This window comes from Qipengyuania aquimaris (assembly GCF_020171965.1).
GTDB lineage: Bacteria > Pseudomonadota > Alphaproteobacteria > Sphingomonadales > Sphingomonadaceae > Qipengyuania > Qipengyuania aquimaris_A.
In genome coordinates this window covers 452,822-507,769 of the sequence record NZ_JAIUZK010000001.1, presented here as the reverse complement: position 1 = coordinate 507,769, position 54,948 = coordinate 452,822, and the positions used below count along the sequence as shown (strand labels likewise).

The following is a 54,948-nucleotide window of genomic DNA, read 5'->3' as shown; positions in this document are numbered from 1 at the left end:
CACACCGCGCCGACGCCTCGCAGCAAACCTTACTCCGCGGGTTTCACGAACTTCATGACGACGCGGTCCGTCTTGCCCCGGATCGAGGGATCGAAGACGCTGATTTCACGGGTGTCGTCGGGATTGGCGAGCAAGTCGCTTTCCGCCTCGAGGACGAAGCCGGCCTTTGCGAAATCGTCACGAACGACCTGCGGATCGATGCGGTGGTATTCCTCGACTGTGGTGCGCGTATCCCCCGCGTTGCCGACATGGTCGATGACCCCCACGATACCGCCGGGGCGCATCATCGAATAGAGCCCCGCGAGGTAATCGGCCGGCTCCGAGCGGGGAACGTCGTATTCCTCAGATTCCCAGTAGAGGTCGTGATAAACGAGGTTCATGATCGCAAAGTCGAACCGTTCCTCGCCCCGCTCGAAGGCTTCGAAACGGTAGCGTTCGAGGGCAATGCCGGGCTCTCGCTGAGCCAGCGCCGTCCACGCCTCTTCATTGTAAAACTGTTCGGGTTCGAGCGCAGTTACGCTGCCATCCTCACCAACAGCGCGCGCGAGGATTTCCGCCCAATAGCCTCCGCCCGAAATCAGGTCGGCAGCGTCATCGCCCTGCTCAAGGCCGAAAAATGCAAGGACTTCTACCGGCTTGCGGCTCTCGTCGAGTGCGCGGGCGGCCTCGGGGCGGGCGTCATTGGCGACGGCTGCGTTGATGTCTTCAGTCGAGAGGGACGGCGCCATGGCGACTTCCCCGGCATCGTCGGATGCCGTTTGCGAGCAGGCCGCGAGCGCCAGAGCCAAGGCTCCTGTCAGGACGATAGGCAATTTCATGGTTCTCTCCCCTTGTTCAATGGCGAGAGCATGAACCGCCGACCGGCAAGTGGGAAGGACGCCGCGGTACGCTGGTCGAGACGGGGGCGTAACTTGTCGAAGTCTGGCGGGGTGCGCCTGCCGGCCTAGGGTTTGCCGCCCATCCGCTTGTAGCGCGTCTTGCCATAGCGCGTCTTGCGCGTCCCGGGCCTGCCCGCATCGCTGCGCCCGACGCGCGGGGCCTTCTTTTCTTCGTCGCCCAGGCCGAGTTCGTCGTTCTCGAGCCGGCGAATTTCGTCGCGCAGGCGGCCGGCCTCTTCGAATTCGAGATCGGCGGCGGCGGCCCGCATGCGCTTTTCCAAGTCTTCGATATAGGCGCGAAGGTTGTGGCCGACGAGGTTGTTGCGCTCGTCATCGCCGGTATCGACCGTGACGCCGTCCTGCGAGGCAGTATCGGCGACGATATCGGCGATCTGCCGCTTGATCGTTTGCGGCGTGATGCCGTGTTCCTCGTTAAATGCGCGCTGCTTTTCGCGGCGGCGGTCGGTTTCCGCCATGGCGCGTTCCATGCTTCCCGTGATCCGGTCGGCATAAAGGATCACGCGCCCGTCGACGTTACGCGCGGCGCGGCCAATGGTCTGGATGAGAGAGGTTTCGCTGCGCAGGAAACCTTCCTTGTCGGCATCGAGAATGCACACGAGGCCGCATTCGGGAATATCGAGGCCTTCGCGCAGGAGGTTGATGCCGACCAGCACGTCATAGACGCCGAGGCGCAGGTCGCGGATCAGCTCGATACGCTCCAGCGTCTCCACGTCGGAGTGCATGTAGCGCACCTTCACGCCCGCTTCGTGCATGAATTCGGTGAGGTCTTCCGCCATCCGCTTCGTCAGCGTGGTGACGAGCGTGCGGTAGCCCATTTTTGCGGTCTTCTTGCATTCCTCGATGCAGTCCTGGACCTGGTCTTCGACCGGCTTGATCTCGACCGGCGGGTCGATGAGGCCGGTGGGCCGGATAACCTGTTCGGCAAAGACGCCGCCGGTCTGTTCCATCTCCCACGAACCGGGCGTAGCCGAGACCGCAAAGGTCTGCGGGCGCATCGCGTCCCATTCGTTGAAGCGCAGCGGGCGATTGTCGATACAGGACGGCAGGCGGAAGCCGTACTCTGCCAGCGTGATCTTGCGGCGGTGGTCCCCGCGCGCCATCGCGCCGATCTGCGGCACCGTCTGGTGGCTTTCATCGACGAACAGCAACGCGTTTTCGGGCAGGTATTCGAACAGGGTGGGCGGCGGTTCGCCCGGCAGGCGTCCGGTAAGGAAGCGGCTGTAATTCTCGATCCCCGCGCAAGAGCCTGTGGCGGCAATCATCTCGAGATCGAAATTGGTGCGCTGCTCAAGCCGCTGCGCTTCCAGCAGGCGACCTTCTTCCTGCAATTCCTTCAGCCGCTCCTGGAGCTCGAACTTGATGGCCTCACTGGCCTGTTTCATGGTCGGGCCGGGAGTGACGTAGTGCGAGTTCGCATAGACACGCACCTTGTCGAGGCTGGCACCCTTCTTGCCGGTGAGCGGGTCGAATTCGCTGATTTCCTCGATCTCGTCACCGAAGAAGCTGACCCGCCAGGCCATGTCCTCGTAGTGCGAGGGGAAGATCTCGAGGTTGTCGCCGCGCACGCGGAAGTTGCCGCGCGCGAAAGCGGCATCGTTGCGCTTGTATTGCAGGGCCACCAGCTTGCGGATCAGTTCGCGCTGGTCGACCGTCTGGTCCTTCTTGATATCAAAGATCATGGCCGAATAGGTTTCGACCGACCCGATACCGTAGAGGCAGGACACCGAGGCCACGATGATGACGTCGTCACGCTCCAGCAGGGCGCGCGTGGCCGAGTGGCGCATCCGGTCGATCGCCTCGTTCACCGAGCTTTCCTTCTCGATGTATGTGTCGGACCGCGGCACGTAGGCTTCGGGCTGGTAATAGTCGTAGTAGCTGACGAAATACTCGACCGCGTTTTCCGGGAAGAAGCTCTTGAATTCGCCATAAAGCTGCGCGGCTAGGATCTTGTTAGGCGCAAGGATCAGGGCGGGGCGCTGCAATTCCTCGATGACCTTGGCCATGGTGAAGGTCTTGCCCGAACCGGTGACGCCCAAAAGCGTCTGCGTCTTCTCGCCATCGCGTGCGGACGCGACCAGTTCCTCGATCGCGGTCGGCTGGTCGCCGGCGGGCGTATAGTCGCTGACCAGCTTGAACTTGCGGCCGCCCATCGATTTTTCGGGACGCGCGGGTTTGTGCGGTACGAACTCGCCTGTTGTGTCGGGTTCTTCGAGGCCGCGCCTGATAACGAGTTCTGACATGTGCGCACATATGGGGAACGAATAGGGCAGGTGCAACGGCGGCTTGCGCAAGCGTGGCGTGCTGCTAGCCTCGCGCAACCAATCACGCGGAGAATTCCATGCGCAATACATTGACCCTCGCCATCGCCACCATCGCGCTCGCCGCTTGCGGCAGCTCGAGCGATGCTGACACAGACGGCGATGGCACCGTGTCGGCAGACGAGGTCGAAGCGGCAGCGGCCAAGGTGAAGCCTCTGGAGGCGGGCGAATACAAGATGAACCTGGAGCTGGTCGAACTCGTCGATCCATCGATGAGTGAAGGCGATGTCGCCAAGGCGAAGGAATTCATGGGCGCCATGGCAAATGCGGCCCCTGCGCGGTGCCTCACCGAAGAAGAAGCGAGCAAGGGCATGATCGGCATCGCAGAGCAGATGCAGAACGGCGATTGCACGATGGACAGCCTCACCTCGGATGCCGACGGAATGCAGGCCGCGATGACCTGCAAGGCAGGCGACGGAGAGGCCAAGATCACCATAGACAGCCAGTCGACCGGGACGGCCAGCGAGATGACGATGACGGCCGTCGAACCGGTTGCAGGCAGCGAAGAGACGAAGCGCGTGACCATGAAGGTCGGTATGACCCGTACCGGCGACTGCACCTGACGCGCGGGCACCTGTTCAGGAAACCGCCATCCGCGTCGTGCATTCTTCCTGAATGATGCAGACGCCGTCGTTCCAGGAAACCCGCGAGGAAATGAGCCGCAGGCTGGCGCTTGCCGCAGAACCGAGCCCGGACGATGCGCGCGGGCCACGCGCGCTCCTGCTGGCCAAGGAATTCCTATGGCCGCTGGAACCGGTGAAGCGCCGTTTCGAAGATTTCACTGTATCGCCTGCCACGCATCCAAAACGCGTCATGCTGCTTCCAGGCTTCGGCGCGCACCCTGTCCGTATGCGCTGGATGGCCCGCAAGCTCGAGGATGCAGGACATACGGTGAAACGCTGGGGCATGGGTTATAACCTCGGCGCGACGGCCGATCGCTTTGCCAAGGTCGAGGAGCGTCTCATCGACCTGTATCACCGCCGCGGGGAGCCGATCGTGCTGGTCGGCTGGAGCCTTGGCGGGGTCATGGCGCGCGAACTGGCGAAGAAGCATCCGGACAAGATCGCCAAGGTGATTACGATGGGTTCGCCCTTCTCCGGTTCCCCGCGCGCGAACAACGGCTGGCGCGCCTACCAGGCGATTGCCGGCCACCGTGTGGACGAACCGGAGATCGATACCGTGGTCAGCGAAAAGCCGCCCGTCGAAACGGTTGCATTCTGGTCGCCGCGCGATGGCATCGTGCACCCGCGATCGGCCTGCGGCAGACCCGGCGAACGCGACCGTGCGGTGGCCTTGCGCTGCACCCACATGGGCTTCGTCCTGACACATGAGGCCGTTTCCGCGCTATTGTCGGAACTGGATCGCTCCTGAACCTTTAGTTGGTGGAGCGGGGCATTGCGCCGCGCGAAGGGCCGCGTCCTGCGGTCCGTTGCAACTTCCGGGGGATCATGAGCGGCACTGCCGACTTCTTCAATGAAATGCGCGAGCCGGATGGCTCGGTCCGCGATGCCTATTCGTCCTACTGTGACTGGTACGATGAACAGGATGCGAAGCTCCTGAAGCGCAAACACCGGGAAGCGGAGACGAACTTCCGCAAGACCGGGATCACATTCAATGTCTACGGCGAGGACGAGGCCGAAGAGCGCCTGATACCGTTCGACATGGTGCCGCGGATCATCACCGCGAACGAGTGGCGCAAGCTGACGAAGGGGATCGAGCAACGCGTCAGTGCGCTCAATGCCTTCATGCACGACCTCTATCACCGCCAGGAGATCATCCGCGCGGGACGCCTGCCGCAACGCCTGCTGCGCGACAACGCTGCGTGGTTGCCGAACATGGTCGGTTTCACCCCGCCGGGCGGCGTTTACACCCATATCGTGGGCATCGACCTGGTCCGAACAGGGCCGGATGAATTCTTCGTGCTCGAGGATAATGCGCGCACGCCGTCGGGCGTCAGCTATATGCTGGAAAACCGGGAAACCATGATGGCCATGTATCCCGAACTGTTCATGCGGGTGCCGGTCGAAAGCGTTTCGGATTATCCGCGTCGGCTTGCGAAAAGCCTTGCCGCCTGCGCACCCGAAGCGGCCGGTGACCGGCCGGTCGTGGCGGTCCTGACGCCGGGCATCTACAATTCGGCCTATTTCGAGCACGCCTTCCTTGCCGACCAGATGGGTGCCGAACTTGTCGAAGGCAGCGACTTGCGCGTCGTCGATGGCCGCGTGGCGATGCGCACGACCAGCGGGTACAAGGCGGTGGATGTGATCTACCGCCGGGTAGACGACGAATTCCTCGATCCGCTGACGTTCAATCCCGACAGCGTGCTCGGCGTGCCGGGCATCATGGACGTCTACCGTTCCGGCGGCGTCACGATCGCCAATGCGCCCGGCACAGGGGTATGCGACGACAAGGCGATCTATTCCTTCATGCCCGACATCGTCGAGTTCTACACCGGCGAGAAACCGCTGCTGCCGAACGTCGAAACATGGCGCTGCGCGGACGAGGACAGCCTTAAATACGTGCTCGACAACCTTGAAGAACTGGTGGTGAAGGAAGTCCACGGTTCGGGCGGATACGGCATGCTGGTTGGCCCTGCATCGTCGAAGAAGGAAATCGAGAAATTCCGCGCGAAACTGGTCGAGAACCCGTCCAACTATATCGCGCAGCCGACCCTCTCGCTGTCGACCTGTCCGATCTACACGAAGAAAGGCCTCGCCCCGCGTCACGTCGATCTGCGGCCTTACGTCCTCGTCTCGCCCGACAAGATCGACATCACGCCAGGCGGCCTGACTCGTGTCGCGCTCGAAGAAGGGTCGCTGGTCGTCAATTCGAGCCAGGGCGGCGGGACCAAGGATACCTGGGTGTTGAAAGATTGATGCTGGGCAGGACCGCAAACGGATTGTTCTGGATGTTCCGCTATCTCGAGCGGGCTGAGAACACTGCGCGTCTGCTGGATGCTGGCATGCGCATGGCCCTGACCCGCGACCTGGTGACGGCAGAAGAGGAATGGCGCTCGGTCATTTCCACCGCCGGACAGCGGACCGCTTACGAAGCGAAGCACGGCACTTACTCCGGCAGCCAGGTGTGGAACTTCATGCTGCGCGACAAGGCGAACCCTTCGTCCATTCTGGCAATGTTCGGGCTGGTCCGGCAGAATGCGCGCCTCGCCCGCAACGCCATCAGCGGGGAGCTGTGGGAAGCCATCAATGAAAACTGGCTGGTCATCGACGAACAGCTGAAGAAACCGGTGGCCGAAAACCGCGTCCTCGACACGGTCGCTACGATCCGCCGGGCGGGCACATTGGCCCACGGCGCGCTGGCCGGTTCGATGCTGCGGGATGAAGGCTACCATTTCGCCCGCGCAGGGACATTCATCGAGCGTGCCGATAGCATTTCGCGCATTCTCGACATCAAGTATTACCTGCTCCTGCCGTCGCTATCCTATGTCGGCTCCAGCCTCGATACAGGCCAGTGGGACCAGGTGCTGCGCTCCGTTTCCGGGGACCGCGCCTATCGGTGGCTCAATGCCGGACAGATCGATGCGAAGGGCATTTGCGAATTCCTCATCCTTGACGAACGTTTCCCGCGCAGCCTGGCGTTCTGCTATTGCGCGCTGCGTGACGATCTTGCCGCCCTGGCGAGGCTCCATGGCACCGAAGGGCACAGCAATATGCTCATGCGCGATGCCGATACGCACCTTACCGATTTGACGATCGAAGATATCTTCGATCAGGGCCTGCATGAATTCCTTGTCGGGTTCACGCAGGACAATGCCTCCATCGCCGAAGCGATTTCCACCGACTACAGGTTCCTTGCCTGATGCGCCTTTCGATCCGCCACACCACCCGATACCGTTTCGGCCAGCCCGTCGTCCATGCACTGCAGCGGTTGAGGCTGGTGCCCAAGCAGACGCAGGGGCAAGAGATCCTCGATTGGTCGATGGAGTATGAAAACGCTCATGAAGAGCTGCAATTCGAAGACCAGCACCACAATACGACAACCCTGATCGCGGTCGAACCGGGCGCCAGGGAAGTGGTCGTCACCTGCAAGGGCACCGTCGACACACACGACCATGCGGGCGTGATCGGTCGCCATGCAGGCCACCTGCCGCTCTGGAGCTTCCTGTCGCAGACATCGCTGACACGCCCGGGTCCCGGCATTCGCAAGTTCTTGAAGGAATTCGAAGGTCGCGAGGACGAGAAGCTGGACCTGCTTCACGAAATCTCGCGCCGCATCCTGGAAGAAGTCGAATACAAGGTCGGCTCCACCATTCCGCAAACCACTGCCGAAGAAAGCTTCGCCGCCAAGGCCGGGGTCTGCCAGGATCACGCGCATATCCTTATTGGTATTGCGCGGGCACTCGATATCCCCGCCCGGTATGTCTCCGGCTACCTCATGATGAACGATCGGATCGACCAGGAAGCGACCCACGCCTGGGCGGAAGCTTTCGTCGACGGATTGGGCTGGGTCGGTTTCGATGTTTCCAACGGAATTAGCCCCGATGCGCGCTATGTCAGGGTTGCCACGGGCCGCGACTACCGCGATGCAGCGCCGGTTACCGGGATAAGCTTCGGCAATGCCGAACAGGTGCTGGAGGTCGACGTCTCGGTCGAACAGCAACAAGTGCAGCAATAAGCGGCAAGATTTGGGATCTAGATGACATATTGTGTAGGAATGGTGCTCGAAAAGGGCCTCGTGCTGATGAGCGACACTCGCACCAATTCGGGCGTCGACAACATCTCCGTCTTTCGCAAGATGTTTACCTGGCAGGTGCCCGGCGAACGTATCATCACCGTCATGACTGCCGGCAATCTTGCAACTACGCAGGCGGTAATCAGCCAGCTTGAAGAGCGCACCAAGCAACCCGACGATCGCGATAACGCGATCCTGAAATCGCCCACCATGTTTCAGGTGGCGACCGAGATCGGCAAGCTATTGCGCGACATTATCGCAGATCGGCAAGGTGCCAATGGCGATCGGGGCCGTGGACGCTTCACCGCATCGATCATCGTCGCGGGCCAGATCGCAGGCATGGAGCCGCGCCTGTTCATGGTCTATCCCGAAGGCAATTTCATCGAGGCCAGCCTCGACACGCCTTTCTTCCAGATCGGCGAGACCAAGTACGGCCGCCCGATCATCATTCGCGGATACGACCGCACGATGAGCCTCGAGGACGGGGTAAAGCTGCTGATGGTCAGTTTCGATTCCACGCTAAAGGCGAACCTTTCCGTGGGTCTTCCGCTGGACCTGCAGGTCATCAAGCGCGACAGCTTCGAAGCGGGACACCAGCACCGTGTGACCCATGACGACCCCTATTTCCAGGCGATTTCGTCCAGCTGGGGCGATGCGCTGAAGAACGCGTTCCACTCGCTTCCCGATTACAGCTTCTATCATGGTGATGATTGATAGAGCGATGCATCCAATTCGGATTTATTACTTTCGTACCTAATCCGTTTGATGTTCCCATGCACACTAATAGTTTGCATCCATATCCGTAGTCATCCGGAATGCGCATTGTCCCTTATGCTGCCAGCATCACGGGCATGGAAAACAAACAGATACTCCACATCGTCGACGGTTCGACCAGGGCACGCGCGGCGCAGGCGCATATCGGTTTCGATATGGGACATCATTGCGAGGTTTACGCCGATGTCGGCGAATTGCTGGCGACGTCGCCCGGGAGCGGGTTGGTCCTGGCCCGCGACGATGAGGGCCACGGCGCTGTCACGGTCGTGCTGCGAACCTTGGCGTCTAAGGGTATCTGGTTGCCGGTCGTAGGGACCTCGGAGGACCCGCGACCGGGACGGGTTGTCGCTGCAATCAAGGCAGGTGCACTCGATTACTTGCGGCTGCCGTTCGAAGTAAGTCGCCTCGGTGAAGCGATTGCGCGGATATCCCGCGAAGCCGAGGCTTACGGGGCAGCGCGGCGCAAGATGATCGAAGCGCGCAGCAGGATTGCGTCGCTATCGCCGCGTGAACGTGAAGTGCTCGACTGGCTAGCCGAAGGGCGCAGCAACAAGATGATTGCGCGCGAACTGGAGATCAGCCCGCGAACGGTCGAAATCCACCGGGCGAACATGATGAACAAGCTGGGCGCGCATCACGCCGCCGAGGCGGTGCGCCTGCGTATCGAAGCGCATCTCGACGGCGCGCAGATTTCCGCGGCCTGATCGGGTCGTTTACGAGCCTGCGGGTCGCACCGACAGGCGGGTCAGCGGCAAAAGGAACCGCGGCCGAATTCCAGGTGGAGGTGATCGCGATGGGCGGCGTTGTAATCGGGGCCCAGCACGGTCCCGAAGCGCTTGCACGCGCTGGAATGGACCGTGCGCAGGAATCTTCGCTCTTCTGGCGAAGCATTCCAGCCGCTCTGGACCGTGATCCTGCGGCCATCCGTCAGCACAAAGCCCGATACGTCGACTGCCTGAGCTTGCGAATGAGCGGACAACCGGTTGGTGCCCGCGACATTGCGGCAGGAGTAGCTGCCCATGGTCTCGATCCGCTCCAATCCAGCTCCCAGGATCTGGCGCGCGGCACGATCGACGCCGAAGCGTGCCCAGGCGGCAAAATCCTTGGCGACGGGACAGGCTACGGCCGTCAGATTGGTAACGTCGAACGGCCCTGTATCGCCGTAAAGGGCGCTGAGACGAACGGTGTTCCGCGTCGAGCAGCCACCGGCCTGGAGCTTGTCGGGCAGGGGAGCGAATTGCGCGCGCGTGCTACCGAGATCGGCGAGGCATTGCCGCGCCTCACGGCTAGGTTCGGGCAGGGCTTGAGCCGATCCCGAAGGGCGGGACGATGCTTCGCCCGTGCGTTCCGGAACCGCGCCGCATCCGGCCAGCGCCACAGCTGCAAGCAATGCTGGGAAGGCTGCGATCCTCATGAAGCGGCAAGCTACATCGGCGTTTGGAACGCGGCAAGCGCACCGATTATTCCGGCGCGAGAACCTGCTCCCATAGCTCGATTTTCACGCCGTCGGGATCGAGCAACCAGGCGAACTTGCCGTAACCCTCGTCGACGCTGTCCAGCACGTCGACACCCTTGTCTTTCAGTTGCGCGACGAAGGTATCGAGATCATCGACGCGCAGGTTTATCATGAAGCTACCACGCCCCGGCTTGAGATACTGGTCGTCCTTGAAGTGGCTGATGAGGGAATAGGGCTTGTCGCCGGTTTCTTCGCTCCAGTTGATCTGCGGTCCGTAATCGCCGTCGATACCCAGCGTTTCGCGATACCAGGCGCGGGTCGCTTCCGGGTCCCTCACCACGTAAAAGACGCCGCCCAATCCCGTAATCTTGGCCATGTGGCCCTCCTCTCAATAACCGCTTGCCTGTCCGTCCTTGCGCATCTCGGTAGCCCCGGTCAGCACACCTGTTTCGGGATCGCGTGCGATGGCCTGGTAGCCGCCGAACATGATCCCGTTTGAGACGACTTCGACCTTGTGGCCCATCGCACGCAATGCTTCGACGGTTGCCACAGGTATGCCCGGTTCGACGTATAGCGTGCCCAGCGGATCGGCAGAGGGGCCTTCCAGCGCTTCCGTCGGCTGCCTGCCGCCATCATGGTTGAGCCGTGCGGCATCGCCTGCCTCCTGCAGGTTCATGCCGTAGTCCACGATGTTGACCAGCACCTGCACATGCCCTTGCGGCTGCATGCCTCCGCCCATCAGGCCGAGTGTCATGTACGGCTTTCCGTCCTTCTTCACGAAAGCAGGGATGATGGTGTGGAAGGGGCGCTTGCCCGGCTCGTAGGCATTGGGATGGGCCGGATCGAGGCTGAACAGCTCGCCCCGGTCCTGGAACATGAAGCCGGTGCCTGGCGCCACAAGCCCGCCGCCCATGCCGCGATAATTCGACTGGATCAGGCTGACCATCATGCCATTGCCATCGACCACGGTGAGATAGGTGGTGTCGCCTTCGCCCTCCAGTTTCGGCTCGCCGGGCCCGAATTCCGGGACTGCGCGCGCCGGATCGATGAGGGCGAAACGTTCGCGACCATATTCGTCGCTCAGCAATTCCGCGGGGAGACGCGCGAAGTCGGGATCGGCATAGAAGCGGGCAACATCGGCATAGGCCAGCCGCTTGGCTTCGGTGATGTAGTGCAAGACTTCGGGGCTTCCCCGTTCCCATTGCGAGAGGTCGACGTTCTTGAGGATGTTGACCATCTGGAGAGCGGCGAAGCCCTGGCTGTTGGGCGGCAATTCGCACAACTCGTACCCGTCCTTGTAAAGCGCACAGGCAGGGTCCACCCACTCGCTTTCGTGGTTGGCGAAATCCTCGCGCGTAAAGGCGCTGCCCTGCGCCTTGAGATAGGCGACCATCACATCTGTCAGCTCGCCGTCGTAGAAGGCATCGCGGCCATCGCGCCCGATGGTCTCCAGCGTATTGGCAAGGTCCGGATTGCGGAACATCTCGCCGGCCTCGGGTGCTGTCCCGTCGGAGAACCAGACCTTACGGGCGTTGTCGAACTCGAAGGGATAGGCTTCCTGCCGGGCAGTATAGGCACGCAGTGAGCGGTCGAGATACATGGCGATGACCGGCGCGATTGGGTGACCTTCGCGGGCATAGGAAACAGTCGGGGCAAGCACGTCGCTCATGGGCAGCTTACCGAATTTGCCGTGCATGGCGAACCATGCATCGACCGTACCGGGAATGGTGATGGGCAGGGGGCCGACCGGTGGCAGGCTGTCCGCGCCATCAAGCTTTTCGAGCAGTTGGTCGAGCGTCTGCCCCTTGGGCGAGCGGCCCGATCCGTTGATGCCGTGCAGCTTGCCGCTTGCCGGATCGTAGACGATGGCAAACAGGTCGCCGCCGATGCCGTTTCCGGTCGGTTCCATCAGACCGAGCGCGGCATTGGCAGCAATGGCCGCGTCGACTGCGCTGCCGCCTGCCTTGAGGATATCCAGCGCGATCTGCGTTGCCAGCGGATGCGCCGTCGCGGCCATGCCGTTCTGCGCGATGACGGGGCTGCGCGACCAGTTGGCGCCGACCGGCCTGCCGCCGGCGCCGATCTGCTGTTCCACGGCGCGTTCTTCGGTCTGCTCCTGTGCGGTCGACGGGACCGCGATCAACGCCAGTGCCGCGGCTCCTGCCAGTATCGCTCGCATTTCACTCTCCTGTTTCTTTGGAGAGCGGTGTGGAGCGCCTTTGTCAGGCTTGCAAGGGGTCTGCCGACTTGGCGGTCGCCTTGCTGACCAGCCAGATCGCAATCCACGCGGCGATGAAGCCCGGTACGATCTCGTACAGGCCACCATCGAAGCCGGGAAGGGCGGAATTCCAGCCCAGCGCGATCCACGCCATCACGACCGCGGCACCCGTCACCAGTCCGGCCACCGCACCCGCTCCGGTCATGCGGTCCCAGGTCAGCGACAGGATGATCAGCGGGCCGAATGCCGCGCCGAATCCGGCCCACGCGTTGGAAACCAGACCGAGCACCTGGCTGTCGGGGTCGCTGGCGATCCAGATGGCGGCCAGCGCAACCAATGCGACGCAGATGCGGCCGACATTGACGCTCTCGCGCTCGCTCGCCTGCTTGCGGAAGAACAGCTTGTAGAAGTCTTCCGTCAGCGAGGACGAAGCCACCAGCAATTGCGAGCTGATCGTCGACATGATCGCGGCCAAGAGGGCCGCCAGCAGGAAGCCGGTGATCAGCGGATGGAACAGCAGGTTCGCAAGGACGATGAAGATCGTCTCTGGGTCGTCCACCACGATGCCGTTACGTTCGGCAAAGGCGCGTCCGGCGATGCCGATACCGATGGAGCCGAGCAGGGCTACGCCCATCCACGTCATCCCGATATTGCGCGCGGTCTTCACCTTGGCGACGGTGTCGATGGCCATGAAGCGCACGATGATATGCGGTTGGCCGAAATAGCCGAGACCCCAGGTCACCGCGCTGATAAAGCCCAGCGCCGTCAGCCCTTGCGTCAGGCTGAGGAAGCCCGGGACATCGACTTCGGTAAGCGATCCGCCACCGCTGCCGCCTTCGCCGAACATGACGACGAGCGGCATGATGACGAGGGCAGTGACCATGATGAGCCCCTGCACGAAGTCGGTCAGGCTGACCGCGAGGAAACCGCCGACCATCGTGTAGGCCAGCACGACCAGCGCCGTGATCCAGATGCCGAGCATGTAATCGCTCATGCCTGCGTCAGGCAGCAATCCGGCAAAGCTCGTCTCGAACAGCTTGCCGCCGCCGACCAGGCCCGCAGCGGTATAGACTGCGAAGAACACCACGACGATCAGTGCGGAGACGACCCTGAGGGCGACCGCCTTGTCGGGAAAGCGGTTGGCGAGGAATTCCGGGATCGTCAGCGCATTGCCCAACTCTTCGGTCTGCTTGCGCAGGCGCGGGGCAACCACGATCCAGTTGAACAGCGCACCTACGAAGAGACCGATGCCGATCCACGCCTCTACAAGGCCCGCCGCATAGAGCGCGCCCGGAAGGCCCAAGAGCAGCCAGCCGCTCATGTCGCTAGCCCCTGCGGAGAGCGCAGCGACCGAGGGGGGAAGGTTGCGCCCGGCGAGAAGATAGCCCTCGCTTGTGTCGGTCGAACGCCGCCAGGCCCACAGGCCGATGCCGATCATGAGTACGAAGTAAAGTGTCAGCGAAATGAGAGTTCCGGTTTGCATGGCGCGGCAGGTAACAAATGTAACCGGTGCTGGCCACCCATGCGGATTTGCAGGACCCGATGCTCACCGCGCAGAGAGGAACGCGAGGGCAAACAAGAGGTTGATAGGTGCATGAAATCAGCGTTTCTCCCTCTCGCCTGTGGATTGTTCCTGTCGGCTTGCTCCCAATCACCGGACGCCGAGGGGGAGGAGGTTCCTGTCGCGCAAACGCCTGCAGCCAAGGTTGAAAGCCCGCCTTCGCCGCAGGTCGGTCCGAATTCGCCAGAAGAGCAGGCCGTGGCTTCGGCGTCCACGCAAGACACAATCCCTGCGCGCTTCCACGGCAAATGGGCGCAAGGCGCAGAAAACTGCGACATCCCCGGCCACCAGCAATATCGCATTGCGGCAAACCAGGTCGGTTTCTTCGAATCGCGCGGCATCGTTGAGACAGTCCGCGTCGACGGCGATTACGCCGCTGCCACGCTGAGCGAACAATATGGCGATGCGCCGCCGACCGTTTACGTGTTTTACATGGCGCGCGAAGGCGAAGACGCAATGCGCCTTCGCTACGACAAGAATGACCGGTTCAGCGTGGTGCGCTGTCCCGAAGACTGAAGCTTACGACTGAGCGGCCCGCTTGGCGCGCTTGCGCTCGTGCGGGTCCAGGATGGCCTTGCGAAGGCGGATGTTTTCCGGCGTCACTTCGACCATCTCATCGTCATCGATATAGGCAATGGCCTGTTCCAGCGTCATGACGCGCGGCGGGGTGAGGCGGATGGCGTCGTCCTTGCCGGTCGAACGGAAGTTCGTCAGCTGCTTCGACTTCATCGGGTTCACTTCCAGATCGTCGGGCTTGGCGTTTTCGCCGATGATCATGCCTTCGTAGATCTTGGCGCCGCCGCTGATGAACAGCTCGCCGCGGTCTTCCAGTGCGTTGAGCGCATAGGGAACAGCTTCACCCGGGACCATCGAGATAAGCACGCCATTCTGGCGGCCTTCGATCTGCCCGCGATAGGTGTCGTACTTCTCGAACAGCCGGTTCATGATGCCCGTGCCGCGCGTGTCGGACAGGAATTCGCCGTGATAGCCAATCAGGCCGCGCGACGGGGCGGAGAAGGTGATGCGGGTCTTGCCCTGGCCCGAGGGACGCATTTCGGTCAACTCGGCCTTGCGGCGCTGCATCTTCTCGACGACCGTGCCAGAGTGTTCGTCGTCGACGTCGATGACGACGGTTTCGAACGGCTCCATGCGCTGGCCGTTTTCTTCGCGGAAGAGCACGCGCGGGCGGCTGATGCCGAGCTCGAAGCCTTCGCGGCGCATCGTTTCGATGAGCACGCCGAGCTGGAGTTCGCCGCGGCCTGCAACCTCGAAGCTGTCCTTGTCGGCGCTTTCGGTGATGCGGATGGCGACGTTGGTTTCCGCTTCGCGGTAGAGACGGTCGCGGATCATGCGGCTCGTCACCTTGCTGCCTTCCCGGCCGGCAAGCGGGCTGTCGTTGACCGAGAACTGCATGGCGAGCGTCGGCGGATCGATCGGCTGCGCTTCGATCGGCTCCTTGACCGAAGGATCGGCGATGGTGTTCGAGACGGTCGCCTTTTCCAGGCCGGCAAGCGCGATGATGTCGCCTGCCTGTGCGCTGTCGACCGGAACGCGGTCGAGGCCATCGAACGACAGCAGCTTGGTTGCGCGACCGACTTCGATGACATTGCCATCGGCATCGAGCGCGTGAATCGGGTCGTTGAGATTGATCTTGCCCGACTGGACACGGCCGGTCAGCACGCGGCCCATGAAGTTGTCGCGGTCGAGGAGGGTGGCGAGGAAGCTGAACGGTGCCTCGGTGTCGAGACCCGGAGCCGGCACATGGTCGACGATGAGCTTGAACAGCGGTTCGAGGTCGCCTTCGCGCGCATTCTCGTCTTCGCTGGCATAGCCGTCGCGGCCCGAAGCCCACAGCGAAGGGAAGTCGAGCTGTTCGTCGGTCGCATCGAGGCTGGCGAAAAGGTCGAAAACTTCGTCGAGCACTTCCTGCGGACGCGCATCGGAACGGTCGATCTTGTTGACGACGACGATGGGGCGCAGGCCAAGGCCAAGCGCCTTGCCGGTGACGAACTTGGTCTGCGGCATCGGGCCTTCGGCGCTGTCCACCAGCAGGATCACGCCATCGACCATGCTCAGGATACGCTCGACCTCCGCGCCGAAATCGGCGTGGCCGGGCGTGTCGACGATGTTGATGCGCGTGCCGTTCTTCTCGACGCTCGTGCACTTGGCAAGGATCGTAATCCCGCGCTCTTTTTCCAGATCGTTGGAGTCCATCGCGCGCTCTTCGACGCGCTGGTTCTCGCGGAAGGTGCCGGACTGGCGGAAGAGCTGGTCGACCAGCGTGGTCTTGCCGTGGTCGACGTGGGCGATGATCGCCACGTTGCGTAGGTCGCGGGACATGATTTTGCTTTCGTAAGGGTATCGGAGCGGCTGGCGCGGATTCGGCTCTGCCAATTCGTGCGCGCCCCTAGCTTAGATGCTGCAATGCGGCAAGCATTTGAGAGTGTGACTCAAACAACACACCCGTTCTTACGCACGCGAACCGCAGCGCTAAATGCTTGTATGGAAACGACTGGCGCAATAATTCGGCAACCAGCTTGCGTGACTGTGGGGACTACGCAGCCGACCAAATTGTGGTTTTGAGAGAGGATTATTCATGAATTTCAATCGTTTCGGCCGGAAAGCGGCCGTTCGTACCGCCCTGCTGGCAGGTGCCGCGGCAATTACGCTGCCCGGCGCTGCCGTCGCGCAGGACCAGGAAGTAGCGGAGCCCGACGCCGATGAAATGGCGCTCGAGACCGAAGAACAGGACATGGGCAACGTCATCGTTGTGACTGCAACCAAGCGTGAACAGACGCTGCAGGAAGTCCCGGTTTCGGTATCGGTTACTTCGGGCGAAGTGATCGAGCAGGCGCAGATCCGCGACGTTCTCGATCTCCAGACGGTCGCTCCCTCGCTGCGCGTCAGCCAGCTGCAGAGCTCCTCGAACACCACGTTCTTCATCCGTGGCTTCGGTAACGGCGCGAACAACTTCGGCCTCGAACCGTCGGTCGGTGTCTTCATCGACGGCGTTTTCCGTTCGCGTACGGCTGGCGCTCTCTCGGATCTCGCCAACGTTCAGCGTATCGAAGTCCTTCGTGGTCCCCAGTCGACCCTGTTCGGCAAGAACGCCTCGGCTGGTGTCATCTCGGTTGTAACCCGCGAACCGCAGTACGAACTCGGCGGCAGCGTCGAAGCCGTTTACGGCAACCTCAACCAGATCATCGTCAAGGGTGACCTGACCGGCCCGATCGGCGAAAATCTCGCCTTCTCGGTCGACGGTTCCTACAATAAGCGCGACGGTTACGGCCAGATCGTCAATCTCGATGCCGACCTCAACGACCGCAATCGCTGGTCCGCTCGCGGCCAGCTGCTGTTCGAACCGACAGCCGACCTCAAGTTCCGCCTGATCGGCGACTACAGCCGGATCGACGAAATCTGCTGTACTGTCGGTAATATCCGTAACGGTCCGACCGGCGCAGCGATCTTCGCCCTCGGTGGTGCGATCGATCCGGAAAACCTGTTCAGCTACGACACCTACCTGAACCGCGAGCCGGTCAACGAAGTCGACAACTACGGCGTTTCGCTGCAGGCCGACTGGAATGTCGGTGCGCTGACCGTGACTTCGATCACGGCCTATCGCGAGCTCGAGAACTTCTTCGACCAGGACATCGACTTCACCAGCGCTGACCTCGCCAGCGAAGTTCGCGCCCAGGACGTCCAGACCTTCACCCAGGAACTGCGCCTGTCGTCCGATTTCGACGGCCCGTTCAACTTCCTGCTCGGCGGTTATTACTTCGACGAGAGCATCAACCAGGAAAGCGAACTGCAGACCGGTTCGGACTTCCGTGGCTACGGTGAATTCCTCGGTGCCTTCATCGCCCAGGATCCGACGTTCTCGTTCAACACCATCGAAGGTGCGCTCGGCCTGCCGCAGAACAGCATCTTCAATACGCCGCTGCTGACCAGCGAAAGCTATTCGATGGACAACAAGGCGTGGTCGATCTTCGGCCAGGTGGACTTCGAGCCGTTCGAAGGTCTCGTCCTCACCGCCGGTTTCAACTACACCGACGACGAGAAGGACTTCGCCCTCAGCCAGGTCTCCTATGACCCGCTGGCGAACGTGAACCTCGTGGATGCCGTCATTGTCGGCCAGATCGCAGGCGCGCTCGGCATTTCGCCCGCGGACGTGACCCCGGCTGTTATCCAGGGCTTCGCGACGGGCGCGACGACCGCACCGATCTTCCAGCAGATCGCTGCCGTGGCGACGACGGAATGCAACCCGGCCGCGCCGGCTCCTTGCAACCCGCTGCTCGGCCTGCAGGCATTCCAGTTCCAGCCGCCCTTCGTCGACCTGCCGAACGCGGTAGAAGACGGCCGTACGCGTGACGATGACTTCTCGTACACGCTGCGTCTCGCCTACGACGTCACGCAGGACCTGAATGCGTACATCAGCTACGCTACCGGCTTCAAAGCCAGCTCGGTCAACCTGTCGCGCGATTCGCGCCCGGCATTCGGTGACTACATTCCGGGTCCGTTCGGCAGCCAGATCCTGGCACCGTCCTCGCCGATCCTGAATGGCGGCCTTGCCGTGCCGAACCTGACCACCGGTTCGCGCTTCGCTGGTCCGGAAGAAGCGGAAGTGTGGGAAATCGGTCTCAAGGCACAGTTCGACCGCATGGGCTTCAACCTTGCCGTGTTCGACCAGTCGCTCGAAGGCTTCCAGGACTTCCTGTTCACCGGCACCGGCTTCCAGCTGACCAATGCTGGTAAGCAGTCGGTTCGCGGTTTCGAGTTCGATACGACGATCAACCCGGTCGACCCGCTGGTCCTGACCTTCGCCGTGACCCACCTCGATCCGCTGTTCGACAGCTTCGTCGACGGTCCGGCAGGCGACCTTTCGGGACAGCGTCCTGCAGGCATTCCTGCGTGGAACATCGCCACTTCGGCAACGTACACGCACGAATTCGGCCTGTCGGGTAATCGCCTGATCACGCGCCTCGACTACAACCACACCAGCAACACGCAGATCCTCAACGCTATCGGCGGCTTCGGCTCCGACGAGGCTGCGCGTGCGGTTGCCCGTGACTATCGCCGCGAGATCAACCTTGTGAACGCGTCGACGACCTTCTCGATGGAGAACGGTCTGGAATTCGGCCTGTGGGCACGTAACCTGCTGAACGATCAGTACATCGGCACCCTGTTCCCGAGCGTTGCTCAGGAAGGTTCGATCTCGGGTTACCCGAGCGCACCGCGCACCTACGGCGGCGTGGTACGCTTCCGCTTCTAAGCGGCGGGCACACCGACCAAACAAGGGGAAGGGGGCTTCCGGGCCCCCTTTTTCGTGCCTTTCATACTTCGGGCGCTGGCGGTCCCATTGCGGGACGCAACGATCGATGTCGCGGAATTGAAACCGAAGCCGGGTTATAAGGGCTCTTGCGACCCGAGGGTTTGTCCCCTGACTGACCCAGCCTATCCCCCGCCTGAGAGCGGGGGATTTTCTTTTACAGCGCCCTCAGGGCCTGTGCAGGCTTGGCCCTCAGCAGGGGCAACGAGCCACCCACGGCAAAGACCAGGACGGTCGCCAGACCAAGCCCCAGCACCAAGAGGACTTCGGTCCAGTCGGGTAGCCAGTCGAATTCGAACAGCTGCGTCACGACGAGCCATGCGGTAAGGCTGCCAAGGCCAAGCGCCACGATAGCAAGCGCACCTGCGAGCAGGGCATATTCGATCAGCTGCATGACCAGCACCTGACGCCTGTCTGCGCCAAGCACGCGCAGGACGACCGTGTCATAGGTCCGCGAAGCACGCGCCGCTGCGATCGCGCCTAGCAATACGGCGAGACCGGCAAGAACTGCCACGCTCGCTGCAGCCAGCGTGGCTAGCCCGACCTGTTCGAGGATCGTGCGCGCCTGTTGGAGGACGCCGCCGACCTCGATCACCGAGGTTGAAGGCAATTCGCGCACCAGCGCCTGGAGCAGCGGGCCGGTCGGCGTGCCTTCGGCGAGTTCGACGGTTGCCGCCAGATTGTGTGGCGTGTTTTCCAAGGCATTGGGGCTGAGCACGAAGACGTAATTAAAGCCCATGCTCTCCCAATCGATCCGGCGCAGGCTCGCGATCTCGGTTTCCACCTCGACGCCCAGCACGCCGAAGGTCAGCCGGTCGCCGATACCCAGGCCCGCCGCCTCTGCGAACTCTTCGTCGATCGAAACCAGTGGGGGGCCATCGTAAGCCGGCCCCCACCACTGCCCTTCGGTCAGGCTGTTTCCGGGAGGGACATCGTCGGCATAGGTGAGACCGCGCTCTCCGCGCAGCGCCCATGCGCCATCGGGGATCTCCTCCAGTTCCGAGGTCCGCGTCATCGCGCCTTGCGGCCCGAATGCGAGCACCGAACCGCGCAGCGCGGGGACCGTGCGTATCGCAGCGTCAGCATCGGTCTGGAGGATCAGTTCGCGAAACCGGTCTTCCTGGTCGCGCGGCACGTCGAGCACGAAATAGTCCGGTGCCTGGGCAGGCACGCGCTTCTCGATATTGCCGTCGATCGAGCTTTGCACAGCGGCCAGGAGGACGAAGGATGCCAGGCCGAAGCCCAGTGCGGTGACGAGCGCACCTGTGCTCGACCCGGGACGATGGATATTCGCCATAGCAGTGCGGGCTATCGGGCTGGCTGGCCGCGGAAGTGCAGCGGCGATCTTGCGGATCGTCCAGCCGAGCAGGGCGAGAAGGGCGAGGACGACCGCCGCGCCCAGCAGGAACCCGCCGGAAAGCAGCGGCTGGCTGGCGGTTATCAGCGCCAGGCCGACGATGGCGGCAAGGCCGGCAATCACTACGAACAACGCGGAACGATCGCGAGCAAGCGGCGCGATGTTGGAGCGCATCAGGGCCATGGCAGGGAAATGCCGCGCCCTCATGAGCGGCGGGGCTGCAAAAACCAGCGCAACGAGAAGCCCGTAAGCAGTGGCGAGGAGCAGAGCTCCGGGATCGATCACGAAGCCAGTATCGACCGGCAGAAGACCTTCCAGCGCCGCCGCCAGGAGCGGCACGACGGCCACGCCGACAGCAAGCCCGGCAAGACTGCCCACAGCGGCAGCTGCGAAGATCTGCAGGGCGTAGATGCGCGCAATATCCCGGCTCGTCGCGCCGAGGATCTTCAAGGTGGCGACGGATTGCCGTCGGGCATCAAGGTAGGACGAGACACCGCCGCCGATCCCGATCCCTGCGATGACGAGCGCAGCAAGGCCGACGAGAGTGAGGAATTCGCTCATCCGGCTGACGAACCTGTCGGTGCCGGGCGCCGCGCGCTCGGCCGTGTCGATGTCGAAACCGGCCTCGGGGAAACGCTCTTCGAGATTCTCTTCCGCCGCTTCCAGGTCGCGTGGCGTGTCGAAGGCGACGCGCGTCTTGCTCTGGTACATGGCGCCCGGGGCCAGCAATCCGGCCCGCTGGGGAACGTCTTCGGCCACGATGATGGTCGGGCCGAGCTGGAAGCCTTCGCCCAGCCTGTCCGGCTCATCTTCGATGATTCCGGCAACCTGCAGGGTCTCGGTGCCGATCAGGAAGCTATCGCCCGTCTCGAGGCCCAGCCGGTCGGCAGCGCCGGGGGCGATATAGGCATCGTTCCCTGAAGGCGCAGTGACTTTGCGTCCGCTTTCCAAAACCAGTTCGCCATATAGCGGGTAAAGCTCGTCAACGGCCTTGAGCTCGATCGGCGCCGCATTGTCGTCCTTGCGCGCCATGGCTTGCAGGCGCGTCCCCGCCGACACGGTGCCGAGCTCTTCCAGAGCCGCGCGCTCCTCTTCGTTGAGTGTGCGCTGCCACAGTTCGACCTGCAGGTCGCCGCCGAGGAATTGCTGTCCGTTTGCAGCCAGCTCCCGTTCGATCGCGGCGGTCAGCGTGCCGATCGCGGCGAGCGCTGCCGTGCCGAGGAAAATACACACCAGCAGCAGGCGCAGGCCTTTGAAGCGAGCATTGAGATCGCGCCGTGCGATCCGCCAGGCGGTCGACCAGCTCATGCGGCGGTATCGCTCGCAATGCGTCCGTCACCCAGCGTCAGGACGCGCCCGCAGTGATCGGCAAGTTCGGGGTCGTGCGTAATCACCAGCAGCGTCGCGCCCGTTTCGGCGCGGCGGGCGAAAAGCAGTTCGACGATTTCGTGGCCGGTAGCCGCGTCGAGATTGCCTGTGGGCTCGTCGGCAAAGATAAGGTCGGGGCGCGCGGCAATGGCGCGGGCGATGGCCACGCGCTGCTGTTCGCCGCCGGAAAGCTGTTGCGGGTAGTGATCGAGACGGTGGCCGAGGCCTACTGCTTCCAGTTCCGCCTTAGCGCGCGCCTGCGCATCGCTTTCGCCTGCCAGTTCCATCGGCGTCGCCACGTTTTCAAGCGCGGTCATGGTGGGGAGCAGGTGGAACGCCTGCAGCACGATGCCGATGCGGCAGCGGCGCGCACGAGCAAGGTCGTCCTCGTCCATTGCGGCGAAATCCTGCCCCGCAACGCTCAGCGTGCCGCTTGTCGCGCGTTCCAGCCCCGACAGCACCGCCATGAGCGAACTCTTGCCCGAACCCGAGGGGCCGAGCAGCGCGACGGTCTCGCCATGCTTGATGGTGAGATCCAGCCCCTTGAGGATTTCGACGGGGGCCTGGGTGGAGCCGAGGGTGAGGCGCAGGTCGCGAGCGCAAATCGCATCTTGAGAAGTGGTCACGTGGCTGCGATGGCAGATGGCACAGCAACTCTCAAGGAAGTCCGCCGATGGTTCTGCGTAGTTTGTCGATGCTTGCCGCCGCCCTGTCCCTTGCCGCCTGTGGCAGCGATACGGAGACGCTCGATCGGACAGAGGATACGAGCGCTGCCGCTCCGAATGCGGAGACGATCGAGGTGGCGGGCCCCGAACGCCACATTCTCGCTTTCGGAGACAGCCTGTTCGCAGGCTATGGCGTGGGCCTAGAGAACAGCTATCCGACAGACCTCGAGAGGGCGCTGCGCGAACGCGGCATCAACGTGCAGATGGTCAACGCTGCGGTATCGGGCGAAACGAGCGGTGCAGGCGCGAAACGGCTCGCATTCGCGCTCGATGCGCAGGACGTGAAGCCGGACCTCGTCCTCCTCGAACTGGGCGGCAACGACATGCTGCGCGGGCTTTCTCCCGACCAGACCCGTGCCAATTTCGAAAGCATGCTGGGAGAATTGCGCGATCGGGATATTCCCGTCGTCCTCATGGGTATGCGCGCTCCGCCCAATTACGGTCCGGAATACCAGCAGGACTTCGACAACCTCTATCCCGAGCTGGCAGAGGAATATGGCGCGACGCTGGTCCCGTTCTGGCTCGAGAGCATCTATCAGGACCCATCGTTGTTCCAGGATGACCGCATTCATCCCACCACCGAAGGTATCGACCGTCTGGTGGAGGCGACCGTGGACCGTATCGAGGCCGCCATACCTGCGGCAGACTAGATGCGTGTGACCTCACCGCCTGCAACTCGCCAGGTGGCGGCTTGCGGCGCGATCATCTCGAAGGGAGCGAGTTCGGTACCGGTCATCCAGACCTGCGCCCCGCTGGCGGCGAGTTGGTCGAACAGGGCTGCGCGCCGGATCGGATCGAGATGGGCGGCGACTTCGTCCAGCAACAGGATGCCGCTGCGCCCTTTCGCGGCCAGCCCTGCGTGGGCGAGCGTAATGGCGACCAGCATGGCCTTCTGTTCGCCGGTCGAACTTTGTGCCGCGGGTACGCGCTTCGCCGCATGGATCACCTCAAGCTCGTCGCGATGCGGGCCGGTCAGCGTGCGCTGGGCTGCGCGGTCGCGCGCGCGGTTCTCGAACAGGGATTGCGACAAGGCGTCCGGACTGTCGGCTCCGCCCGGCGAGTAGGTAAGGGCAGGGCGGGCAAACGGTTCGGCAGGCATATGCGCGATGCTGGCCATCAGTGTGTCGACAAGCGCTGCGCGTCCTGCGATGAGCCTGCCGCCATGTTCGACCATCTGCGCCTCGATCGCATCGAGCCACGAACTGTCCGGCGCGCGGTCGTCTGCCAGCAGCCGGTTGCGTTCGCGTAGCGCCGCTTCATAGCGTGAAGCATAGCTGGCGTGTGCCGGATCGAGGGCAAGGGCCATGCGATCCATGAACCGCCTGCGGTCGGCGGCAGGGCCTGTAAACAGGCCGTCCATCGCAGGTGTCAGCCAGGTCAGGGCGAGCCATTCCCCCAAAGCCGAAGCCGTGGCCTCGGCCCCGTTGATCCTGACCTTGCGGCGACCGGGATTGTCGCTTTCCGTATACGTGCCGAGCCGGACCCGCTCTTCGTCCTGCGCGAGATCGGCACCGATGGCGAAGCCGGTCGGCGAGCCGTGGGCGACCATGTCGACCAACGCCGCACGTCTCAGGCCGCGTCCGGGGGCAAGTAGGGAAAGCGCTTCCAGGACATTGGTCTTTCCCGCGCCGTTCTCGCCAACCAGCAGGTTGAACCGCGCCGTTTCCTCAAGATCAGTAGAGGCGTGATTGCGGAATTGAGTGAGGGAAATGCGCTCGAGCATGGGCCCGAAAGCGTTAGCGCGGGCACTCTCCCGCCGCCAGCAAATTACCCAAATCCAATAGTTGGTGAAATTTACCAACCTTTCGGATTGATGAACGAAACCTGTCTGCCAGATTAAGCGGGCATCCGCAGAATTCTGCCGTTTTTCGAGTTTGGCACGCCTGTTGCAATCATTCTGGTGTCCCCCGGATGGTCCGGAGGGAAGCAGAAATTACAAAGGGAGTATCACTCATGTCCGCTTTCGCACTCGACACCAACAAGGCTTTCGCAGCTGTCTTCGCACTTGGCCTTTCGGCACTCAGCATGGCTTTCGCAATCATCCCCGCCACGCCCGCCGGCCTTGTCGCCTGATCACCAGCCAATCCAATCAAAGGAAACCATCTTATGTTCGACAATGAAAACATCGGTAGCCGCGTCATGGCCGCTGCCGTTTCGGTAATGATCTCGGCCGGCTTCTTCGCCACCGCCATTGCCTATGCCACCCCGACCGGAATGATCGCATGAGCGACCTGAAATTCCGCGACGACAATGCAGTGCGTCCCAGCCGCAGTTTCAAACTGGACCGCACGAATGCAAAGATGATGGGTGTATGCGCCGGTATCGGCCGCTACTTCGGGATCGACACCACGCTGGTTCGCGTCGGCTTCGTCCTGGGAACGCTGCTCGGCTTCGGAAGCTTCATCCTGATCTACCTGGCGATCGGACTGATCGCAGACTGACAGAGGACGCGGGGGCAATACCGCGTCCTCTTATCCGTCACATGGCCGAAATACCGCCGTCGAGCTTGAGCTCCGCACCGGTCATGAAACGGCTCTCGTCACTGGCGAGATAAACCACCGCGTTGGCGATATCGTTCGGCTCGCCAACAAACCTGAGCGGGATTTGCCGGGCCAGCTTGTCCATCAGGACGTCCTTATCCAGCCCCGAATGCCGTGCCGTCCCGTCGAGGATCGGCGTATCGACGAAAGTCGGGTGGATGGAATTGCAGCGAATCTGCATCTGCTTCTTCGCGCAATGCAGCGCGATCGACTTCGACAGCATCCACACCGCAGCCTTCGATGAGTTGTATGCAGGCATCGTGTCGCTGGCGATGAGTCCGGCAATCGAGGAAATGTTGATGATCGAACCGGGCGCATGCTCGCGCATCAGCGGCAGGGCCTTCTGGCAGCCGTGGAAGATCGAATCGACATTGACGGAGAAGCACCGTTTCCAGTCGTCGAAATCGCAGGTCTCGATATTCCCGGCGACACCGATGCCTGCATTGTTCACCAGCACGTTCAGCCCGCCGAGTTCTGCATCGGCCGTCTCGACTACACGTTCCCAGTCTTCGGGATTGGTCACGTCATGCTGGACGCCATAGGCGTGGCCTGCACCCATCTCCTCGACGATTTCTGCGGCGGTCGCTTCTGCGCCTTCACCGTTGATGTCGGTGCACAGTACCCGCGCGCCTTCTTCAGCAAGCCTTCTTGCATGGGCACGCCCAAGGCCTTGTGCCGCGCCGGTCACCAGCGCCAGCTTGCCTGCACACCGTTTCGCCATTCCTACTCTCCCGATATCATTGTGGCCGATGCCATCAGCATCGCGATCCGTACATCCACACCGTGACCCATCGCGCGCCAGCGGGCAACGAATTCCGCGAGCTCGGTTCGCGGGACGCGGTGGACGACGATGTCTTCGCTCTCCGTGCCGCCGCCGTCGCCGACCTTTTCAAGGCCATGGGCGCGCATGAGCGTGAAACTTTCACTGACCATTCCGGGCGAGGAATAGAATTCGCCGAGGTTTTCCATGCGAGCGGCGCGGTAGCCGGTTTCTTCCTCCAGCTCGCGCGCTGCGGCGTCTTCGGCGCTTTCGCCCGATTTGCCTTCATCGTCGCCAATGAGACCGGCTGGAATTTCCAGGCAAATCCGCCCCAGCGGCACGCGGTATTGGGAGACGAGGATGACATGATCCTCCTGGTCGATGGCGATGATGGCGGCGGCCCTGATCCCGCGCGAACGGCTGGCGTATTCCCAGCGGCCGCGGCGCTTGGCAGTGACGAAGCGTCCCTGCCACATGGTCTCTTCAGGCTTTTCGGCATCCGCATCGCGGCCCGGCACTTCGATAGGTTCGGCCATGCGGCCTCCCTAGACTTCGATGAGGCGGTCGGGCAACTCGTTCACATCGTCGTCTGCGCGCGGGAAGTGCTGGGAAAGGACTGCGCCGACATCGCGCACGCCTGCCGCGAGGCCTTCGGCAATCCGGCCCTCTTTGATTTCCGCGAGCATGTCGGCCATCGCCTCGCCCCAGACTTCCGCATCAACTTTCGCTGCAATCGGCTCGTCGGCGACGATCTCTGCGCGGTGCTCGCGCATCGAGAGATATAGGAGAACACCGGTTCGGCCATGGGTGCGACGCTCGGCGCCGACCTTGAAGTGCTTGACCGCTTGCGCGTGAACCCGTGCAAATTTCACCGGTCCGGGGATCAACGCAAAGCGGAGCGCATCCCACAGCTGGATGGCCCATGCGGCGATGAAGGTGATGAGGCCCAACGCGATGGTCAGGCTGGCAATCTCGCCGGTGGTCCATTCGTGTCGCCACCCGCCGAAGAGCGAATCCCACAAGTCCTGGAAAGGCACGGGGAAGAGGGCGAACAGGCTCATGGCCGTAAAGGCCAGCGCGATCGCATAGACCAGCGAAACGTCGGTATAGCCGTCGCTCCGGTCGGCGAGGACGGTCACGATCTCGCCCGCAGTGGTCTCTTCTGCCGAAGCGACCGCATCCGATACGATCTTGTGCTGCTCTGCGTTCAGATAGCTCGCCATTACCAACCCCCCGATGCGCCGCCGCCGCCGAAGCTGCCGCCGCCGCCAGAAAATCCGCCGCCGCCGAAGCCTCCGCCGAACCCGCCGCCAGAGCCGCCACCCCAGTCATCGCCGCCCGACAGCGCGCCGCGCGCGATGGCCGAGCCGACTTCCCACAGGATGATGTCGCGCGCGGTGTTACCCCACGGACCGCGCTTGTAACGGCGCCTGCGCCCGCGACCGGTCAGCATGGGCAGGATGAAAAAGAAGAAGATGAAACCAAGCCAGATCAGGCCGCCGATGGGGAAGCCGCTGTCGGCCTCGCGCGTCTGGCTCGCCTCTGCAGCGATCCGGCGCGCTTCGTCCTCGGGCAGGACCAGCTGACTGATGATCGCATCGGCGCCGGCATTGATACCGGCGGGATAATTGTCGTTCCGGAACTCGGGAAGAATGGCGTTTTGGATGATTACCGAGGACAGGGCATCCGTCAGTATCCCTTCAAGGCCATAGCCGACCTCGATGCGCACCTTGCGCTCGTTCGGAGCGACCAGGAGCAGCGCGCCATCATTGCGTTCCGCATCGCCAATGCCCCATTCGCGGCCGAGCTGGTAGCCGTAATCGGCAATGTCGTATCCCTGCAGGTCGGGGATGGTCGCCACCACAAGCTGGCGCTGCGATTGGTCCTCCAGCGCAGCCAGCTTCTGCGCCAGTTCTTCCTCTTGCGCCGGAGTGAGCAGGTCCGCCTGGTCGACGACCTGTCCGGTCAGCTCGGGAAACTGCTGCGCCAGGGCAGGGGACGCAAGCAGCGCCCCCGCCAAGGCGAGCAAGGCAAGCAGGTGGCGCATCAACGCGCTCAGTTCGACGTCATGTCGATGGTCGGAGCAACTTCAGCCCCTTCCGTCGCAGCCTCGTAGGGAACCAGCGGTTCTGCGCCGTGGATGATGTTTGCGCCGATCGTGTCGGGGAAGGTGCGGATCGTCGTGTTATATTCGCGCACGGCTTCGTTGTAATCACGAATGGCGACCGCGATGCGGTTTTCCGTGCCTTCCAGCTGGCTCTGCAGCGCGAGGAAGTTCTGGTTCGACTGGATCTGCGGATAGGCTTCGAAGCTTGCGAGCAGACGACCGAGGCCCTGACCCAGCTGGCTCTGAGCGGCCTGGAATTCGGCCATCTTTTCGGCATCGCCGAGATCGGCGGCATCGATATTCACGCTGGTGGCGCGGGCGCGCGCATCGGTGACCTCGGTCAGGATCGTGCGCTCGTTCTCGGCAGCGCCCTGCGCCACTTCGACGAGGTTCGGGATCAGGTTTGCCCGACGCTGGAACTGCGCCTCCACATCGGCCCACTTGGCCTTGGCGTTTTCTTCCGCTGCCGGAACCGAGTTGATGCCGCAGGCGGAAAGAGCCATTGCGGCCGCCGCAGCAAAGGCGACGCGGAAGCTGGCGAAACGTGTCATCGAGAAACCCCTTTTTCGAATACTGTTTTATATAGATAGCACGGTTGTAGCAGCGTTCAAGGATTGCAGCGCTTGTAGACCTGCATCAATTTTGGCAGGAAACGCCCATCCGGGTCGCAGTGGAGGGACAAAATTCATGCTCAAGGATTTCAAGGAATTCATTGCCAAGGGCAATGTCATGGAACTCGCCGTCGCGGTGATCATCGGCGGTGCATTTGCCACCATCGTGAAGTCGCTGACCGACGAGATCATCATGCCTATCGTGGGCGCCATCTTCGGCGGCGCCGATTTCAGCCGGTACTTCATCCTGCTGAGCACGCCGGAAGGATATGAGGGCGCGATGGACGATTACGCGGCCCTGCAGGAAGCGGGCGCGGCGATGATTGGATATGGCAGCTTCATCACGGCCATCATCAATTTCCTCATCCTCGCTTTCATCATCTTCCTCCTCGTTCGCTACGCCAAGAAGGTAATGGCCGAATTCGAGGAGAAGGAAGAAGAGGCACCTGCAGGCCCAAGCGAGATTGACCTGCTCAAGGAAATCCGTGATGCGCTGAAAGGCGGCGCTCCCGGTGCCCCGAAGAACGGCCCGATGGGATAAACTGTTGCGGTGCATGAAGCTGGCGCTTTGTGCACCGCATTCGCCCGCTCACTTCACATTAAGGCTTTGATCGCTATATGAGGCCTGTCGGTTTCGGCCGGCTATGGCGATAAACTGCGCTGTGCAATAGGTACAACGGACCCGGGGGCAGTACCCGGCGGCTCCACCATAACCCGCGGTTAATGCGCGGTTTTTGACGGGGCCGAACTAGGATCGACGTGTGCTGAAAGACAGTGTTTTCGCCCGGGCTGAGTAACCCGTAAAACTGTTCACAACACACAAGTGCCAACGATAACGAAGCACTCGCTCTCGCAGCGTAACCTGACGGCCTAACGGCCTGATCTTACAAAGCTAAAGCGCGGTTGGACCCACCGGGCAACAGAAGCGGATTCCGGGGCTCCGGGGGTAGCTAGCAACAGAAACCCCCACCTTCATTGTAGAGTTGGAAACTAGTCCGAGGCTGGACCTTCAGCCTCTTCGGCCTTGCGCGCTTCGGTCTCGTAGCGGATCGCGTCGAGGATCTTCGCACCGCCCAGGAACACAGCGCCTGCGGTGGCTGCCATCAGCAGCCAGCCGCCGACGCCGGGGTATTCGACCGTGTAATGCGCGCCGCGCGTCATGGCGCCAAGTGCAAGGGCATAGATGATCAGGAACGCTTCGAAGCGTGTCTTGATCACGAAAAGCCGCTTGATCTTGGTCCACATGAGTGTGTGCGCTTCCTCGATTTGTTAACTTCCGGCTGCGTGATCAGGCAGGTTTCGTCGCCAGCCTGCGGCTTCCGGTGGTTAATGCAAAGAGGAGTGTAGGCGCGGCGCGGAAGCCGAGTCCAGCGCGTTAACCGTGTTGGGCCGGTTTAAGCGAGAGTGTCCAAGGACAGGACAGATAGCAGCGCCTCGCGCGCCTCGATCACCGTCTTTGCCAGGGCATCGCTGCCAATATCGACCGGATCGATCTGTTCCGGCCAGTTTTCCGCAACGACTGCCTCCACGCGTTCCAGCTTGGCTTCATCCAGCATGAAGCGCGGATCGACAGTTGCCGGATCGGCCACAACGCGCAGGCGCAGGCAGGCGGGGCCGCCGCCATTGGCCATCGATTGCTTCACATCCACCGGGATTACCTTGCGGATGGGGCCGTTGGTCGCGAGCATATGTTCGCACCACGACCAGACCGCGGCGCTTTCCTGGCATTCGGTCGGCACGACGAGAGCCATTTCGCCGGTCGGCAGGGTGAGAAGCTGCGCATTAAACAGGTAGGTGCGGATCGCCTCTTCGAGACTGACCGCGCTTTCGGGCACTTCGACCACCTGGAGGGCGGGGAATGCCGCCGCGATCGCGTCGTACGCACCCTGCTTGTCGGCAAACGCGCGTTCGTGAGTGAACAATACGCGCTCGTTGGCCACGGAGACCACATCATTGTGGAACGCGCCTGCCGCAATCGCTTCCGGGTTCTGTTCGATGAAGACGCATTTTTCCGGGGCGAGGCCGTGCAGGCGAGCAACCGCGCGGCTGGACTGTTCGTGCTGGCGAGCGGGGAACTTGCCGCCCTGCGTGCCATAGACGAACACTTCCACACCCTCGGCGCCGTGCCTTTCGCAAAAGCGCATGTGATTGGCCGCGCCTTCATCGCCGAAGGTCGGCAGGATCGCGTCATGGACCGCGAAATGCTGGCTGTCGCCGAACGCGATGTCGAGCTGTGCCTTGGTGTCGCGCCATTCCTGCGCGCGGTGGGCCATGGTGACGAGATTGGCCGGCGTCAGGTGACACCGCCCGTCAGCCGTGTCGGGGGCAGGGCTGACGGTCGCGGCATTGGCGGTCCACATCGAACTGGCGGACCATGCCGCTGCAATCAGCTGTCGCGGCGCATCGGCGCCAAGCGCAAGATCGCGGATCAGGCCGCGGTTGGGACGCGGCAAGGGCAGGAGGAAGCCCTGCGCCAGACCGAGTTCCATGTTGGAGCGCATCTTGCCAAGGCCCTGCAGCGCCGCCGCGCGCGGATAGCTGGTATCCCCGCCGTGGCTGGAACTGGCGATATTGCCGAGGCTGAGGCCGGCGTAATTGTGACTCGGCCCGACGATGCCGTCGAAATTGATCTCTACGAGGCTCATCGCGCGACGCTCCATACTTCGTCGCCCTTGCTCACGCCGAGCGTCTCTGCCGCAGTCGTATCGATTGCGATGCTGCCATCGTCACCGAATGCCCGCACACCGTAACAGCTGCGGAAATCGTCGAATTTCCCGGTGGCCAGAAGGGCGCGTTCGCCTTCCTCCAAATCGGTCGCCGACACGGCAGCTGGCTTCGCATTCGCAATGCTCTTCACCGTGTCGGTGCGGGCCGTCATCGTGGGGCCGCCGTCAAAGATATCGACATAGCCTTCGGCCGCAAAGCCTTCGTTCTCGAGCATGCGCATGGCCGCACGGCCGCTCGGGTGCGGCACGCCGATGACCTTCTTCGCCTCTTCGTCCAGCATCGCGATATAGACCGGGTGCTTGGGCATGAGGTCGGCAATGAACTGGTTGCCATTGATGGCGTTGAAATAGTCCGCTTCCTGGAAGGTCATGCCGAAGAAACGTCCTGCGACACCGTCCCAGAAGGGCGATCCGCCGCGATCGTCGATCACGCCGCGCAATTCGGCGAGGATACGGTCGGCAAAACGCGCGCGGTGCATGGCAACAAAGAGGTAGCGGCTGCGGGCCAGCAGGAGGCCGAGACCACCCGCTCTTTCGCCCGGGTGTAGGAAAAGGCCGCCGACTTCGCTCGATCCTTCGAGATCGGTCGTAAGGCTGAGCATTTCCGCGCGCACGGTGCGGTCCAGTTCCTGGCTGTGCTGCGTCAGCGTGGTCATGCGATAGCTGTAGAACGGCCATTGCTGGCCGACCTGGGTGAACAGCTGGCACGTGCCGCGCACCTGGCCGGTTTCGGTGTTTTCCAGCACGAGGGTAAACTGGTCATCGCCCAGCTCGTCGTCGGTGCGCGAGAACGCGGCCTCGGCCCGCTCCAGCTTGCGGGTCAGCGCCGCCCTGTCTGCCGGCAGGTTGGTAAAGCCGCCGCCCGTCAGCTTGGCCATCTCGTAAAGGTGTTCAAGGTCGCTGATATGGGCAGCGCGCAGGCGGAAAGTCACAGATGGTCTCCGGTGGAAAGCTTGGTCAGGACCAGCGCAGACAATGCCGCGCGTTCCCGCAAGGATGGGACGATCATGAATTCGTCCGGTGAATGGATTGCGCCGCCGCGCACGCCCATGGTGTCGACCACGGGCACGCCGGTGGCGGCGATGTTGTTGCCGTCGCAAACGCCGCCGGTGCTCTTCCAGCCGATCTCCTGGCCGAGTTCGGCCCCGCAGGATTTGACGAGGTCGAACAGGCGCTGGGCCTTTTCGTCGACCGGCTTGGGCGGGCGGGTAACGCCTCCGTGGCGGTGAATGCCGACTTCGTGTTCGGTCTCGATCATGCTCAGGATCGCGTCGAGTTCGCCGTCGAAGCGGTTCATCGCATCGGTCGACTTGGGACGGATGTTGAAGCGCAGGATGGCAAGGTCCGGCACGACATTATTGGCCGCACCGCCTTCGATCTTGGCAGGGTTGATGGTGATGTCATCGGCCTCAAGCGCCTTGATCCGCAGCACGAGATCGCTGGCAGCGACGATGGCATTGCGGCCATCGTGCGGATTGCGTCCGGCGTGGGCGGACTTGCCGGTGATCGTGATCGAGTAATTGCCCGTCCCGCCGCGCGCATGGGCCAGCGTTCCATCGGGCAGTGCGCTGGGCTCGTAGGTCAGCGCGGCATACTTCCCGTGCGCCAGTTCCTCGATGAGGCTGCGGCTCGCGAGACTGCCGGTTTCCTCGTCCGAATTGATCATTACGTCATAGCCGACGCGCTCGGAGCCTTCGATCGTCTCGAACAGCTTTAGCGTGTGAAGAATGACGTTGAGGCCGCCCTTCATATCGGCGGTGCCGGGGCCGTTGATCGTATCGTCGTCCAGCCAGACGGTCTCCTGGAAAGGATGGTCGACGGGAAAGACGGTGTCCATGTGGCCCGTCAGGACGAAACGCCGCTCGGCCTCGGGGCGCACCCGCAGGACCATGTGCCTGCCATGTGGCTTTTCGTATTCGCGCCCGTCCGCGCTGATGGCGGTGACAGTTGCGGGTTCGACCAGCTCGACTTCGCCGGGAAGGGCGCTGAAAGCATCGGCCAGCACGCCGGCCATTTTATCGAGACCTTCGATATTGGCCGTGCCCGTGTTGATGGCAGCCCAGGCCTGGACTTCACGCAGCATGGAATCTGCATCGATTGCGTCGAGAAGGGCTTGCGGGGCACTGTCCGGTTTCATCGGCAACTTCCTTAGTCGGGATGCGCGAAGTGTCCACCCCGCCGCTTGCAATCGTCAACCGCTGGCGGCATAGGTCGGATCGCTCCTCCCCGGGTACACATCGCCATTCGAATACCCCAAGGGAGTTCCATGACAGATTACGTGACGCGCGCAGGGATCGAAGTCGATCCGGCTCTGGCTGCCTTTATCGAAACCGAAGTCATCGCACCGCTCGGCCGCGATACGGATGATTTCTGGACAGGTTTCGCCGATCTGCTCGGCAAGTTTGCGCCCCGCAACCGCGCCCTGCTGCAAAAGCGCGAGGATCTTCAGACCAAGATCGATGCTTGGCACACGGATCGCGCGGGCCAGCCGCATGATGCGAGCGCCTATCGCGCCTTTCTCGAAGAGATCGGCTATCTCGTGCCCGAGCCGGGTGACTTCACCATCGGGACCGAGAATGTCGATCCCGAGATCGCGACGATGGCAGGGCCGCAGCTTGTGGTGCCCATCCTCAACGCGCGGTTCCTGCTCAACGCGGCCAATGCGCGCTGGGGCAGCCTCTACGATGCGTTTTACGGCACCGATGCGCTCGACGCCCCTGCGGCGCGGCCCGGGGGATATGACGAGGATCGCGGCGCGGCAGTCATCGCCAAGGCGAAAGCCTTCATGGACGAGGCCGTGCCGCTGGCTGATGGCAAGAAGTGGTCCGAACTGTCCGACGTCAAGGATAACGGCATCCCGCTTGCCGACCCGTCGCAGTGCCTGGGCTGGAACGACAAGGCCTGCCTGTTCAAGCACAATGGCCTGCATATCGAGGTTGTGTTCGATGCCGACCATCCGATCGGTCGCAGCGATCCGGCCAATATCGCCGATATCAATCTCGAAGCGGCGCTCACCACTATCGCAGATTGCGAAGATTCGGTGGCGGCAGTCGATGCGGAAGACAAGCTGCTTGCCTATCGCAACTGGCTCGGCGTGATCCGCGGCGATCTGTCCGAAAGTTTCGAGAAGGCCGGAAAGACGGTCACGCGCGCTTTGGAAGGCGACCGGACCTACACCGCTCAGGACGGCAGCGAGTTTGCCCTCCCTGGCCGCAGCCTCATGTTCGTACGCAATGTCGGCCACCTGATGACCAATCCCGCCATGCGCTGGGACGGCGGGGAGATCCCCGAAGGTATCATGGATGCGGTCGTCACCTCGGCCGTCGGCGCGCACGACGTCGCCGGTCTCGGGAAATACGGCAATTCGCGCAAGGGCAGCATCTACATCGTGAAGCCCAAGATGCACGGGCCCGAAGAGTGCGCCTTCACCAACGATTTGTTCGATGCGGTCGAAGACCTTCTCGGCCTACCGCGCCACACGGTGAAAGTCGGGGTGATGGATGAGGAGCGCCGCACTTCGGCCAACCTTGCCGCCTGCATTCACGCGGTGCGGGACCGGATCGTTTTCATCAACACCGGCTTCCTCGACCGCACGGGCGACGAAATCCACACCTCGATGCGTGCAGGACCGATGATGCGCAAGGGCGAGATGAAGTCGTCCGCCTGGCTCAAGGCTTACGAAGCACGCAATGTCGGCATCGGTCTTGCGCATGGGCTTTCGGGCCGCGCGCAGATCGGCAAGGGCATGTGGGCGGCCCCCGACCTTATGGGCCAGATGATGATCGAAAAGATCGGTCACTTGCGCGCCGGTGCCAACACGGCCTGGGTGCCAAGCCCAACGGCGGCAACGCTCCACGCGATCCATTACCACCGCGAGGATGTGTTCGAAATCCAGAAGGGTCTCGGCGATGCGGCCAAGCTGGACGAACTGCTGACCATCCCGCTGGCAGACGGCACGAACTGGTCCGAAGAGGAAATCCGCGAGGAACTGGACAACAATTGCCAGGGCCTCCTCGGCTATGTGGTGCGCTGGATCGATGCGGGCGTGGGCTGTTCCAAGGTGCCGGACATCAACGATGTCGGCCTGATGGAAGACCGTGCGACGCTGCGCATTTCCAGCCAGCATATCGCCAACTGGCTGCTTCACGGTGTCATTTCCGAAGACCAGGTGATGGACAGCCTGCGCCGTATGGCGGCCAAGGTCGACGAGCAGAACGCGGGCGACCCGTTCTACGAGCCGCTTCTGGAAAACCAGGATGGCGCGGCTTTCAGCGCCGCAAAGGACCTGATCTTCAAGGGCGTCGAACAGCCTAGCGGCTATACCGAACCGCTGCTCCATGCGTGGCGCTTGAGGAAAAAGGCGGGCGCTTGATGCCCGGCTGAAGCTGTAGCAGACTGCCTCCTACCGTAGTGGTCGAGAGGAGGCGGGACGATGGACGCGGCAGGCGAAGTACAAATCGCGCCGGTGAGAGTGGCGAGCAATCTGTCACTGATTGATCTTGGCAGGGCCTTGAAAGCGGGCCTCGCCGATTTCCTCGCCTGCCCGATCTATGGCCTATTCTTCGCCGCGATCTATGTCGCGGCAGGGCTGTTCCTCTATGTCGCGGCGGTCGAATGGGGCGAGACGATGTGGTTCGTCCCCGCCGTCGCGGGCTTCCCGCTTGTCGCGCCATTCACTGCAGTCGGCCTTTACGAAGTCAGCCGAAGGCGGGAGGCTGGGCTTCCCGTCAAATGGGGCGCAGTGCTCGGGGCTGTGAGGGGCAAGGGCGACGAACAACTCATCATGATGGGCGGTATCGTCTTCGTCGCCTTCAGTTTCTGGATGATCATCGCCCACGGCATTTTTGCGATCTTCATGGCTGAATCGGGCGTCGGCGCTGAATCGGTCGAGGCGTTCCTGACCCCTGCGGGGCTGGCGATGCTGGCCGTGGGGACTGCGGTTGGCGCGATCATGGCGCTCGCCTTTTACGCGGTGACCGTCGTCAGCCTGCCGATGCTCGTCGATCGGGAGGTAGATTTCCTGACGGCGATCATCACCAGTTTGGCCGCATTCCGGTCTAACAAACTCATGCTGACCCTATGGGCGGCGATTATCGCCTTGTCGCTACTGGTCGCCCTGGTCCCGGCATTCCTGGGGCTTTTGGTAGCGTTGCCGATCTTCGGGCACGCGACCTGGCACCTGTATCGCAGGATCGTGCGCGACGCGGCTTAGCCCGAAAGCACTCGGGCTAACGCCACGAAATCGGCCACGGAAAGCGTTTCCGCGCGGCGCTGCGGGTCGATGCCGACCTGTTCCAGCGCCTCCACCGCGCCAGGCACGCCTTTCAGGCTCTGGCGCAGCATCTTGCGACGCTGACCGAAGGCGGCTTCGGTGAGCCGCTCCAGCACCCGCGCGCTGACGCCATCGGGCATCTCGCGCGGTTCGACGTGGACGATGGCGCTCATCACCTTGGGCGGCGGCGTGAATGCGCTGCGATGCACCTTCATCGCCATCTTCGCCTCGCTACGCCATTGGGCGAGAACGGCTAGCCGGCCATAAGCGGAATTGTCGGGAGTGGCCGCGATGCGCTGGGCGACCTCCTGCTGGAACATAAGCGTGAGGCTGGTCCACAGCGGTGGCCAGTTTTCCCCGCCCAGCCAGCGCACGAACAGCGCGGTCCCGACATTATAGGGCAGGTTGGAAAGCACGGCGAAGGGCTCGCCGCCCATGATCTCGGCATGGTCGAGTTTCAGCGCATCGCCCTGGATGACCTTGAGCTTGCCGGGAAAGGCATCGCCAAGTTCGGCCAGCGCAGGCAGGCAGCGACTGTCCATTTCTATCGCGGTGACTTCGGCACCTGCGCGCAGCAAGGCACGGGTGAGGCCGCCCGGGCCCGGTCCGACTTCAAGCACTTTCTTCCCTGCGAGATCTCCGGGGATGGCGGCGATCCGGTCGAGCAATTGCTCGTCGAACAGGAAGTTCTGGCCCAGAGCCTTGCTCGCGCTGAGGCCGTGACGGGCAATCACTTCCCGTAGAGGTGGCAAGTCAGCCATGGCGTGCGCGCCGCTGCGCCATTTCGCCTGCCATGCGCAGCGCGGCGATCATCGCCCCGGGATCGGCGATGGCCTTGCCCGCAATGTCGAAAGCCGTCCCATGGTCGGGGCTCGTCCGTACGATCGGCAAGCCGAGCGTTACATTGACGCCCTCATCGAAATCGAGCGCCTTCAAAGGGATCAGGGCCTGGTCGTGATACATCGCCAGCGCGGCATCGAAAGTCGTGCGCGCGCGCGGCGTAAACAGGGCGTCTCCGGGATGAGGGCCGCTTACATCATAGCCTTCGTCGCGCAATGCCTCGATCGCGGGCGCGATTATGCGCTGTTCCTCATCGCCGAAGCGGCCATCTTCGCCGGCATGAGGGTTGAGGCCGCAAACTGCGAGGCGCGGGCGTTCGAGGCCGAAATCGCGTTGCAGGGCCTGTGCGACGATACGCGCACGGTGGCAGATCAATTCGACACTCAACCTGCCGGGCACTTCGGCAAGGGCGCAATGAACGGTCAAGGGCACGGCGCGAAGGCTCGGACCGGCCAGCATCATCACGGCATCGCGCTGGTCGAGCGAGCAGGCGGAAGCGAGAAATTCGGTCTGGCCGGGATGATCGAAGCCGACCTTTGCGAGTTCGGACTTCGCGATCGGGGCAGTGACGAGCGCTCCAGCCTCCCCCTCGAGCGCGAGTTGAGTCGCGCGTTCTAGGGAGTGCAGGGCAAGCCTGGCTCCATTTTCGGTCGGCTCACCCGGCCTGAACGGGTCGTCTTCCAGCCCGAGCACTGGAAGCGCTCGCCCGAAAACCTGCGCTGCGTGCGAGGGATTAGTAATTCGCTCCACCGGAAGCGACATCCCGAGCGATTGCGCCGCCGAAGCAACCACGCCTGCGCCGCCAACCAAGAAGAAGGGGGCGAGCGCTTCAGCGTCGCGGCGCGCCCAGGCGGCGGCGATGATTTCCGGCCCGATCCCCGCAGGGTCGCCCAAGGATACGGCGAGGGGGAGCGGGGCGGGCGTCAATTATATTCGATATAGGCGTCGTTACGCAGGTCGCGCAGGTAGCGCTGTGCTGCGCGGTTGATCCGCTCGTCTTCGATCTGCTGCATGAGCTGGTCGAAGTTCGGGCCCGACTGGACTTCCGGATCGTCACGACCGCACAGCATCAGGACACGCACGCCGTCTTGCAGGTCGCCAAACGGCGGCGTGGCTTCGCCGATGCCGAGGCCCAGCACGATCTGCTGAAGCTGTTCCGGCAGTGCGCGAGCGCGCAGTTGGTCGTTATCGACAACCGAGGCGCCGATGGAATCGGCGATCTGGTTCGCACTTCCGCAGCCGCGCATCGACTGGACGCCGGCGAGGAATTCCTGAAGGCGCGCTTCGTTGGCAGCCTGCGTGGCGTTCTGGTCGAAGGAGATCTGGATCTGCTTCAGGCTCAGGATTGCATCGCGCGGGTCGGCGGTAAGCACCTGGCGCTTTTCGATCAGGTACAGGATCGAGAAGCCGCCCGGAATTTCGATCGGGCCGACCAGCTGACCTGGCTGCATTTCCTGCGCAACCGCTTCGAGCTGGGCGTTCTTGAGCTGCGGCAGGCGGATCCAGCCGAGATCGCCACCCACTGCGGCGGTCGATGCTTCGGAGAACTGGCGCGCATAGGCAACGAAGCTGCCACCCTGGCGGAGCTGTTCGACGATCTTGAGCGCGTTGGCCTCGACTGCGGCCGCATTTTCGGGCGTCGCGGACAGGTAGATTTCGCCGAGGCGATATTCTTCGGTACCCTTCGATGCTTCGAGCCGCTCCATCAGCTCGTTCACTTCTTCGGCGGACACATTCACGAAGAATGCCACCTTCTGGCGGAGCAGGCGCTGCCAGGCGAGCTCGCCGTGGATCTGGCGCTTGAGCGAAGCAGGCGAGGAACCGATCGACAACAGGTAGGTCTGCATGTCTTCAAGACGGCGGTTGTTCTGCGCGGCGATCCGGGCATAGGTCTGGTCGACCTCTGCATTGGAAATCTGGATATCTTCGGCTTCGGCAGCCTGGATCTGCAGGGTCTCATCGATCAGGTTACGCAGCACCTGTTCACGCACGCGGCGCATCTCGTCCGACGCGAGGTCCGATTTGTTGGCTTCGACCAGCAGTGCGACACGCTGGTCGAGGTCGGTCCCGGTAATCACATGGCCGTTTACCACAGCGGTCGCACGGCGCACGTTCGGGTCCGGATTCGTGAGCATCGTGAGATTTTCGGGCAGGTCGAGGTTGTTCGCAGTCACCGAAGCCTGCGCACCGACGCTTGCCGGGGTGACGGCAAGGGCGAGTGTGGCGACGACAGCAGCGGCAGAACCGCAGAGTTTGGAAAGCTTGGTTGCGTTCACGCGTAAAATTCCATTTGCGGCGCACACTACGCGCCCGGATAGGTAACGGCTTTGCCAAAGCCCGGCTTAACCGTTGCTGATTGCGAGCGCGGATAGCGCGTTTATTTCGCCCTGCCAACCACATGGCAGGGCCTGTTCAACGCCTATCTGAAGCCGAGGTTCTTGAGGCTGAAATAGAGCTGGAAGGTATCACCGCGTTCCGCATCGCCTGCCGACACGTAATCGCGCCGCCAGGTGAGGCCGAGTTCGAGGCAATCGTCCTGGTAGGCAACGCCGAGGCGGGTCCTGATCGGCTGGAAGCCATCGCTCGACAAGCTCAGGTCTTCATCGCGGTTTGTGAGGTTGAAGACGCCCGAACCGAAGACGGACCAGTAATTGGCGAAGGACAGGCGGGCAGCGGCGCGCAGTTCCTCGCGATCCTGCAAATCCTCGACCGAGGTAATATTGCGATCGAGCCGCAGGTAGCCGACCTCCACATAGCTGGCGCTGGTCCCCACCGTAGCGTCAAATTCGTTACGGCGGACGGCCAGATTGTCCTTGTCGAGCCGGAAGCGGTGCGTGAGCTTGACGAAGTCGCGGAACCGCAACTGGGTCCGGCCCACGATATCGCTGACCTTTTCGGACAGGCCGGTACCGTCGGGGAAGATGTCCCGGTCGGCATCGAGCCTGTAGGACTGGCCGAGCGTGGTTTTCACTTTCCACCCCGGACGGCGGAGTTCCCAGTCGAAGCCGTAGGTAATACGCGCCCCGTCTTCGATCCGGTCGTAACCGGGGAAACGGTTGAGTGCGAAAAGGTTGGAGTCCTCAAGATCGATTGCACGCGCATCCTCGTTCGGGATGGCAAGGTTTCTGATCGGAGGGGTCACCACCAATTGCACTCGCGGCGTGAATACCTGCGTGCCGCCAAGCAACTCACCCACAAACGGCCATTCGACATCGAGAGCGCCCAGCGCGACCCCGCGTGCCTGCCAGCCATTTTCCCCGCGGTACGACACGGTTTGGGTCAGGAGGTTGTTGTTGGAATGGTAGACATCCCCGCGAATAAGCCCGGTCAGGGTCACCACCTGACCAAGACCGAGAATTTTCCGCAGGTCCCATTTCGCGCGGGCAAAGGCGCGCTGGGTATCCTGTCCTTCGTCGCGCATGATCGCGAGGGTGTTGGCCTGCAATTCGACCTTCCCTCCGAGGACGGGTTCGTCGAGGCGCAGGCGGTAATCCATGGCGGGCAGGGCGATCGGCACCTGGCCCTGGTCCTGGTTCAGCCGCAGTGTCTGGGTCGCCCAGCCTGCCAGCGAAAAATAGGAGTTGCGGTCGATCCGCTCCAGGTCGACCATCGAGCGCAGGCGATCGTCGCGGCTGATGTCATAACGGCGCAGGAAAGTGCGGTCGCTTGCCAGCCTGACCGAGCTGGTGAGGCTCCATTCCGGGGTGAACTGGAACTTGCCATTGGCGAACAGGTAGCCGCGCGGCTCGCTCTCGAAGGTATCGGTCCGGGTGGCGTCGGTGAAGCGGCGGCTGTTCGTGGCGTAGCCGGTGATCTGGTAGGCGCCCTTGTCGGTCAGGTGGCGCCACTGCGCGGAAACCATCGGCGGCGCTTCGGTGAAGGCGTAAGCCGATACCGTGAGGTCCTTGTTGTCGGCGAGGCGGATGTAATAGCTTCCCGAAACCTCGACCCCGTTGCTTTCGGAAAAGCGCAGGTCCGGCACGAGGAATCCGCTGACTGCGCCGCCATCGGTCCGGATTGCGAGGCCGGGCAGGGGCAGGATGCGCGCCCCGAACAGTTCGAGATAAGCGCCCTGGAAGCGTACCCGCGAATCTTGCGGATCGTAGATCACGCGGTCGGCAGTGATCCGCCAGCTGGGGTCCTTGTCGCAGCCTTCGGGTGTGACCACTGCGCAGGCGCTGTAGGCGGCCTCTTGCAGCGCGATTGTCCCGTCGGTTTCGCGAAGGCCACGCCGCGCGGCAAGCCGGCCGCCCTGGCGCAGCGCGAGTAAGAGGTTCTCCAACGCGCCCGCTTCGAATTCGTCGGTCAGCTCGACCTGGTCCGAAAACAGCTGGTTGCCGTTTTCATCGACGAACCGGACGTTGCCACTGGCCAGAATAACGCCCGTCCGCCTGCTCCAGCTAACGCTGTCCGCCCGGACCGAGCGTTCGCCCGAGCGCAGGACGACATTGCCCTCGGCGGTGACGATATCGGCTTCGGAATCGTAGCTGAGGATGTCGGAGGCGAAGGCGATCTGGCGTTCGCCTGCTTCGTTGAACTCCGCGGTCGGCGGCGGGTCGAGGTCGCTTTGCGCGACGATAACCGCGTCCGGCGGAGTAGGCAGGTCGGTCGGGCTTTCACCTTCGGGTTCTTCCACCGTCCCTGCGCCTGTCGCCGCCCCGTCCTGCGCGGCCAGCGGCGCAGCGGCAGCCAGGGCAAGCGCACCGGCTCCGGCCCCGAGGGCGTGCAAAAAGCTATTGCGCGAAGGCTGGGGCCACAGGAGCATGGCTTGCCTATCGCATCGCCCACGCCTAATCGCAATCGCCATCCTCGGCGGCCCCGCATCCAGCGATCGGGCTGCGTCAGACAGTTTTCCGGGAGTTTCCATGCACATCCAATTCAGCAAGACCCAACCGCAGGCGGCGCGCCTCATTGCGCATGTCGCCGACAAGGGCAAGCTTCCTCAATCCTTCGATGCCGCCATGAAGGCAGGCGCAGAGGCAGCCCGCTTCAAGGGTAATGTCGGCCAAACCTTCGAAGGCTTCGTAGCGAATGGCGATGGCGCTGCCCGCATAGCCGTGGCGGGGGCGGGCGATGCATCCGACGATGCGCGCCTCGCGAACCTCGAAAAGGCGGGTGCTGCGCTGGCTGCGAAATACCAGTCCACCGGCAACGAGGAACTCGTCCTCGACGTGACCGAAAACCGCCTGTCCGCCGAAGAAGTGGGCCACGTCCTGCTCGGCATGCGCCTGCGCAACTGGCGTTACGACATCTACCGCACTAAGATGAAGGACGAGCAGAAGATCACGCTCAAGAAGGTCACCGTGGTCGGCGCCCCCGACGATGCCGACACGGCCTGGAACGAGCTGACGGCACTTGCCGAGGGCGTCGAATTCACGCGTGAACTGGTCACCGAGCCTGCCAACATCATCTATCCCGAGACCTTCGTCGAACGCTGTCAGAAGCGGTTCGAAGGCACGGGCGCGGAACTGATTGTCCTCGACGAAGCCGAGATGGAAAAGCTCGGCATGGGATCGCTGCTCGGTGTCGGCCAGGGTTCGTCTCGCGATTCGCGCATCCTCGCCATTCGCTGGAACGGCGGCGAGGAAGGCGAACGCCCCATCGCCTTCGTCGGCAAGGGCGTGACCTTCGACACCGGCGGTATCTCGATCAAGCCAGGTCCGGGCATGGAAGACATGAAATGGGACATGGGCGGCGCAGGCGCAGTTGCGGGCGGCATGCTGGCGCTGGTGAAGCGCAAGGCCCCGGCCAACGTCGTGGGCGTCATGGGCCTCGTCGAGAATATGCCCGACGGTAACGCCCAGCGCCCGGGCGATGTGGTCACTTCCATGAGTGGGCAGACCATCGAAATTCTCAACACCGATGCCGAAGGCCGCCTTGTCCTCGCCGACGCCCTTCACTGGACGCAGCAGGAATTCGAGCCGACCCGCGTCATCGACTTCGCAACGCTTACCGGCGCGATCATCATTGCCCTTGGCAACGAGCACGCCGGCATGTTCGCGAACGACGACCAGCTGGCGAAGGACATCGATGCCGCCGGTGAAGCCACGGGCGACACTGTCTGGCGCATGCCGTTGGGCAAGGCTTACGACAAGCTGATCGACAGCCCGATCGCCGACATGAAGAATATCGGCGGCAAGGGCGCGGGCTCCATCACGGCGGCCCAGTTCCTTCAGCGCTTTATCGCGGACGATGTCGCCTGGGCGCATATCGACATCGCGGGCAAGGCCTGGTCGGACAAGCCAGGACGCACCTGGGGCAAGGGCGCGACCGGTTACGGCGTTCGCCTGATCGACCGCATCGTCTCCGACACGGCCGAAGGATAAGCGGGAGCTTTCGCCATTCCCAAGATGCGCCGGAAAGGGGATTTGCCCAGCAAGGTCTGCGAGACCTGCGGGCTGCCCTTTTCCTGGCGCAAGAAATGGGAGCGCGATTGGGAAAACGTGCGCTATTGTTCCGAGAAGTGCAGGCGCAACAAGGGTAGCGGGACCGCATGACGCGCGTTGATTTCTACCAGCTGAGCCGCGACCCGGTCGATGTGACCGTGGTCAAGCTGGCGGGCAAGGCAATGCAGGCCGGGATGCGGCTGGCGGTAGTTGCTGCTGATGAAGGACTTCGCGAACGCCTCGGCGAGGCGTTGTGGGCAGCTGGCGGATTCCTTGCCAACGGCGCTGCCGACGGTCCCCATGCGGCGCGCCAGCCGATCACCATCTCCGATACTTGCAAGCCGGTAAACGAGGCGCAGATCCTCATCCTCGCCGATGGCACCTGGCGCGAGGAAGCGACCGCACTGGAGCGGGTCATGCTGCTGTTCGGAGAAGAGGCGACCGACGCCGCGCGCAATCTGTGGCGCGAACTGGCGCCGCGGGAAGACATCGACAACCGCATCTTCAAGCAGACCCCCGAAGGCGGCTGGCGCGAAGGGCGCTAGACCGGCTGGAACCCTTCGCCGTTTCGCCCGTCGGTTGGGCATGGGGCGCACATTTCCATTCATCATGGCATCTTGCCTGGCGCTGGCCGCGTGCGGCGATACGCAGGACCCTTCCGCAGCGGAGGTAGCGGCAGAGGATGCCAAGCCGATCGGCAGCTACACCGTCGATCCCGAAACGGGCGAAGTACGCGCGATGCATACCGATGGCGACGGCACCCGCACGACACTGGCGGCAGGCCGAACGGTCGACCCGGTGCTTCCGGCACCCTTCGTCCTGCCTCCCGGTGCGACAATCGAAAGCGTGACCCGCGTCGAACAGGGCGACGGGCGGCTGGTGACCATCGTCTTCACAAGCGAGCTCGACCGTAACGCGCTTGCGGAGTTCTACCGCGGACTCGCGGGCGAAGCGGGCTTTTCCGTCACCTCCGACATACCGGGCGAAAGCGCCCTGGTGCTTGCGGGTGGAGATGTGGATGACGGCACTACCTTCGCGGCCACCATCCGCGCGTCAGATGGCGGCAGCGAAGCGGAACTGACCGTAAGCGCGGGAATCGGCTAAAGCTTGCTCGCGGGCGCGCGCGGCGCTAGGGGCGCGCGCGAGAACATTCTCCCCCACAAAAGACATTTCGCAAGGAACACATATCATGGCGGTTACCCGCACCTTTTCGATCATCAAGCCCGATGCCACGCGTCGCAACCTGACCGGCGCCGTCACCAAGATGCTTGAAGAAGCCGGCCTTCGCGTCGTCGCTTCGAAGCGCATCCACATGACCCGCGAACAGGCCGAAGGCTTCTACGACGTCCACCGCGAACGCCCCTTCTTCGGCGAACTGGTCGAGTTCATGATCTCCGGCCCGGTTGTGGTGCAGGTGCTCGAAGGCGAAGACGCCGTGAAGCGCAACCGCGACGTGATGGGCGCAACCAATCCGGCCGATGCCGACGAAGGCACCATCCGCAAGACCTATGCGGAATCGATCGAAGCCAACTCGGTCCACGGTTCGGACAGCGACGAAAACGCTGCCAAGGAAATCGCATTTTTCTTCAACGACGACGAAATCGTCGGTTAAGCGAAATATCATTTGTTATGAAATTTCGGGAAAAAGCCTGATTTTGTAACAGATTAGGTGACGGGCGCGATCTCTGTTAGGATCGCGCCCGTTATGTTTTCGGCGATTCTCCCTTCCACGCGAGAACGCCGCCGCCACATGCGTGCGGTGACAGCGATCGGCGACGCCATCAACCGGCGCGACTGGAATGCTGCGAAAGGCCTGCTTTCACCGAACTTCTCCATGGCCGACCAGAGCGGCAACGAGGTCATCGGGCCGGATGAGTTCCTGATTTCTGTCCGGGAATTCTACGATATTCTCGGCGATCCGAAGCTCGTCTTCGATTCGATCGATCCGAACCGCGAGGAAGTGCTCGTTCGGGGGCATCTGGAAGATACCACGTCGAATGTTCGCTCGGCTACGATGTGGAGGTTTCTGTTCGACGGTCCACTGATCAGTCGCATCGAGGTAACGCGGGCCAATAACGAGATGACCGTGCCACGCTTTGCCGCAGCGCGCCGTGCAACGGCAGACTAGTCCTTACCGTTAGTCTTGCGGAACAGCCGCGCTGCCAGATGGCGTAATGCGTGTGCTGCCAGGAATACCCCTGCAACCACTATCACTGCCGTCAGCGGATCGACCTCTTCGTCAAAACCGGCATCGCCCCGGATTGCTACCCAGACGAGCCCTGCGACAGCGAGCGTGAAGAACAGATAAGGCGTCAGGCGCTGCATCAGAACTCGTCCGCTGCATCCATCAGTTTCGTGGCCGATTTCGGCGCCACGGCCCGCCAGCTTCGCTCGAGCCATTCGGCGACGTGTTCCCAATCGCAATCGGGTCGGTTCAGGATCAGCCCAACCCAGCCGCTCGCCCCGTAATAGGCCGGTTTGAAATAGGTGTCGGGCTGCGTTTCAACGAGGTTGAGCAATTCGTCCTGGCTGCCGGTCTTCACCAGCAGGGCGATATGTTCGGAACCGTGGTGCTGGTCGTTGAAATAGGCGAAATATTTGCCCGACTTCTCGCTGCCTGCGCGCCAGCCCGGTGAGCCGTGGCTTTCGCGCTCGTGGCTCTGGGGCAGGGCCAGCGCAAGGTCCCTCACCCGTTGCAGCAGGAAATCAGGGTCAGCCTCGCGCGCGACATAGCGTGCCAGGACCTGCGGATAGAGCTGGTGTTCGGCAAAGCGCACGCGTTCAGCAAGCGTGTCGGGCGTCTCGCCGTCACGGATCGCGACTGCCATCTGGCCCAGCACCTCGCCCGCATCGAGCTCTTCGGTCACGAGATGGACGGACACGCCGCCATGGCTGTCCCCGGCTTCGATCGCGCGGGCGTGGGTATCGAGACCGGTGTATTTCGGGAGCAGCGAAGGGTGGATATTCAGCATCCTGCCCCGCCACCGTCCGACGAACCCTTCGGTCAGGATGCGCATGTACCCAGCCAGCACGATATATTGTGCGCCCGCGTCCCGGGCGGCTTTTTCCATGGCCGCGTCATGATCTGCGCGTGCTATGCCCTTGTGTGACAGGGCGTAGGTCGGGACGCCTTCGGCCGCGGCGATGGCAAGCCCTTCCGCCTCCGGATCGTTCGCCGCGACGAGACACACCTCGTAAGGGCAATCGTCGATCAGGCTGGCGTAGAGCAGCGCGGCCATATTGCTGCCGCGCCCGGATATGAAGATCGCGACCTTCGCCTTCTCAGCCAAGGTGGAGCGCCTCCCAGTCTGCCTTGGCGGACCACGTCCCGGCAGAACCGCGAACCGTGCAGCCTTTCTCGCCTTCCACGATACTGCCGACGGCGAGCACGGTTTCGCCCGCATCTTCGAGGCGGGTGCGCACGATCTCCGCATTGGCCGGATCGACTGCGAGGACCATTCCTACGCCGCAATTGAAGGTGCGCGCCATTTCGCCCGGCTCGATATTGCCCTGCGCCTGCAGGAAGGCCATCAGCCCCGGCTGGTCCCAGCCGTCGGCTTCGACCTCTGCATGGGCCCCTTGCGGCAGCACGCGCGGAAGATTTTCGAGCAATCCGCCCCCGGTGATGTGGGCGAGCGCATCGACCAGACCGTCACGTACGACCGGCAGGAGGGATTTGACGTAAATCCGCGTCGGTTCGAGCAAGGTCTCGACCAGCAGCCGGTCCTGGTCGAACAGGGCGGGGCGGTCGAGTTTCCATCCCTTGTCTTCGGCTAGCCGCCGGACAAGCGAGAAACCGTTGGAGTGGACGCCCGAACTGGCGAGGCCCAGCAGGATGTGCCCCGGAGCCACCCGCTCTCCGGTCAGCTGTTCGCCGCGTTCGACCGCGCCGACGCAGAACCCTGCGAGGTCATAATCACCGCTCGCATACATGCCGGGCATCTCGGCGGTCTCGCCACCAATGAGGGCGCAACCTGCCTGCTTGCATCCGTCTGCGATGCCGGCGATGACGCGCTCGGCAACGCCGTTTTCCAGCTTGCCGGTGGCGAAATAGTCGAGGAAGAACAGTGGCTCCGCGCCCTGGACGATCAGATCGTTCACGCACATCGCGACAAGGTCGATCCCGACGGTGTCGTGCCGGTCGGTGTCGATCGCCAGCTTGAGCTTGGTCCCGACGCCGTCATTCCCCGCAACCAGCAGGGGATCCTTGTACCCCGCCGCCTTGGGATCGAAGAAACCGCCGAAGCCGCCGATCTCGCCGTCGGCACCCGGGCGCATGGTGGCTTTCACCAGGGGGCCGATCGCCTTGACGAGGGCATTGCCCGCATCGATCGAAACACCCGCCTGTTCGTAGGTGTAGGACTGGTTGTCGCTGCTCATATATTGCCCCTCGCGCATTCGCGCTTGGATTTCCAGAAGCGATTGGGCAAAAGGCCCGCTGTTTTCCCCATGCGGCATCATTTTTCCCTTCCCCGCTCGAAGCGCCTCGCGATCATCGCAGCCGGCTTAGCCATGACCGGCGGCGCCGGATGGCTCGCCTATGCGCAAGTGGGTGGGGAGCGCGGGATCGCGCCGATCGCCTCGTCCACCGACATCGAAGTGTCCGGCATCGAAGTCGACGTCAAAGCCGATTCCGGCCTCGAAGCGCGCGAAGAGGCATGGCGTGAGGCGCAGGTGAAAGCGTGGGAAAAGATCGACGGGCCCAGCCTGCCCGATTCGCAGATCGAGAGCATGGTCTCCGCCATCGTGATCGAGCGTGAGCGTTTGGGGCCAAAAAGATATGTCGCAACGCTTGGCGTGGTATTCGACCGGGCCCGTGCGGCCAGGTATCTCGGCGCCGAGGGTCGCTCACGGCGCAGCGCGCCGATGCTGTTGCTTCCCGTAACGATGTCGGGCGGCACCGCCCTGGTCTACGAACAACGCAATCCCTGGCAACGCGCCTGGGCGAGCTACCAGGCCGGGGCCAGCCAGATCAATTACGTCAGGCCCAGCGGAGCAGGCGGCGATTCGCTGCTGCTCACCTATGGGCAGACCGGCAGGCGCAGCCGCGTGTGGTGGCGCGATATCCTCGACGATTTCGGTGCGGCGGATGTCCTGATACCGGTTGCGGAACTGCACTACACCTTCCCCGGCGGGCCGGTGGAAGGGCGTTTCACCGCACGCCACGGACCCGACAGCCAGTTCCTCGGGTCATTCGCGCTGACGGCGGAAAATCCCGAGCAATTGCCTGCCATGCTGGGACAGGCAGTCCAGCGTTTCGACGCAATCTTCACCGAGGCTCTGGCTGACGGGACGCTCCGCCCGGATCCGACGCTCAATGTTCGCATGGGCGATCTCGATCCGGCGATCGCGCGCCTCGTCGAACTTGGCCGCAGGCTCAAGGCACAGGATGCCGCTGCAGCGGAACGAGCGGCAACGCCGACTGCCGAGAGCGATGGTACGATTACTGCCGCGCCGATCGATCGGCCTCCACCCGAAGGTTCGGTGGCACTCTACACGGTCCAGGTCGCCACGCCGGACGCGCCCTCGTTCGATGAAGCGATGGCCGGCATTCGCGGCGGGCAGGGTGTGCGCGCGATCGGTGTGCGCAGCACTGCCATCGGCGGCACCACCGTACTCACGGTGAGCTATGCCGGATCGATCAATCAGCTTGCGGACGCACTACGCCAGCGCGGCTTCAACGTTCGCCGGGGAGACAACGCGCTGCTTATCAGCCGTTGAGCACCGGATTCGGCCATGTCGCAATCCCAGATCGCCCTTCCTCTGACGCAAGCCGCATCGGGCGAGCCGGAGCGCATTGTCATCGGCTCGGGCAACCGCTCGGTTGCCGATGCGCTCGCCGCTTCGGATAGCTGGCCATTCCGCACCGCCATTCTTGCCGGTCCGCCGCGCTCGGGCAAATCGTTGATCGCGAAATGGTTCGCCTCGCACACCGGTGGCGGGGCCATCGACGATGCAGACACCCGCGAGGAAACCGAGATATTCCATGCCTGGAACCGGGCCCAGGAGGACGGCTACCCGCTGCTGATGACTGTGAGCGAAGGCGGTTGGGATATTTCCTTGCCCGATTTGCGCAGTCGGATGGGCGCCGCCCTGCAATTGGAGATCGGCCCGCCCGACGATGACATGGCGACCGATCTGATGCTCAGCCACGCGGCGCAGCGCGGCCTTGCGCTCGGCGAAGGGGCGCCTGCATACCTCGTTCCGCGCATGGAACGTTCCTATGCCGCAATCGAGCGGATCGTTGCCGAGATCGACCGGCTCAGCCTTGAACGAATGGCTCCAGCCACCATGTCGATATGGCGCGATGCGCTCGAGGCTGTCGAAGGCCCCGAACAGGGCCGCTTGCTTTAAATTGCCCTTGGTGGGAGAATTACCCCGATGCTGGAACGGCTGATAGCCTACCTCGACAGCGTGAAAGCACGCGATCCTGCACCGCGCAGCCGGTGGGAAGTGCTGCTGTATCCGGGCGTGTGGGCGATGGGTTACCACCGGATCGCGCACTGGCTGTTCGAAGCGCAGCTGTTTTTCCTGGCGCGCCTCGTCAACCACTGGAGCCGGATGGTTACCGGCATCGATATCCATCCGGGTGCCAAGATCGGCCGCAACTTCTTCATCGACCACGGTTTTTCCGTGATCGGCGAAACTGCGGAGATCGGCGATAATGTCACCATGTACCAGTGCGTGACGCTGGGCGGCACCAATCCGACCAACGGGAAGGGCGGCAAACGCCATCCCACGATTGCGGACAATGTAATTATCGGTTCGGGCGCGCAGGTGATCGGGCCGATCACCGTCGGCAACCGGGCGCGTATCGGCGCGAATGCCGTAGTGACCGACGATGTGCCCGAAGGCGCGACGATGGTCGGCCTCAAGGCCCGCAGTACGCTCGTCCCGGCAGAGGACTGGATCAAGGAATTCATTCCCTACGGTACGCCCTGCGACGATCCGTGCGAACCGAGCCGCGACTGTATCGAAAAGCTGGAGGCCGAGCTCAAGTCGCTGAAGGATGAAATCGCGGCGCTCAGGGCGGAGCGGGAACCGGATCAGCGTAGCGGGACCGACGATTGATGAATTTCGCCGGTGACAAGATCGTCGCCTTTCCTGGTCGCAAACCGTTGCAGGTCGGGTTTTGCCGCGAAGAACTGACCCGCATCCTCGATCTCTACGGACGGATGGTCGCGGCTGGCGAATGGCGCGATTATGCCATGGATTTCACGCGCGATGTCGCGGTTTTCGCGGCCTTTCGGCGCGCTGCCGAACGACCGCAGGCTCGGATCGAGAAACGTCCCTCGCTGCGCGGCAAGCAGGGCATGTGGACCCTATATGGCGAGCACGGACAAGTGCTTAAACGCGGGCACGAATTGCCCGGCGTCATGGCCCCGATCGAACGCCGCCTCCTCAAGGCAATCGACGATTGAGCATACGAAAAAGGCCCGCACCGAAGTGCAGACCTTTCCCCTTGTGAGCAGGTATGGACCTCAGGCCGTAGCCGGAAGCTTGGTCTTGAGGTCGGAAGGCAGCCCCTGGACCACCGCGCGGCGGATCGGCGTCCACAGAGCGCTGAGCGTAAGCAGGGCCGAACCGATGACCAAGGCGGTCAGCGCAAAGTTCAGCTCCACCGCTCCGAATTCGCGGAACAGGAAGGTCAGCGCGATCAACACATAGGCAAGAGCCGAGACAAGCAATGCACGGCGGTCGATGGCAAGGGCCACGATCCCGAAGACGATATAGACCGCCAGAACCAGCACGGCTGCCAGCGCCCCGATGTTGTCGCCTTCGGTCACGCCGATGAGAGCGAAAACCGGATGGGCGATCATCGGCGCGGCGAGCAGGTGGAGCCAGAAAGCGACATCGCTGCGGCGGGTCTCGCGCTTGGGATCGCTGATATCCCAGCGCATCGCAAAGCCGAAGACGACCAGGCCTGCGACGAACACGAGAGAAAGCAGCACGTTCTCGATATTGGCCGTATCAGGGCCGATAATCGCAACGATAAGCGCTATCGCCGTGCCCGCGATCGCAGCAGTGCCTGCCGCGATGGTGATCGGGACCATGAAGCGCTTCCAATGTATCCAGGCAAAGCCCGCGGTTATGAGCAAGGCGAGGCTGGCCCACAGGAACCCGATGGTTTCGCTGCGCTCCGTCCCGCTTTCCATATAGGCCATGATGCCGCCAAGCTGCGAAAGGAACACGCCTCCGACGAAGGCCAGCAGCAGAATGATGCTGGGCAGGGCCATGCGCCGTTTCAGCGTGAAGAATTCGGCGAGCAGCCAGGCTGTGACAGCAACGCCCAGTGCGACGAAGCTGAGCCCCATTCCGCGCGCAACGGCTAGGGCGCTGCGGTTGTTTTCCCACCAGTCGGGGTCGCTGCCGTGTACGGGCCACGAAGGGGAAGGCCAGATCGCGCTGGCAATAGCCTGGCCGATCGCGCCCATGGCAACCAGCATGATGATCACCCCGATGGTCACGAATATATCGTTGAACCCGGTGATGAGGCGGAAATGTTCCGCGTCGGCGGGCACCGCATCACGCGTCGAGGCGACGTGCGCGCGTAGAGCGTCGACGGCCTCCTGGCTGATGGCGCCCGAAGCCACTGCGGAATTCAGGTCTTCCTGACTGTACATGGTCTCTCCCCAATGAGTGACCATGAGTGATACGCTTGGTGTATTAATAGGTCAATACGGCGGTCTTAAATCACTCTCCAAAAAAGAAAAACCCCGCCGCATCCTTGGGTGCAGCGGGGTTTTCGCTAGTTCGTAAAGGGGGGATTAGCCGCGAGCGCTGCTCGGGCCGGTTCCGGTCACCTTCTGCATTGCGGTCAGGATCGCACCCGACTGCTCGCTGCCCGACTGCGGGGCCTTGAGGTTCGAGAATTCGCTGATCTTGTCCCAGTTGGCGGCAAAGCCTTCGACCGTACGCTCGCCATCGGGCAGCCAGACGGCGTCGTTCATGACGGTCCAAGCCGAGTGGAAGCCGCCGGCGCCTGCGCCGACGATGGCATTGGTCGGTGCATCTTCGCTGACGAGGAAGAGGGCAGCCGGAACCACATTCACCGGATCGAACAGCTTGAAGGCTTCTTCGGGGAAGAGGTCTTCGGTCATGCGCGTGCCCGCGACAGGCGAGAGCGTGTTGACCTTGATGTTGTACTTCGCGCCTTCGAGCTGGAGCGTCTTGGTCAGACCGGCGAGACCAAGCTTGGCAGCACCGTAGTTTGCCTGGCCGAAGTTCCCGAACAGACCGGTCGACGATGCGGTCATCAGGATACGGCCGTATGCCTGCTCGCGGAAGGTTTCCCAGCAAGCCTTGGTGACGAAGGCCGAACCGGTCAGGTGGACCTTGAGGACGAACTCGAAGTCGTCCGGGGTCATCTTGGCAAAGGTCTTGTCGCGCAGAACGCCGGCGTTGTTGATGAGGACATGCACGCCGCCCCACTTCTGCTTGGCGTCGGCGACCATCTTTTCCATCTGGTCGTATTCGGTAACCGAGCCGCCGTTCGACATGGCTTCGCCGCCCATCTTCTCGATTTCCTCGACGACCTGGAGGGCCATGTCGGAGTGGCCGGTACCGTCGCGTGCGCCGCCGAGATCGTTGACCACGACCTTCGCGCCGCGGCGCGCGAGTTCAAGCGCATATTCGCGGCCAAGCCCGCCGCCTGCGCCGGTTACGATGGCTACCTTGTCCTTGAAATCGATGCTCATGGGTGGGGGCTCCTGCTTTGTCGTTTACGTAAAGGTCAATTGTGCGCTGCGGCGTGGCATTTTTGCGTGCATCTTGCAACCGTATGCGCGGCGATCCGCCATGCCGTAGGGGCAGGATGAAGACGAAGCGAGCGCCTACAGTGTTTCGAGGGCGGAAATGAGGCGATCGAGCGATTCGATGACGGCATCCGCGCCCAGTTCGTGTGGCGGCTTGTCGCAATAGCCGTAGGCTGCGGCGATTACCGGAGCGTCCGCCGCCCGTGCAGCACGGACATCGTAGGAGCTGTCGCCAACGAAGGCCATCGGGCCGCCGCCGCATCGTTTGCGTGCCTCGATCACCGCATCGGGCTCGGGCTTTGCGCGGCCCTTGCCCATGGTATCGCCGCCGATGATCGTCTCGAACCGGTCGGCAAGGCCCAGGGTCGTGAGGATATCGCGCGCAAAGCCTTCGAACTTGTTGGTGACCACGGCCATCTTCACACCGCGCTCGGCGAGTGCGTCGAGCGTCTCGACAGCATGGGGGTAGGGCCGCGAATGCACTGCGTTGTTTTCCGCGTAATAGCCCAGCATCTGCTTGTAGAGCCGCCGGAACTCATCCTCGGGCAGGCCTCCCTGCTGGTCGACCGCGCGGGCCAGCATGATCTTGGCCCCGCCACCGATGAGGTCGCTCGCATGGTCCGCCGGGACAGGGTCGAATCCGCCCAGTTCCAGGGCATGGTTCACCGCAGCGCCGAGATCGCGGTGGGTTTCGAGGAGCGTGCCGTCGAGGTCGAAGCCGACCGATTGAAAGGGAAATGTCGTCATGGCGTCAGGCGTTGAAGGATGGTTCTTCAATCCGCAAGCATTTGGTGGCATGGCCGCGTCATGAGCCAGACCAGACACTTCGCAGCCGTCATCCTTGCAGCAGGCAAGGGCACCCGCATGAAGAGCGAACTTCACAAGGTGCTTCATCCGATTGCCGGGCGTTCGATGATGCACCACCTGATGGCGAGCGTCGACAGCCTGTCGCCCGATCACAAGGTCGTGGTCGTCGGGGCGGGGCGCGAGCAATTGGAACAGGCGCTTGGTGACGATGCGCGCACTTGCCTGCAGGAACCGCAGCTCGGGACCGGCCATGCCGTCCAGCAGGCGCAGGAAGAGCTGAGCGGATATTCGGGCGATGTGTTGATCATGTACGGCGACGTACCCTTCGTGCGCGCAGCCACGATGGGGGCGATGCTCGATCGGCTTAATGCGGACGATGCGCCGGCTGCCGTCGTGCTTGCGTTCGAGCCGGAAGATCCGCTCGCCTACGGCCGTGTCATTACCGATGAT

Annotated in this window: 56 protein-coding genes and 1 other RNA gene (1 of these 57 running past the window's edge); 28 read left to right on the top strand and 29 right to left on the bottom strand. The window is 62.8% G+C overall.

From position 1 onward, the window contains the following. Window positions 1-29 precede the first annotated feature (29 nt). Together LCM24_RS02530 and uvrB are read right to left on the bottom strand one after the other, a co-directional pair. Window positions 30-818, bottom strand: a complete 789-nt coding sequence (locus LCM24_RS02530) for a class I SAM-dependent methyltransferase (RefSeq protein WP_224802611.1) — start codon at window positions 816-818, stop codon at window positions 30-32. Between the two features lie 125 nt (window positions 819-943). Beyond that, window positions 944-3,139, bottom strand: coding sequence for an excinuclease ABC subunit UvrB (gene uvrB / locus LCM24_RS02525; protein ID WP_224802610.1), 2,196 nt, complete (start codon window positions 3,137-3,139; stop codon window positions 944-946). A gap of 98 nt (window positions 3,140-3,237) precedes the next feature. On the opposite strand from uvrB, the gene LCM24_RS02520 reads away from it, so the two are divergent. From LCM24_RS02520 to LCM24_RS02490, 7 genes are all read left to right on the top strand, one after another. After that, window positions 3,238-3,780, top strand: a complete 543-nt coding sequence (locus LCM24_RS02520; RefSeq protein WP_224802609.1) for a DUF3617 domain-containing protein — start codon at window positions 3,238-3,240, stop codon at window positions 3,778-3,780. 52 nt (window positions 3,781-3,832) lie between these two features. Further along, window positions 3,833-4,588, top strand: a complete 756-nt coding sequence (locus tag LCM24_RS02515) for an esterase/lipase family protein (protein WP_318247351.1) — start codon at window positions 3,833-3,835, stop codon at window positions 4,586-4,588. Window positions 4,589-4,665: 77 nt separating this feature from the next. Continuing rightward, window positions 4,666-6,093: a circularly permuted type 2 ATP-grasp protein gene (locus LCM24_RS02510; RefSeq protein ID WP_224802608.1), complete on the top strand. Its 1,428-nt coding sequence runs from the start codon at window positions 4,666-4,668 to the stop codon at window positions 6,091-6,093. Then, window positions 6,093-7,037, top strand: coding sequence for an alpha-E domain-containing protein (locus LCM24_RS02505; protein WP_224802607.1), 945 nt, complete (start codon window positions 6,093-6,095; stop codon window positions 7,035-7,037). Before LCM24_RS02510 ends, LCM24_RS02505 begins: the two co-directional genes overlap by 1 nt. Continuing rightward, window positions 7,037-7,852, top strand: a complete 816-nt coding sequence (locus LCM24_RS02500) for a transglutaminase family protein (protein WP_224802606.1) — start codon at window positions 7,037-7,039, stop codon at window positions 7,850-7,852. The genes LCM24_RS02505 and LCM24_RS02500 overlap by 1 nt, the downstream gene beginning before the upstream one ends. Window positions 7,853-7,873: 21 nt before the next feature. After that, window positions 7,874-8,623 carry a proteasome-type protease gene (locus LCM24_RS02495; protein ID WP_160595334.1) on the top strand — a complete coding sequence of 250 codons (750 nt, stop codon included), beginning with the start codon at window positions 7,874-7,876 and terminating at the stop codon, window positions 8,621-8,623. 137 nt (window positions 8,624-8,760) lie between these two features. Continuing rightward, window positions 8,761-9,387, top strand: a complete 627-nt coding sequence (locus tag LCM24_RS02490) for a response regulator transcription factor (protein WP_224802605.1) — start codon at window positions 8,761-8,763, stop codon at window positions 9,385-9,387. Between the two features lie 41 nt (window positions 9,388-9,428). Here LCM24_RS02490 and LCM24_RS02485 read toward each other — a convergent pair whose 3' ends face one another. Genes LCM24_RS02485 through putP form a run of 4 tightly spaced genes read right to left on the bottom strand, consistent with a single transcriptional unit; the run spans window position 9,429 to window position 13,840 of the window. Continuing rightward, on the bottom strand, window positions 9,429-10,097 hold the full coding sequence (locus tag LCM24_RS02485; RefSeq protein WP_224802604.1) for an extensin family protein: 669 nt from the start codon (window positions 10,095-10,097) through the stop codon (window positions 9,429-9,431). 46 nt (window positions 10,098-10,143) lie between these two features. Continuing rightward, window positions 10,144-10,515: a VOC family protein gene (locus tag LCM24_RS02480; protein ID WP_224802603.1), complete on the bottom strand. Its 372-nt coding sequence runs from the start codon at window positions 10,513-10,515 to the stop codon at window positions 10,144-10,146. A 12-nt stretch (window positions 10,516-10,527) separates the two neighbouring features. Further along, a complete protein-coding gene (ggt, locus tag LCM24_RS02475; RefSeq protein WP_224802602.1) occupies window positions 10,528-12,318 on the bottom strand; it encodes a gamma-glutamyltransferase in 1,791 nt (596 codons plus the stop codon). 43 nt (window positions 12,319-12,361) lie between these two features. After that, the gene (gene putP / locus LCM24_RS02470) at window positions 12,362-13,840 is read right to left on the bottom strand and encodes a sodium/proline symporter PutP (RefSeq protein ID WP_224802601.1); all 1,479 of its coding nucleotides are present in this window, start codon (window positions 13,838-13,840) and stop codon (window positions 12,362-12,364) included. Window positions 13,841-14,116: 276 nt separating this feature from the next. On the opposite strand from putP, the gene LCM24_RS02465 reads away from it, so the two are divergent. Next, window positions 14,117-14,434, top strand: a complete 318-nt coding sequence (locus tag LCM24_RS02465) for a hypothetical protein (RefSeq protein WP_224802600.1) — start codon at window positions 14,117-14,119, stop codon at window positions 14,432-14,434. A 3-nt stretch (window positions 14,435-14,437) separates the two neighbouring features. Here the strand turns inward: LCM24_RS02465 and typA are convergent, their stop codons facing one another. Next, the gene (gene typA, locus LCM24_RS02460; RefSeq protein WP_224802599.1) at window positions 14,438-16,258 is read right to left on the bottom strand and encodes a translational GTPase TypA; all 1,821 of its coding nucleotides are present in this window, start codon (window positions 16,256-16,258) and stop codon (window positions 14,438-14,440) included. A gap of 256 nt (window positions 16,259-16,514) precedes the next feature. On the opposite strand from typA, the gene LCM24_RS02455 reads away from it, so the two are divergent. After that, entirely contained in the window at window positions 16,515-19,187 is a 2,673-nt protein-coding gene (locus tag LCM24_RS02455) for a TonB-dependent receptor (RefSeq protein ID WP_224802598.1), read from the top strand. A gap of 214 nt (window positions 19,188-19,401) precedes the next feature. Here LCM24_RS02455 and LCM24_RS02450 read toward each other — a convergent pair whose 3' ends face one another. Then, window positions 19,402-21,909 carry an ABC transporter permease gene (locus tag LCM24_RS02450; protein WP_224802597.1) on the bottom strand — a complete coding sequence of 836 codons (2,508 nt, stop codon included), beginning with the start codon at window positions 21,907-21,909 and terminating at the stop codon, window positions 19,402-19,404. Then, window positions 21,906-22,595: an ABC transporter ATP-binding protein gene (locus tag LCM24_RS02445; RefSeq protein ID WP_224802596.1), complete on the bottom strand. Its 690-nt coding sequence runs from the start codon at window positions 22,593-22,595 to the stop codon at window positions 21,906-21,908. The genes LCM24_RS02450 and LCM24_RS02445 overlap by 4 nt, the downstream gene beginning before the upstream one ends. Before the next feature lie 47 nt (window positions 22,596-22,642). Here LCM24_RS02445 and LCM24_RS02440 point away from each other — a divergent pair, with 47 nt between their 5' ends. After that, complete coding sequence (locus LCM24_RS02440; protein ID WP_224802595.1) at window positions 22,643-23,344, top strand: arylesterase; 702 nt, start codon at window positions 22,643-22,645, stop codon at window positions 23,342-23,344. Here the strand turns inward: LCM24_RS02440 and recF are convergent. Further along, the gene (recF, locus tag LCM24_RS02435) at window positions 23,341-24,417 is read right to left on the bottom strand and encodes a DNA replication/repair protein RecF (protein ID WP_224802594.1); all 1,077 of its coding nucleotides are present in this window, start codon (window positions 24,415-24,417) and stop codon (window positions 23,341-23,343) included. The two genes, LCM24_RS02440 and recF, sit on opposite strands and share 4 nt — an antisense overlap. Before the next feature lie 230 nt (window positions 24,418-24,647). On the opposite strand from recF, the gene LCM24_RS02430 reads away from it, so the two are divergent. From LCM24_RS02430 to LCM24_RS02420, 3 genes are read left to right on the top strand one after another with little or no spacing between them, the layout of a single operon-like run. Continuing rightward, the gene (locus LCM24_RS02430; RefSeq protein WP_090481021.1) at window positions 24,648-24,767 is read left to right on the top strand and encodes a recombination protein F; all 120 of its coding nucleotides are present in this window, start codon (window positions 24,648-24,650) and stop codon (window positions 24,765-24,767) included. A gap of 33 nt (window positions 24,768-24,800) precedes the next feature. Continuing rightward, window positions 24,801-24,920: a recombination protein F gene (locus LCM24_RS02425; protein WP_198507709.1), complete on the top strand. Its 120-nt coding sequence runs from the start codon at window positions 24,801-24,803 to the stop codon at window positions 24,918-24,920. Further along, a complete protein-coding gene (locus LCM24_RS02420; protein ID WP_160595323.1) occupies window positions 24,917-25,135 on the top strand; it encodes a PspC domain-containing protein in 219 nt (72 codons plus the stop codon). The genes LCM24_RS02425 and LCM24_RS02420 overlap by 4 nt, the downstream gene beginning before the upstream one ends. 37 nt (window positions 25,136-25,172) lie before the next feature. Here the strand turns inward: LCM24_RS02420 and LCM24_RS02415 are convergent, their stop codons facing one another. From LCM24_RS02415 to LCM24_RS02395, 5 genes are read right to left on the bottom strand one after another with little or no spacing between them, the layout of a single operon-like run. After that, a complete protein-coding gene (locus LCM24_RS02415) occupies window positions 25,173-25,955 on the bottom strand; it encodes an SDR family oxidoreductase (protein ID WP_221564314.1) in 783 nt (260 codons plus the stop codon). Window positions 25,956-25,957: 2 nt separating this feature from the next. Next, window positions 25,958-26,530 (bottom strand): NUDIX hydrolase, encoded by a 573-nt coding sequence (locus tag LCM24_RS02410; protein ID WP_224802593.1) that lies wholly within the window; start codon window positions 26,528-26,530, stop codon window positions 25,958-25,960. A 9-nt stretch (window positions 26,531-26,539) separates the two neighbouring features. Then, window positions 26,540-27,217: a hypothetical protein gene (locus LCM24_RS02405; protein WP_224802592.1), complete on the bottom strand. Its 678-nt coding sequence runs from the start codon at window positions 27,215-27,217 to the stop codon at window positions 26,540-26,542. Continuing rightward, the gene (locus LCM24_RS02400; protein WP_224802591.1) at window positions 27,217-28,041 is read right to left on the bottom strand and encodes a TPM domain-containing protein; all 825 of its coding nucleotides are present in this window, start codon (window positions 28,039-28,041) and stop codon (window positions 27,217-27,219) included. Before LCM24_RS02400 ends, LCM24_RS02405 begins: the two co-directional genes overlap by 1 nt. 8 nt (window positions 28,042-28,049) lie before the next feature. Next, window positions 28,050-28,652, bottom strand: a complete 603-nt coding sequence (locus tag LCM24_RS02395) for a LemA family protein (RefSeq protein WP_090481040.1) — start codon at window positions 28,650-28,652, stop codon at window positions 28,050-28,052. Between the two features lie 136 nt (window positions 28,653-28,788). Between LCM24_RS02395 and mscL the strand changes: the two genes are divergently transcribed. Further along, entirely contained in the window at window positions 28,789-29,253 is a 465-nt protein-coding gene (mscL, locus tag LCM24_RS02390) for a large conductance mechanosensitive channel protein MscL (protein ID WP_100259372.1), read from the top strand. 48 nt (window positions 29,254-29,301) lie between these two features. Next, window positions 29,302-29,647, top strand: a transfer-messenger RNA (tmRNA) gene (ssrA, locus tag LCM24_RS02385). A gap of 55 nt (window positions 29,648-29,702) precedes the next feature. On the opposite strand, the gene LCM24_RS02380 is transcribed toward ssrA, so the two are convergent. From LCM24_RS02380 to LCM24_RS02365, 4 genes are all read right to left on the bottom strand, one after another. Then, window positions 29,703-29,957, bottom strand: a complete 255-nt coding sequence (locus LCM24_RS02380; RefSeq protein WP_090481045.1) for a hypothetical protein — start codon at window positions 29,955-29,957, stop codon at window positions 29,703-29,705. A gap of 149 nt (window positions 29,958-30,106) precedes the next feature. Next, window positions 30,107-31,357 (bottom strand): N-succinylarginine dihydrolase, encoded by a 1,251-nt coding sequence (locus tag LCM24_RS02375; RefSeq protein ID WP_224803445.1) that lies wholly within the window; start codon window positions 31,355-31,357, stop codon window positions 30,107-30,109. After that, window positions 31,354-32,370, bottom strand: coding sequence for an arginine N-succinyltransferase (locus LCM24_RS02370; RefSeq protein ID WP_224802590.1), 1,017 nt, complete (start codon window positions 32,368-32,370; stop codon window positions 31,354-31,356). The genes LCM24_RS02375 and LCM24_RS02370 overlap by 4 nt, the downstream gene beginning before the upstream one ends. Continuing rightward, window positions 32,367-33,575, bottom strand: a complete 1,209-nt coding sequence (locus tag LCM24_RS02365) for a hydrolase (RefSeq protein WP_224802589.1) — start codon at window positions 33,573-33,575, stop codon at window positions 32,367-32,369. Before LCM24_RS02365 ends, LCM24_RS02370 begins: the two co-directional genes overlap by 4 nt. Before the next feature lie 129 nt (window positions 33,576-33,704). On the opposite strand from LCM24_RS02365, the gene LCM24_RS02360 reads away from it, so the two are divergent. Continuing rightward, entirely contained in the window at window positions 33,705-35,810 is a 2,106-nt protein-coding gene (locus LCM24_RS02360) for a malate synthase G (RefSeq protein ID WP_224802588.1), read from the top strand. 60 nt (window positions 35,811-35,870) lie between these two features. Then, window positions 35,871-36,650, top strand: coding sequence for a DUF2189 domain-containing protein (locus tag LCM24_RS02355; RefSeq protein ID WP_224802587.1), 780 nt, complete (start codon window positions 35,871-35,873; stop codon window positions 36,648-36,650). Here the strand turns inward: LCM24_RS02355 and rsmA are convergent. The 4 genes from rsmA to LCM24_RS02335 all read right to left on the bottom strand — a co-directional run bounded on the left by rsmA (window position 36,647) and on the right by LCM24_RS02335 (window position 42,315). Further along, window positions 36,647-37,471, bottom strand: a complete 825-nt coding sequence (gene rsmA / locus LCM24_RS02350) for a 16S rRNA (adenine(1518)-N(6)/adenine(1519)-N(6))-dimethyltransferase RsmA (protein ID WP_224802586.1) — start codon at window positions 37,469-37,471, stop codon at window positions 36,647-36,649. The two genes, LCM24_RS02355 and rsmA, sit on opposite strands and share 4 nt — an antisense overlap. Further along, window positions 37,464-38,477: a 4-hydroxythreonine-4-phosphate dehydrogenase PdxA gene (gene pdxA, locus LCM24_RS02345; protein ID WP_224802585.1), complete on the bottom strand. Its 1,014-nt coding sequence runs from the start codon at window positions 38,475-38,477 to the stop codon at window positions 37,464-37,466. The genes rsmA and pdxA overlap by 8 nt, the downstream gene beginning before the upstream one ends. Beyond that, window positions 38,474-39,835, bottom strand: a complete 1,362-nt coding sequence (locus LCM24_RS02340; protein WP_412093794.1) for a peptidylprolyl isomerase — start codon at window positions 39,833-39,835, stop codon at window positions 38,474-38,476. Before LCM24_RS02340 ends, pdxA begins: the two co-directional genes overlap by 4 nt. Window positions 39,836-39,969: 134 nt before the next feature. Continuing rightward, complete coding sequence (locus LCM24_RS02335; RefSeq protein WP_224802583.1) at window positions 39,970-42,315, bottom strand: LPS-assembly protein LptD; 2,346 nt, start codon at window positions 42,313-42,315, stop codon at window positions 39,970-39,972. Between the two features lie 100 nt (window positions 42,316-42,415). On the opposite strand from LCM24_RS02335, the gene LCM24_RS02330 reads away from it, so the two are divergent. The 6 genes from LCM24_RS02330 (at window position 42,416) to LCM24_RS02305 (ending at window position 46,064) form a co-directional block, all read left to right on the top strand. Beyond that, window positions 42,416-43,876, top strand: coding sequence for a leucyl aminopeptidase (locus tag LCM24_RS02330; RefSeq protein ID WP_224802582.1), 1,461 nt, complete (start codon window positions 42,416-42,418; stop codon window positions 43,874-43,876). A gap of 24 nt (window positions 43,877-43,900) precedes the next feature. Next, a complete protein-coding gene (locus LCM24_RS02325) occupies window positions 43,901-44,047 on the top strand; it encodes a DUF2256 domain-containing protein (protein ID WP_100259362.1) in 147 nt (48 codons plus the stop codon). Continuing rightward, window positions 44,044-44,481, top strand: a complete 438-nt coding sequence (locus LCM24_RS02320; RefSeq protein ID WP_224802581.1) for a DNA polymerase III subunit chi — start codon at window positions 44,044-44,046, stop codon at window positions 44,479-44,481. The genes LCM24_RS02325 and LCM24_RS02320 overlap by 4 nt, the downstream gene beginning before the upstream one ends. A 64-nt stretch (window positions 44,482-44,545) precedes the next feature. Next, window positions 44,546-45,040 (top strand): hypothetical protein, encoded by a 495-nt coding sequence (locus LCM24_RS02315; RefSeq protein WP_224802580.1) that lies wholly within the window; start codon window positions 44,546-44,548, stop codon window positions 45,038-45,040. 85 nt (window positions 45,041-45,125) lie between these two features. Next, window positions 45,126-45,548, top strand: coding sequence for a nucleoside-diphosphate kinase (gene ndk, locus LCM24_RS02310; protein ID WP_221564370.1), 423 nt, complete (start codon window positions 45,126-45,128; stop codon window positions 45,546-45,548). A gap of 138 nt (window positions 45,549-45,686) precedes the next feature. Next, window positions 45,687-46,064: a nuclear transport factor 2 family protein gene (locus LCM24_RS02305; protein ID WP_224802579.1), complete on the top strand. Its 378-nt coding sequence runs from the start codon at window positions 45,687-45,689 to the stop codon at window positions 46,062-46,064. On the opposite strand, the gene LCM24_RS02300 is transcribed toward LCM24_RS02305, so the two are convergent. Genes LCM24_RS02300 through purM form a run of 3 tightly spaced genes read right to left on the bottom strand, consistent with a single transcriptional unit; the run spans window position 46,061 to window position 48,316 of the window. Next, complete coding sequence (locus tag LCM24_RS02300; RefSeq protein ID WP_224802578.1) at window positions 46,061-46,261, bottom strand: hypothetical protein; 201 nt, start codon at window positions 46,259-46,261, stop codon at window positions 46,061-46,063. The genes LCM24_RS02305 and LCM24_RS02300 overlap by 4 nt on opposite strands. Beyond that, on the bottom strand, window positions 46,261-47,226 hold the full coding sequence (gene purN / locus LCM24_RS02295) for a phosphoribosylglycinamide formyltransferase (RefSeq protein ID WP_224802577.1): 966 nt from the start codon (window positions 47,224-47,226) through the stop codon (window positions 46,261-46,263). The genes LCM24_RS02300 and purN overlap by 1 nt, the downstream gene beginning before the upstream one ends. Further along, window positions 47,219-48,316 (bottom strand): phosphoribosylformylglycinamidine cyclo-ligase, encoded by a 1,098-nt coding sequence (gene purM / locus LCM24_RS02290; RefSeq protein ID WP_224802576.1) that lies wholly within the window; start codon window positions 48,314-48,316, stop codon window positions 47,219-47,221. The genes purN and purM overlap by 8 nt, the downstream gene beginning before the upstream one ends. A gap of 132 nt (window positions 48,317-48,448) precedes the next feature. On the opposite strand from purM, the gene LCM24_RS02285 reads away from it, so the two are divergent. From LCM24_RS02285 to LCM24_RS02270, 4 genes are read left to right on the top strand one after another with little or no spacing between them, the layout of a single operon-like run. After that, window positions 48,449-49,657 carry a heavy-metal-associated domain-containing protein gene (locus tag LCM24_RS02285; RefSeq protein WP_224802575.1) on the top strand — a complete coding sequence of 403 codons (1,209 nt, stop codon included), beginning with the start codon at window positions 48,449-48,451 and terminating at the stop codon, window positions 49,655-49,657. Window positions 49,658-49,672: 15 nt separating this feature from the next. Continuing rightward, entirely contained in the window at window positions 49,673-50,290 is a 618-nt protein-coding gene (locus LCM24_RS02280; RefSeq protein ID WP_224802574.1) for an ATPase, read from the top strand. A 27-nt stretch (window positions 50,291-50,317) separates the two neighbouring features. Beyond that, a complete protein-coding gene (gene epsC / locus LCM24_RS02275; RefSeq protein WP_090481093.1) occupies window positions 50,318-51,007 on the top strand; it encodes a serine O-acetyltransferase EpsC in 690 nt (229 codons plus the stop codon). After that, a complete protein-coding gene (locus LCM24_RS02270) occupies window positions 51,007-51,357 on the top strand; it encodes a DUF2794 domain-containing protein (RefSeq protein WP_224802573.1) in 351 nt (116 codons plus the stop codon). The genes epsC and LCM24_RS02270 overlap by 1 nt, the downstream gene beginning before the upstream one ends. 60 nt (window positions 51,358-51,417) lie before the next feature. Here the strand turns inward: LCM24_RS02270 and LCM24_RS02265 are convergent, their stop codons facing one another. The 3 genes from LCM24_RS02265 to LCM24_RS02255 form a co-directional block, all read right to left on the bottom strand. Then, on the bottom strand, window positions 51,418-52,560 hold the full coding sequence (locus LCM24_RS02265; protein WP_224802572.1) for a hypothetical protein: 1,143 nt from the start codon (window positions 52,558-52,560) through the stop codon (window positions 51,418-51,420). 144 nt (window positions 52,561-52,704) lie between these two features. After that, window positions 52,705-53,634: an SDR family NAD(P)-dependent oxidoreductase gene (locus LCM24_RS02260; RefSeq protein WP_224802571.1), complete on the bottom strand. Its 930-nt coding sequence runs from the start codon at window positions 53,632-53,634 to the stop codon at window positions 52,705-52,707. Between the two features lie 135 nt (window positions 53,635-53,769). Then, entirely contained in the window at window positions 53,770-54,438 is a 669-nt protein-coding gene (locus tag LCM24_RS02255) for an HAD-IA family hydrolase (protein WP_224802570.1), read from the bottom strand. Window positions 54,439-54,498: 60 nt separating this feature from the next. Between LCM24_RS02255 and glmU the strand changes: the two genes are divergently transcribed. Continuing rightward, window positions 54,499-54,948 carry the beginning of a bifunctional UDP-N-acetylglucosamine diphosphorylase/glucosamine-1-phosphate N-acetyltransferase GlmU gene (glmU, locus tag LCM24_RS02250; RefSeq protein ID WP_224802569.1) on the top strand. 918 nt of this gene lie beyond the right edge of the window, so 450 of the gene's 1,368 nt are visible here — the first part of the coding sequence; the start codon lies at window positions 54,499-54,501; the stop codon falls past the right edge of the window.

Bases quoted from the DNA above. Each gene is read 5' to 3' on its own strand.
- typA (WP_224802599.1), bottom strand. From the start codon at position 16,258: ATGTCCCGCGACCTACGCAACGTGGCGATCATCGCCCACGTCGACCAC.
- LCM24_RS02480 (WP_224802603.1), bottom strand. From the start codon at position 10,515: ATGGCCAAGATTACGGGATTGGGCGGCGTCTTTTACGTGGTGAGGGAC.
- ggt (WP_224802602.1), bottom strand. From the start codon at position 12,318: ATGCGAGCGATACTGGCAGGAGCCGCGGCACTGGCGTTGATCGCGGTC.
- LCM24_RS02395 (WP_090481040.1), bottom strand. From the start codon at position 28,652: ATGACACGTTTCGCCAGCTTCCGCGTCGCCTTTGCTGCGGCGGCCGCA.
- mscL (WP_100259372.1), top strand. From the start codon at position 28,789: ATGCTCAAGGATTTCAAGGAATTCATTGCCAAGGGCAATGTCATGGAA.
- LCM24_RS02515 (WP_318247351.1), top strand. From the start codon at position 3,833: ATGATGCAGACGCCGTCGTTCCAGGAAACCCGCGAGGAAATGAGCCGC.
- LCM24_RS02425 (WP_198507709.1), top strand. From the start codon at position 24,801: ATGTTCGACAATGAAAACATCGGTAGCCGCGTCATGGCCGCTGCCGTT.
- LCM24_RS02430 (WP_090481021.1), top strand. From the start codon at position 24,648: ATGTCCGCTTTCGCACTCGACACCAACAAGGCTTTCGCAGCTGTCTTC.
- LCM24_RS02280 (WP_224802574.1), top strand. From the start codon at position 49,673: ATGTCGCAATCCCAGATCGCCCTTCCTCTGACGCAAGCCGCATCGGGC.
- LCM24_RS02490 (WP_224802605.1), top strand. From the start codon at position 8,761: ATGGAAAACAAACAGATACTCCACATCGTCGACGGTTCGACCAGGGCA.
- recF (WP_224802594.1), bottom strand. From the start codon at position 24,417: ATGCTCGAGCGCATTTCCCTCACTCAATTCCGCAATCACGCCTCTACT.
- LCM24_RS02335 (WP_224802583.1), bottom strand. From the start codon at position 42,315: ATGCTCCTGTGGCCCCAGCCTTCGCGCAATAGCTTTTTGCACGCCCTC.
- LCM24_RS02485 (WP_224802604.1), bottom strand. From the start codon at position 10,097: ATGAGGATCGCAGCCTTCCCAGCATTGCTTGCAGCTGTGGCGCTGGCC.
- LCM24_RS02320 (WP_224802581.1), top strand. From the start codon at position 44,044: ATGACGCGCGTTGATTTCTACCAGCTGAGCCGCGACCCGGTCGATGTG.
- LCM24_RS02285 (WP_224802575.1), top strand. From the start codon at position 48,449: ATGACCGGCGGCGCCGGATGGCTCGCCTATGCGCAAGTGGGTGGGGAG.
- purM (WP_224802576.1), bottom strand. From the start codon at position 48,316: ATGAGCAGCGACAACCAGTCCTACACCTACGAACAGGCGGGTGTTTCG.
- putP (WP_224802601.1), bottom strand. From the start codon at position 13,840: ATGCAAACCGGAACTCTCATTTCGCTGACACTTTACTTCGTACTCATG.
- LCM24_RS02440 (WP_224802595.1), top strand. From the start codon at position 22,643: ATGGTTCTGCGTAGTTTGTCGATGCTTGCCGCCGCCCTGTCCCTTGCC.
- LCM24_RS02420 (WP_160595323.1), top strand. From the start codon at position 24,917: ATGAGCGACCTGAAATTCCGCGACGACAATGCAGTGCGTCCCAGCCGC.
- LCM24_RS02270 (WP_224802573.1), top strand. From the start codon at position 51,007: ATGAATTTCGCCGGTGACAAGATCGTCGCCTTTCCTGGTCGCAAACCG.
- rsmA (WP_224802586.1), bottom strand. From the start codon at position 37,471: ATGGCTGACTTGCCACCTCTACGGGAAGTGATTGCCCGTCACGGCCTC.
- epsC (WP_090481093.1), top strand. From the start codon at position 50,318: ATGCTGGAACGGCTGATAGCCTACCTCGACAGCGTGAAAGCACGCGAT.
- LCM24_RS02315 (WP_224802580.1), top strand. From the start codon at position 44,546: ATGGCATCTTGCCTGGCGCTGGCCGCGTGCGGCGATACGCAGGACCCT.
- LCM24_RS02510 (WP_224802608.1), top strand. From the start codon at position 4,666: ATGAGCGGCACTGCCGACTTCTTCAATGAAATGCGCGAGCCGGATGGC.
- LCM24_RS02325 (WP_100259362.1), top strand. From the start codon at position 43,901: ATGCGCCGGAAAGGGGATTTGCCCAGCAAGGTCTGCGAGACCTGCGGG.
- ndk (WP_221564370.1), top strand. From the start codon at position 45,126: ATGGCGGTTACCCGCACCTTTTCGATCATCAAGCCCGATGCCACGCGT.
- LCM24_RS02520 (WP_224802609.1), top strand. From the start codon at position 3,238: ATGCGCAATACATTGACCCTCGCCATCGCCACCATCGCGCTCGCCGCT.
- LCM24_RS02355 (WP_224802587.1), top strand. From the start codon at position 35,871: ATGGACGCGGCAGGCGAAGTACAAATCGCGCCGGTGAGAGTGGCGAGC.
- uvrB (WP_224802610.1), bottom strand. From the start codon at position 3,139: ATGTCAGAACTCGTTATCAGGCGCGGCCTCGAAGAACCCGACACAACA.
- LCM24_RS02375 (WP_224803445.1), bottom strand. From the start codon at position 31,357: ATGAGCCTCGTAGAGATCAATTTCGACGGCATCGTCGGGCCGAGTCAC.
- LCM24_RS02380 (WP_090481045.1), bottom strand. From the start codon at position 29,957: ATGTGGACCAAGATCAAGCGGCTTTTCGTGATCAAGACACGCTTCGAA.
- LCM24_RS02405 (WP_224802592.1), bottom strand. From the start codon at position 27,217: ATGGCGAGCTATCTGAACGCAGAGCAGCACAAGATCGTATCGGATGCG.
- LCM24_RS02300 (WP_224802578.1), bottom strand. From the start codon at position 46,261: ATGCAGCGCCTGACGCCTTATCTGTTCTTCACGCTCGCTGTCGCAGGG.
- LCM24_RS02415 (WP_221564314.1), bottom strand. From the start codon at position 25,955: ATGGCGAAACGGTGTGCAGGCAAGCTGGCGCTGGTGACCGGCGCGGCA.
- LCM24_RS02265 (WP_224802572.1), bottom strand. From the start codon at position 52,560: ATGTACAGTCAGGAAGACCTGAATTCCGCAGTGGCTTCGGGCGCCATC.
- LCM24_RS02400 (WP_224802591.1), bottom strand. From the start codon at position 28,041: ATGCGCCACCTGCTTGCCTTGCTCGCCTTGGCGGGGGCGCTGCTTGCG.
- LCM24_RS02495 (WP_160595334.1), top strand. From the start codon at position 7,874: ATGACATATTGTGTAGGAATGGTGCTCGAAAAGGGCCTCGTGCTGATG.
- LCM24_RS02530 (WP_224802611.1), bottom strand. From the start codon at position 818: ATGAAATTGCCTATCGTCCTGACAGGAGCCTTGGCTCTGGCGCTCGCG.
- LCM24_RS02365 (WP_224802589.1), bottom strand. From the start codon at position 33,575: ATGAAACCGGACAGTGCCCCGCAAGCCCTTCTCGACGCAATCGATGCA.
- LCM24_RS02330 (WP_224802582.1), top strand. From the start codon at position 42,416: ATGCACATCCAATTCAGCAAGACCCAACCGCAGGCGGCGCGCCTCATT.
- LCM24_RS02260 (WP_224802571.1), bottom strand. From the start codon at position 53,634: ATGAGCATCGATTTCAAGGACAAGGTAGCCATCGTAACCGGCGCAGGC.
- LCM24_RS02360 (WP_224802588.1), top strand. From the start codon at position 33,705: ATGACAGATTACGTGACGCGCGCAGGGATCGAAGTCGATCCGGCTCTG.
- LCM24_RS02410 (WP_224802593.1), bottom strand. From the start codon at position 26,530: ATGGCCGAACCTATCGAAGTGCCGGGCCGCGATGCGGATGCCGAAAAG.
- LCM24_RS02455 (WP_224802598.1), top strand. From the start codon at position 16,515: ATGAATTTCAATCGTTTCGGCCGGAAAGCGGCCGTTCGTACCGCCCTG.
- LCM24_RS02255 (WP_224802570.1), bottom strand. From the start codon at position 54,438: ATGACGACATTTCCCTTTCAATCGGTCGGCTTCGACCTCGACGGCACG.
- LCM24_RS02500 (WP_224802606.1), top strand. From the start codon at position 7,037: ATGCGCCTTTCGATCCGCCACACCACCCGATACCGTTTCGGCCAGCCC.
- LCM24_RS02505 (WP_224802607.1), top strand. From the start codon at position 6,093: ATGCTGGGCAGGACCGCAAACGGATTGTTCTGGATGTTCCGCTATCTC.
- LCM24_RS02305 (WP_224802579.1), top strand. From the start codon at position 45,687: ATGCGTGCGGTGACAGCGATCGGCGACGCCATCAACCGGCGCGACTGG.
- LCM24_RS02450 (WP_224802597.1), bottom strand. From the start codon at position 21,909: ATGAGCTGGTCGACCGCCTGGCGGATCGCACGGCGCGATCTCAATGCT.